At 52.7% G+C, this 55,975-nt stretch carries 61 protein-coding genes (1 of these 61 cut by a window edge); 33 read left to right on the top strand and 28 right to left on the bottom strand.

Features of this window, described 5'->3' with window-relative positions; translation table 11 throughout:
• The 4 genes from glnA to glnG form a co-directional block, all read left to right on the top strand.
• Positions 1–224 carry the end of a glutamate--ammonia ligase gene (gene glnA, locus A9165_RS09325; protein WP_008606990.1) on the top strand. Its footprint begins 1,186 nt before the window's first position, so 224 of the gene's 1,410 nt are visible here — the last part of the coding sequence; the start codon falls outside the window, past its left edge; it ends in the stop codon at positions 222–224.
• A gap of 134 nt (positions 225–358) precedes the next feature.
• Complete coding sequence (locus tag A9165_RS09320; RefSeq protein WP_083216257.1) at positions 359–889, top strand: DUF4124 domain-containing protein; 531 nt, start codon at positions 359–361, stop codon at positions 887–889.
• A gap of 76 nt (positions 890–965) precedes the next feature.
• A complete protein-coding gene (glnL, locus tag A9165_RS09315) occupies positions 966–2,027 on the top strand; it encodes a nitrogen regulation protein NR(II) (protein WP_008950079.1) in 1,062 nt (353 codons plus the stop codon).
• Positions 2,024–3,436 (top strand): nitrogen regulation protein NR(I), encoded by a 1,413-nt coding sequence (glnG, locus tag A9165_RS09310; protein ID WP_008606986.1) that lies wholly within the window; start codon positions 2,024–2,026, stop codon positions 3,434–3,436. Before glnL ends, glnG begins: the two co-directional genes overlap by 4 nt.
• 20 nt (positions 3,437–3,456) lie before the next feature.
• Here the strand turns inward: glnG and A9165_RS09305 are convergent, their stop codons facing one another.
• Positions 3,457–3,945, bottom strand: a complete 489-nt coding sequence (locus A9165_RS09305) for a Spy/CpxP family protein refolding chaperone (RefSeq protein ID WP_238534552.1) — start codon at positions 3,943–3,945, stop codon at positions 3,457–3,459.
• A 141-nt stretch (positions 3,946–4,086) separates the two neighbouring features.
• Here A9165_RS09305 and A9165_RS09300 point away from each other — a divergent pair, with 141 nt between their 5' ends.
• From A9165_RS09300 to A9165_RS09290, 3 genes are read left to right on the top strand one after another with little or no spacing between them, the layout of a single operon-like run.
• Entirely contained in the window at positions 4,087–4,785 is a 699-nt protein-coding gene (locus A9165_RS09300) for a response regulator (RefSeq protein ID WP_008950082.1), read from the top strand.
• A complete protein-coding gene (locus tag A9165_RS09295) occupies positions 4,782–6,143 on the top strand; it encodes an ATP-binding protein (RefSeq protein ID WP_065955673.1) in 1,362 nt (453 codons plus the stop codon). Before A9165_RS09300 ends, A9165_RS09295 begins: the two co-directional genes overlap by 4 nt.
• A gap of 24 nt (positions 6,144–6,167) precedes the next feature.
• The gene (locus tag A9165_RS09290; protein WP_008950083.1) at positions 6,168–7,205 is read left to right on the top strand and encodes an alpha/beta fold hydrolase; all 1,038 of its coding nucleotides are present in this window, start codon (positions 6,168–6,170) and stop codon (positions 7,203–7,205) included.
• Here the strand turns inward: A9165_RS09290 and A9165_RS09285 are convergent.
• Positions 7,202–7,666 carry a tRNA (cytidine(34)-2'-O)-methyltransferase gene (locus A9165_RS09285; RefSeq protein WP_008606980.1) on the bottom strand — a complete coding sequence of 155 codons (465 nt, stop codon included), beginning with the start codon at positions 7,664–7,666 and terminating at the stop codon, positions 7,202–7,204. The genes A9165_RS09290 and A9165_RS09285 overlap by 4 nt on opposite strands.
• A gap of 101 nt (positions 7,667–7,767) precedes the next feature.
• On the opposite strand from A9165_RS09285, the gene A9165_RS09280 reads away from it, so the two are divergent.
• The gene (locus tag A9165_RS09280) at positions 7,768–9,645 is read left to right on the top strand and encodes a bifunctional diguanylate cyclase/phosphodiesterase (RefSeq protein ID WP_065955672.1); all 1,878 of its coding nucleotides are present in this window, start codon (positions 7,768–7,770) and stop codon (positions 9,643–9,645) included.
• Here A9165_RS09280 and gpsA read toward each other — a convergent pair.
• From gpsA to A9165_RS09260, 4 genes are read right to left on the bottom strand one after another with little or no spacing between them, the layout of a single operon-like run.
• Positions 9,638–10,648, bottom strand: coding sequence for an NAD(P)H-dependent glycerol-3-phosphate dehydrogenase (gene gpsA / locus A9165_RS09275; RefSeq protein ID WP_008606978.1), 1,011 nt, complete (start codon positions 10,646–10,648; stop codon positions 9,638–9,640). The two genes, A9165_RS09280 and gpsA, sit on opposite strands and share 8 nt — an antisense overlap.
• Positions 10,648–11,136, bottom strand: coding sequence for a protein-export chaperone SecB (gene secB / locus A9165_RS09270; RefSeq protein ID WP_008606977.1), 489 nt, complete (start codon positions 11,134–11,136; stop codon positions 10,648–10,650). The genes gpsA and secB overlap by 1 nt, the downstream gene beginning before the upstream one ends.
• Positions 11,137–11,152: 16 nt before the next feature.
• On the bottom strand, positions 11,153–11,410 hold the full coding sequence (grxC, locus tag A9165_RS09265; RefSeq protein WP_065955671.1) for a glutaredoxin 3: 258 nt from the start codon (positions 11,408–11,410) through the stop codon (positions 11,153–11,155).
• A 2-nt stretch (positions 11,411–11,412) separates the two neighbouring features.
• Positions 11,413–11,847: a rhodanese-like domain-containing protein gene (locus A9165_RS09260; protein ID WP_065955670.1), complete on the bottom strand. Its 435-nt coding sequence runs from the start codon at positions 11,845–11,847 to the stop codon at positions 11,413–11,415.
• A 193-nt stretch (positions 11,848–12,040) separates the two neighbouring features.
• Here A9165_RS09260 and gpmM point away from each other — a divergent pair, with 193 nt between their 5' ends.
• From gpmM to A9165_RS09245, 3 genes are all read left to right on the top strand, one after another.
• Positions 12,041–13,585, top strand: a complete 1,545-nt coding sequence (gene gpmM, locus A9165_RS09255) for a 2,3-bisphosphoglycerate-independent phosphoglycerate mutase (RefSeq protein ID WP_008606973.1) — start codon at positions 12,041–12,043, stop codon at positions 13,583–13,585.
• Complete coding sequence (locus tag A9165_RS09250; protein WP_065955669.1) at positions 13,585–14,724, top strand: murein hydrolase activator EnvC; 1,140 nt, start codon at positions 13,585–13,587, stop codon at positions 14,722–14,724. Before gpmM ends, A9165_RS09250 begins: the two co-directional genes overlap by 1 nt.
• A gap of 114 nt (positions 14,725–14,838) precedes the next feature.
• Positions 14,839–15,615, top strand: coding sequence for a divergent polysaccharide deacetylase family protein (locus A9165_RS09245; RefSeq protein WP_008606966.1), 777 nt, complete (start codon positions 14,839–14,841; stop codon positions 15,613–15,615).
• A gap of 203 nt (positions 15,616–15,818) precedes the next feature.
• Here A9165_RS09245 and rpoH read toward each other — a convergent pair whose 3' ends face one another.
• From rpoH to ftsY, 4 genes are all read right to left on the bottom strand, one after another.
• On the bottom strand, positions 15,819–16,670 hold the full coding sequence (gene rpoH, locus A9165_RS09240) for an RNA polymerase sigma factor RpoH (protein WP_008950091.1): 852 nt from the start codon (positions 16,668–16,670) through the stop codon (positions 15,819–15,821).
• A 147-nt stretch (positions 16,671–16,817) separates the two neighbouring features.
• A complete protein-coding gene (gene ftsX, locus A9165_RS09235; protein ID WP_065955668.1) occupies positions 16,818–17,792 on the bottom strand; it encodes a permease-like cell division protein FtsX in 975 nt (324 codons plus the stop codon).
• Positions 17,789–18,472, bottom strand: coding sequence for a cell division ATP-binding protein FtsE (gene ftsE, locus A9165_RS09230; protein ID WP_008950093.1), 684 nt, complete (start codon positions 18,470–18,472; stop codon positions 17,789–17,791). Before ftsE ends, ftsX begins: the two co-directional genes overlap by 4 nt.
• A 5-nt stretch (positions 18,473–18,477) precedes the next feature.
• The gene (gene ftsY / locus A9165_RS09225) at positions 18,478–19,725 is read right to left on the bottom strand and encodes a signal recognition particle-docking protein FtsY (protein ID WP_065955667.1); all 1,248 of its coding nucleotides are present in this window, start codon (positions 19,723–19,725) and stop codon (positions 18,478–18,480) included.
• A gap of 80 nt (positions 19,726–19,805) precedes the next feature.
• On the opposite strand from ftsY, the gene rsmD reads away from it, so the two are divergent.
• On the top strand, positions 19,806–20,405 hold the full coding sequence (gene rsmD, locus A9165_RS09220) for a 16S rRNA (guanine(966)-N(2))-methyltransferase RsmD (RefSeq protein ID WP_065955666.1): 600 nt from the start codon (positions 19,806–19,808) through the stop codon (positions 20,403–20,405).
• A gap of 6 nt (positions 20,406–20,411) precedes the next feature.
• On the opposite strand, the gene A9165_RS09215 is transcribed toward rsmD, so the two are convergent.
• Both A9165_RS09215 and A9165_RS09210 read right to left on the bottom strand, forming a co-directional pair.
• Complete coding sequence (locus A9165_RS09215) at positions 20,412–21,029, bottom strand: YjaG family protein (RefSeq protein WP_065955665.1); 618 nt, start codon at positions 21,027–21,029, stop codon at positions 20,412–20,414.
• A gap of 66 nt (positions 21,030–21,095) precedes the next feature.
• The gene (locus tag A9165_RS09210) at positions 21,096–22,556 is read right to left on the bottom strand and encodes a hypothetical protein (RefSeq protein WP_065955664.1); all 1,461 of its coding nucleotides are present in this window, start codon (positions 22,554–22,556) and stop codon (positions 21,096–21,098) included.
• A gap of 254 nt (positions 22,557–22,810) precedes the next feature.
• On the opposite strand from A9165_RS09210, the gene A9165_RS09205 reads away from it, so the two are divergent.
• A complete protein-coding gene (locus A9165_RS09205; RefSeq protein ID WP_008606956.1) occupies positions 22,811–23,389 on the top strand; it encodes a DUF4136 domain-containing protein in 579 nt (192 codons plus the stop codon).
• 56 nt (positions 23,390–23,445) lie between these two features.
• Here the strand turns inward: A9165_RS09205 and A9165_RS09200 are convergent, their stop codons facing one another.
• Positions 23,446–24,021, bottom strand: a complete 576-nt coding sequence (locus A9165_RS09200; RefSeq protein WP_008606954.1) for a DUF3833 family protein — start codon at positions 24,019–24,021, stop codon at positions 23,446–23,448.
• Positions 24,022–24,119: 98 nt separating this feature from the next.
• On the opposite strand from A9165_RS09200, the gene A9165_RS09195 reads away from it, so the two are divergent.
• Complete coding sequence (locus tag A9165_RS09195; RefSeq protein ID WP_065955663.1) at positions 24,120–24,737, top strand: 2OG-Fe(II) oxygenase; 618 nt, start codon at positions 24,120–24,122, stop codon at positions 24,735–24,737.
• Between the two features lie 8 nt (positions 24,738–24,745).
• Here the strand turns inward: A9165_RS09195 and A9165_RS09190 are convergent, their stop codons facing one another.
• From A9165_RS09190 to A9165_RS09180, 3 genes are read right to left on the bottom strand one after another with little or no spacing between them, the layout of a single operon-like run.
• Positions 24,746–25,165, bottom strand: coding sequence for a DUF192 domain-containing protein (locus A9165_RS09190; RefSeq protein WP_008950101.1), 420 nt, complete (start codon positions 25,163–25,165; stop codon positions 24,746–24,748).
• Complete coding sequence (gene ubiA, locus A9165_RS09185; RefSeq protein WP_065955662.1) at positions 25,162–26,022, bottom strand: 4-hydroxybenzoate octaprenyltransferase; 861 nt, start codon at positions 26,020–26,022, stop codon at positions 25,162–25,164. Before ubiA ends, A9165_RS09190 begins: the two co-directional genes overlap by 4 nt.
• Positions 26,019–26,543, bottom strand: a complete 525-nt coding sequence (locus A9165_RS09180) for a chorismate lyase (RefSeq protein ID WP_065955661.1) — start codon at positions 26,541–26,543, stop codon at positions 26,019–26,021. Before A9165_RS09180 ends, ubiA begins: the two co-directional genes overlap by 4 nt.
• A 187-nt stretch (positions 26,544–26,730) precedes the next feature.
• On the opposite strand from A9165_RS09180, the gene A9165_RS09175 reads away from it, so the two are divergent.
• Positions 26,731–27,135 (top strand): flagellar basal body-associated FliL family protein, encoded by a 405-nt coding sequence (locus tag A9165_RS09175; protein WP_008606948.1) that lies wholly within the window; start codon positions 26,731–26,733, stop codon positions 27,133–27,135.
• A gap of 30 nt (positions 27,136–27,165) precedes the next feature.
• Here the strand turns inward: A9165_RS09175 and glpG are convergent, their stop codons facing one another.
• Positions 27,166–27,972, bottom strand: a complete 807-nt coding sequence (gene glpG, locus A9165_RS09170; RefSeq protein WP_065955660.1) for a rhomboid family intramembrane serine protease GlpG — start codon at positions 27,970–27,972, stop codon at positions 27,166–27,168.
• On the bottom strand, positions 27,972–28,298 hold the full coding sequence (gene glpE / locus A9165_RS09165) for a thiosulfate sulfurtransferase GlpE (RefSeq protein ID WP_065955659.1): 327 nt from the start codon (positions 28,296–28,298) through the stop codon (positions 27,972–27,974). Before glpE ends, glpG begins: the two co-directional genes overlap by 1 nt.
• 141 nt (positions 28,299–28,439) lie before the next feature.
• Here glpE and A9165_RS09160 point away from each other — a divergent pair, with 141 nt between their 5' ends.
• The 10 genes from A9165_RS09160 (at position 28,440) to A9165_RS09115 (ending at position 36,952) form a co-directional block, all read left to right on the top strand.
• Positions 28,440–29,030 carry a LemA family protein gene (locus A9165_RS09160; RefSeq protein ID WP_008606944.1) on the top strand — a complete coding sequence of 197 codons (591 nt, stop codon included), beginning with the start codon at positions 28,440–28,442 and terminating at the stop codon, positions 29,028–29,030.
• Positions 29,031–29,033: 3 nt separating this feature from the next.
• Positions 29,034–30,836 (top strand): M48 family metallopeptidase, encoded by a 1,803-nt coding sequence (locus A9165_RS09155; RefSeq protein WP_065955658.1) that lies wholly within the window; start codon positions 29,034–29,036, stop codon positions 30,834–30,836.
• A gap of 106 nt (positions 30,837–30,942) precedes the next feature.
• The gene (locus A9165_RS09150) at positions 30,943–31,407 is read left to right on the top strand and encodes a hypothetical protein (protein ID WP_065955657.1); all 465 of its coding nucleotides are present in this window, start codon (positions 30,943–30,945) and stop codon (positions 31,405–31,407) included.
• Positions 31,408–31,476: 69 nt separating this feature from the next.
• Positions 31,477–32,349 (top strand): HDOD domain-containing protein, encoded by an 873-nt coding sequence (locus A9165_RS09145; RefSeq protein ID WP_065955656.1) that lies wholly within the window; start codon positions 31,477–31,479, stop codon positions 32,347–32,349.
• Between the two features lie 9 nt (positions 32,350–32,358).
• Positions 32,359–32,529, top strand: coding sequence for a DUF2256 domain-containing protein (locus tag A9165_RS09140; RefSeq protein WP_065955655.1), 171 nt, complete (start codon positions 32,359–32,361; stop codon positions 32,527–32,529).
• Between the two features lie 21 nt (positions 32,530–32,550).
• Positions 32,551–33,489, top strand: coding sequence for a tRNA dihydrouridine(16) synthase DusC (gene dusC, locus A9165_RS09135; protein ID WP_008950109.1), 939 nt, complete (start codon positions 32,551–32,553; stop codon positions 33,487–33,489).
• 8 nt (positions 33,490–33,497) lie between these two features.
• On the top strand, positions 33,498–34,295 hold the full coding sequence (locus tag A9165_RS09130; RefSeq protein ID WP_065955654.1) for an SAM-dependent methyltransferase: 798 nt from the start codon (positions 33,498–33,500) through the stop codon (positions 34,293–34,295).
• On the top strand, positions 34,282–34,842 hold the full coding sequence (locus A9165_RS09125; protein WP_008606934.1) for a GNAT family N-acetyltransferase: 561 nt from the start codon (positions 34,282–34,284) through the stop codon (positions 34,840–34,842). Before A9165_RS09130 ends, A9165_RS09125 begins: the two co-directional genes overlap by 14 nt.
• A 76-nt stretch (positions 34,843–34,918) precedes the next feature.
• Complete coding sequence (locus tag A9165_RS09120) at positions 34,919–35,197, top strand: hypothetical protein (RefSeq protein ID WP_065955653.1); 279 nt, start codon at positions 34,919–34,921, stop codon at positions 35,195–35,197.
• 678 nt (positions 35,198–35,875) lie between these two features.
• Entirely contained in the window at positions 35,876–36,952 is a 1,077-nt protein-coding gene (locus tag A9165_RS09115; RefSeq protein WP_065955652.1) for a GGDEF domain-containing protein, read from the top strand.
• Between the two features lie 56 nt (positions 36,953–37,008).
• Here the strand turns inward: A9165_RS09115 and tdh are convergent, their stop codons facing one another.
• From tdh to A9165_RS09100, 3 genes are all read right to left on the bottom strand, one after another.
• On the bottom strand, positions 37,009–38,034 hold the full coding sequence (gene tdh / locus A9165_RS09110) for an L-threonine 3-dehydrogenase (RefSeq protein WP_057788284.1): 1,026 nt from the start codon (positions 38,032–38,034) through the stop codon (positions 37,009–37,011).
• A gap of 14 nt (positions 38,035–38,048) precedes the next feature.
• Positions 38,049–39,245 carry a glycine C-acetyltransferase gene (locus A9165_RS09105; RefSeq protein ID WP_065955651.1) on the bottom strand — a complete coding sequence of 399 codons (1,197 nt, stop codon included), beginning with the start codon at positions 39,243–39,245 and terminating at the stop codon, positions 38,049–38,051.
• 127 nt (positions 39,246–39,372) lie between these two features.
• Entirely contained in the window at positions 39,373–40,044 is a 672-nt protein-coding gene (locus A9165_RS09100) for a TetR/AcrR family transcriptional regulator (RefSeq protein ID WP_065955650.1), read from the bottom strand.
• 107 nt (positions 40,045–40,151) lie between these two features.
• Between A9165_RS09100 and coaD the strand changes: the two genes are divergently transcribed.
• Positions 40,152–40,637 carry a pantetheine-phosphate adenylyltransferase gene (coaD, locus tag A9165_RS09095; RefSeq protein WP_008606923.1) on the top strand — a complete coding sequence of 162 codons (486 nt, stop codon included), beginning with the start codon at positions 40,152–40,154 and terminating at the stop codon, positions 40,635–40,637.
• Positions 40,638–40,723: 86 nt separating this feature from the next.
• Here the strand turns inward: coaD and A9165_RS09090 are convergent, their stop codons facing one another.
• Positions 40,724–41,449, bottom strand: coding sequence for a SapC family protein (locus A9165_RS09090; protein WP_008950117.1), 726 nt, complete (start codon positions 41,447–41,449; stop codon positions 40,724–40,726).
• A 159-nt stretch (positions 41,450–41,608) separates the two neighbouring features.
• Entirely contained in the window at positions 41,609–43,207 is a 1,599-nt protein-coding gene (locus tag A9165_RS09085) for an AbgT family transporter (protein ID WP_065955649.1), read from the bottom strand.
• A 311-nt stretch (positions 43,208–43,518) separates the two neighbouring features.
• On the opposite strand from A9165_RS09085, the gene A9165_RS09080 reads away from it, so the two are divergent.
• From A9165_RS09080 to A9165_RS09065, 4 genes are all read left to right on the top strand, one after another.
• Positions 43,519–44,268, top strand: coding sequence for a 3-hydroxybutyrate dehydrogenase (locus tag A9165_RS09080; protein WP_065955648.1), 750 nt, complete (start codon positions 43,519–43,521; stop codon positions 44,266–44,268).
• A 58-nt stretch (positions 44,269–44,326) separates the two neighbouring features.
• Positions 44,327–47,791, top strand: a complete 3,465-nt coding sequence (locus A9165_RS09075) for a PAS domain-containing hybrid sensor histidine kinase/response regulator (protein ID WP_255365685.1) — start codon at positions 44,327–44,329, stop codon at positions 47,789–47,791.
• A 128-nt stretch (positions 47,792–47,919) separates the two neighbouring features.
• Positions 47,920–48,192 carry a hypothetical protein gene (locus A9165_RS09070; protein WP_065955646.1) on the top strand — a complete coding sequence of 91 codons (273 nt, stop codon included), beginning with the start codon at positions 47,920–47,922 and terminating at the stop codon, positions 48,190–48,192.
• Between the two features lie 356 nt (positions 48,193–48,548).
• Positions 48,549–48,995, top strand: a complete 447-nt coding sequence (locus A9165_RS09065; RefSeq protein WP_141686144.1) for a hypothetical protein — start codon at positions 48,549–48,551, stop codon at positions 48,993–48,995.
• Positions 48,996–49,243: 248 nt separating this feature from the next.
• Here A9165_RS09065 and A9165_RS09060 read toward each other — a convergent pair whose 3' ends face one another.
• Positions 49,244–49,699, bottom strand: a complete 456-nt coding sequence (locus A9165_RS09060; RefSeq protein ID WP_065955644.1) for a type II toxin-antitoxin system YhaV family toxin — start codon at positions 49,697–49,699, stop codon at positions 49,244–49,246.
• Between the two features lie 20 nt (positions 49,700–49,719).
• Positions 49,720–50,052: a type II toxin-antitoxin system PrlF family antitoxin gene (locus tag A9165_RS09055; protein ID WP_065955675.1), complete on the bottom strand. Its 333-nt coding sequence runs from the start codon at positions 50,050–50,052 to the stop codon at positions 49,720–49,722.
• A gap of 79 nt (positions 50,053–50,131) precedes the next feature.
• Here A9165_RS09055 and A9165_RS09050 point away from each other — a divergent pair, with 79 nt between their 5' ends.
• The gene (locus tag A9165_RS09050; protein WP_065955643.1) at positions 50,132–50,476 is read left to right on the top strand and encodes a hypothetical protein; all 345 of its coding nucleotides are present in this window, start codon (positions 50,132–50,134) and stop codon (positions 50,474–50,476) included.
• Between the two features lie 172 nt (positions 50,477–50,648).
• Here the strand turns inward: A9165_RS09050 and A9165_RS09045 are convergent, their stop codons facing one another.
• The 3 genes from A9165_RS09045 to A9165_RS09035 are packed head-to-tail and all read right to left on the bottom strand — an operon-like array spanning position 50,649 to position 52,927.
• Positions 50,649–51,236: a hypothetical protein gene (locus A9165_RS09045; protein ID WP_065955642.1), complete on the bottom strand. Its 588-nt coding sequence runs from the start codon at positions 51,234–51,236 to the stop codon at positions 50,649–50,651.
• 3 nt (positions 51,237–51,239) lie between these two features.
• Positions 51,240–52,070, bottom strand: a complete 831-nt coding sequence (locus A9165_RS09040; RefSeq protein ID WP_065955641.1) for an RHS repeat-associated core domain-containing protein — start codon at positions 52,068–52,070, stop codon at positions 51,240–51,242.
• The gene (locus A9165_RS09035; protein ID WP_141686143.1) at positions 52,070–52,927 is read right to left on the bottom strand and encodes an RHS repeat domain-containing protein; all 858 of its coding nucleotides are present in this window, start codon (positions 52,925–52,927) and stop codon (positions 52,070–52,072) included. The genes A9165_RS09040 and A9165_RS09035 overlap by 1 nt, the downstream gene beginning before the upstream one ends.
• 128 nt (positions 52,928–53,055) lie before the next feature.
• Between A9165_RS09035 and A9165_RS09030 the strand changes: the two genes are divergently transcribed.
• Positions 53,056–54,306, top strand: a complete 1,251-nt coding sequence (locus A9165_RS09030) for an HlyD family secretion protein (RefSeq protein ID WP_065955639.1) — start codon at positions 53,056–53,058, stop codon at positions 54,304–54,306.
• A gap of 802 nt (positions 54,307–55,108) precedes the next feature.
• Positions 55,109–55,975: IS630 family transposase (locus tag A9165_RS09015; protein ID WP_065955636.1), on the top strand; the 867-nt coding region annotated here is incomplete at its 3' end.

Below are 55,975 nucleotides of genomic sequence, written 5' to 3'. Positions count from 1 at the left end.
ATCTGTACGATCTGCCAGCAGAAGAAGCAGCTAACATTCCACAGGTTGCTACCTCGCTGGATGAGGCCCTGAACGAGCTGGATAAGAACCGCGCCATCTTCACCAAGGGCGGCGTAATGTCAGACGATATGATTGATGCTTACATCGCTATCAAGCGCGCCGAAGCCCGCAAAGTATCGATGGCAGTACATCCACTGGAATTCGAACTGTACTACAGCGTTTAAGTAAATGGCGGCAAGCCAGCGTTACTAATTCCTTAGTATTAAAACAAAAAGCTCACTCCGGTGAGCTTTTTTTTGTAGAAAAGTTAACGCTTTCCAGCTAAAGTTAATCTGATCGTCAGGATGACATTTTAGGCATGGTAACCATGAAACTGCGGACACTGCTACTGCTGATAACTTTACTTGCGCTGCACGGCTTCGTAGCGGCTCAGGAAAAACGTATCTATGTGACCCGCGATGCCAATGGCGTAGTGATCTTCTCCGATAGTCCAACCCCCGGTGCCGAAGAAATTACCCTGACTGTGCGCCCCAATCTGATGGATCCGGTGGATACCCGGATGCCAGATAAAAAGCCCGCCGAACCCGAACCTTTTAAAGTCAGTATTATCCAGCCGGAAGAGCAAGGTACGGTGCGCGACAACACTGGCTCAGTTTATATTGAAGGCCGGATCACACCGCGTTTTCAACGCGGCTTCAGAGTGCGGCTGGTATTCGACGGTCTGGCTTATGGCGAGCCACAAAACAGCGCCGTCTTTGTACTACGCGATGTTGACCGCGGCGCCCATACTATTCAATTAGAACTCCTCGACCAAAACGGCAAGCTAATTGCAGTAAGTCCTGTCACAACCTTTTATTTGCATCGGGCCAGCGTAATTTCACCAAATTAGTGCAAAGCCAGTGTAATCCGACTTCAGTCGGGCTAAACTGCCGCTCATAAGCACCAATTTGGTGCAAAGGAGGGGTATGACAGCACACGCAAGCAGCCAGGGCTTGACCGAGCAGCTCACCACTGCAGTACTGGTGTTGGATAGCCAGTTACAGATTTGTTATTTCAATACCGCCAGCTGTGCGGTATTAGGGCTGGGCGAAAAACGTCTGGCGCAACATTATTTTCCGGCCTTATTCCAGCATCTGGATTTAAAAGCCAGCCACTTACACAATGCTTTATTGCACCGCCAATCCTTTAGTGTTGGCGATGTACAGGCGGTGACTATCGACGGCCGCCTGTTACTGCTGGATATTGCGGTAACCCTGCTGGAGCAGGAACAGCCGCAGTTGTTGCTGGAACTGCGACAAGTCGAGCAGCAGCGCAAGATTAGTATGGAAAATCTGCAACAACATCAGCATCTGGCTGCCCGCGAGCTGGTACGCAATCTGGCACATGAAATTAAAAACCCGCTCGGCGGTCTGCGTGGCGCGGCACAATTGCTGGAAGAGTCGCTGAATGACGAACAAAAAGAGTACACCCAGCTAATCATTGCCCAGGCCGACCGCTTGCGCAATCTGGTGGACCGCTTACTGGGCCCGTACCGGCCACCGCAGCGTATCCTGAGCAATTTACATCAGATGGCCGAGCAGGTACTGCAACTGGCGCAAATTGATAATCCAGCGCCGATCCGCTTTCACCGCGACTATGATCCCAGTATTCCGGATTTTTACTTTGACCCTGAGCTGTTACAGCAGGCGCTGCTGAATATCGTGCGTAATGCCCAGCAAGCATTGCAGGACGGCGGCGATATTACGTTGCAAAGCCGTATTCTGTCGCAGCACACCCTGCACGGCAAAAGATACAAACTGGTCGCCTGTATCAAAGTCATTGATAACGGGCCGGGGATCCCGGCGGAGATCCGCGATACCCTATTCTATCCGATGGTCAGCGGCAAAGCCGGCGGCACCGGCCTTGGTCTGTCCATCGCGCAAACCCTGATCCATCAACAACGTGGCTGGATCGACTGCGAAAGCTGGCCCGGTCACACCGCCTTTATGCTTTATCTGCCAATTTCAGACTATGAGGAAGCACCATGAAACAGGATGTCTGGATCATTGACGATGATAATTCTATTCGCTGGGTACTGGAAAAGGCGCTGAGCCGCAGTGCCATTGACTGCGAAAGTTTTGCCTCAGCCGATCTGATGTTACAGCGGCTGGAATATGAACAGCCGGCGGTCGTGGTATCCGATATCCGGATGCCGGGTACCGATGGGATGGAACTGTTAAGCCGTTTACAGCAACTGAGCCCGGAACTGCCGGTGATCATTATGACGGCGCATTCGGATCTGGACAGTGCGGTCAACGCCTTTAAACGGGGCGCCTTCGAGTATCTGCCGAAACCCTTTGACGTGAACGATGCCGTCAGCCTGATCAGCCGCGCGCTGGAGCACAGCAAAAACCGGCGCGCCAAACAGCAGCCGGCAGCACCGCTGCTCAGTACCGAAATTATTGGCGAAGCGCCGGCGATGCAGGAAGTGTTTCGAGCCATCGGCCGCCTGGCCCGTTCCAGTATCAGTGTGCTGATTAATGGCCAGTCCGGCACCGGTAAAGAACTGGTGGCGCGGGCGCTGCATAAACACAGTCCACGGCATGAACAGCCTTTTATCGCGCTGAATATGGCCGCAATCCCGAAGGATCTGATCGAGTCTGAGCTCTTTGGTCATGAAAAGGGCGCCTTTACCGGTGCCCAGAATGCCCGTAAAGGCCGCTTTGAGCAGGCCGATGGCGGAACCCTGTTTCTGGATGAAATCGGCGATATGCCGCTGGACGTACAAACCCGGCTGCTGCGGGTGCTGGCCGATGGCCAGTTTTACCGGGTCGGAGGCCATCAACCGGTAAACGTCGATGTGCGGATCATTGCCGCGACCCACCAGGATTTAGAGCAACTGGCGGCGCAGGGCAAGTTCCGGGAAGACTTATTCCACCGCTTAAATGTGATCCGTATTCATCTGCCGTCCCTGAAAGATCGCCGCGAAGATATCGGTAAACTAGCACGACATTTTTTACAACAAGCGGCGACCGAGCTGAATGTGGAAGCCAAAACGCTAAGTAAGGAAGCTGAGCAGGTGCTGACCCGGCTTGACTGGCCGGGCAATGTGCGGCAACTGGAAAATACCTGTCGCTGGTTAACCGTGATGGCCAGTGGCAAGCATATCGTGGTGGCGGACTTACCGCCGGAATTACTGCAGCAACCGAAAACTCAGCCAAAGCTGAGTAGCGCGGAGGGCCATACCGATTGGCAAAGTTTATTAGCAGCCTGGGTTAGCGAGCGCCTGGCAGCGGGTCAGGATAATATTCTGGACGAAGCCGCACCGGCCTTTGAGAAAATTGTACTGGAACAGGCGCTGCGTTATACACACGGCCATAAACAGGAAGCGGCCCGTAAACTGGGTTGGGGCCGCAATACGTTAACCCGCAAGCTGAAAGAGCTGGGGGTAGAATAGCTGCCTGAGCGGGTTGACGTTTAGCCCGCGTTCGCCGGCTGCCGGGCTTTGCGTTCTTTACGCTCGCCCGAATGCTGACGCCATGGTTTGCCCTCGCCGCTTTGGCGTTGGCTACGCAGCTCTGCCAATTGCTGCCGTTGTTCCGGCGTTAAAATCTGATGGATTTGATGCTGTAACTTTAACCGCGCTAACTGGTGCTGCTCTCGCTGCTCTGCACGCTGTGCCAGCAGTTGTTGCGCCGCCAGCTCGTCAAACTGTGGCGCGTCCAGCAGCTGTTGCATGGCTTCTGGATTACGCTGTTGTTGCCGGGCTTCGCGATGTTGCTGCATCAGACTCTGGATTTGTGCCCGCTGTTCAGCACTCAGATCCAATTGCTTTAATGGCAGCATAGTTCGCTCATGCCGCTGTCCCTCACCCTGCCAGCCTTTGCCAGGATGCGCCAGCGCCAGTGGGCTGCTTAACAGTAATACAGTACTTAAGGTCAAAATTAAGGTATTCGTTTTCATCATCTGCACTCCGCTTGGTTAACGCTTTCAGTTTAGCGCCGCTATTGCAAAGCAACGCAAAGCCAGCGTAAAGGTTCTGTAAAGGCCCTGACATTGCCCAGTCAAGCACGTAAACTGCAATTGTGATCACCTTTGAGGTATAAGATGCCGAAAATTCTGATGATTGACGACGATGTTGAGCTGACCCGCTTAGTGGCAGAGTATCTGGCATTAGATGGCTTCGAGTTTCTGGCAGTGCATGACGGCGAGCAGGGCCTGCAACAGGCCGCCAGCGCCGGCTGCGATCTGATCCTGCTGGATGTGATGTTACCCAAACTGGATGGCCTGTCCGTTCTGAAAGCGCTACGTCAGGGCCCCTACTGCCCGGTACTGATGCTAACGGCGCGCGGTGACGATATTGATCGTATCCTCGGTTTGGAGCTGGGAGCCGATGACTACCTGGCTAAGCCCTTTAATCCGCGCGAACTGGTAGCCCGGATCAAGGCCATTCTGCGTCGGATCGAGTTATTGCAACAAGACGCACCGCAGCAAGCCAGCGTGTTGGAGCTGAATGCCGTTAAACTCAATAGTCAGAATCGCCAGGTCAGTTGTAATCAGCAGCCGGTCACGCTCACCGCCACCGAATTTCAGATTTTGGAGCAGCTGATGCGCCGCGCCGGCGAAATTGTCAGTAAGGATGAGTTAAGCCGGCTGGTGCTGGGGCGGCGGCTGCAGCAGTACGATCGCAGTCTGGATATGCATATCAGTAATATCCGCAAAAAGCTGGCGCAACATAGCGACAGCGAAAAAATCCAGACCCTGCGTGGCAGTGGCTATTTATTTCTGACGCAGGGTAACGCATGAACTGGCAACGCTTAAACCCGTTAAACTCGCTGGCCGGTCGGATCTTCCTCTGGTTCTGGCTGGTATTGCTGCTGACCGTGGCTTTAACTTTAGTGCTGTCGCGCCAGCTAATGGAAGATACCGAGATCCGGCGGCTACCACCCGGCGTGATCCAGCAACTGCAGCAACAGCTACAGCCCTTGCGGCAAAGTCAATCCGCTGCTGAGCTGCTGCAGCACCTGGCTGCGCTGGGCGAAGCGCGCTGGGTGGTGGTGCAAACGGCGGATAATCAGCTGCTGACGCCGGCACTGCTGCCGCGTAACTTTAACCAAAGCTGGCTGGCTGAGCTAAATCAACTGAACCGGCCACGCTTGCTACGCCACAATAATACTCATCTGGCTGGCCCCTTTATGTTGCAGCTAGGTGAACAACAACTGGCACTTTATCAGCTACGGCAACGGCCGGCGCAGCCATGGTGGCGCCTGAGCAGCCTGTCACAGCCGCTCCTGGTCCTGCTGCTGGTGCTGATCTCCGCGACCGCCAGCTTTGCACTGGCCATTTCAATCTCGCGGCCACTGCGCGAGCTGGTGCAACAAAACCTGCAATTTGCCAGCGGCAAACTCGATAGCCGGGTGCAGCGACTGGCCAGACGCCCGGATGAATTGGGGCAACTGGGCCGTAGCTTTAATACCATGGCTGAACAAATCAGTGCCCTGCTACATAATCAGCAGCGGCTGATGCGGGATATCTCGCATGAGTTGCGTTCGCCGCTGGCCAGAGCCCAACTGGCAATAGCGCTGAGTGAGCGCCAGCAGGATCTGCAGCAGTTGCCGCGCTTAAAAAGCGAGTTGGAACGGCTGGAAGCCATGCTGGATGAATTACTGACCTTCAGTAAGCTGGACGCCGGCCAGTATCAACTGGAGCGCCACCCGCTGGATTTGGTCGCTCTGGCCGAGGAAGTACTGAGTATTAATCAGCTGGAAGCCGATGCCAAACAACAACAGCTGGTGCTGCAGGCTCCCGAACAGCTATGGCTGGAAGGCGACAGCCGTTTGCTGGGCCGGGCACTGGAGAATATTGTCCGTAATGCGATGAAATACAGTCCGTCCGGCAGCCAGATTAATTGCACCATAAAGGTGCATGACACTCAGGCACAGCTGAGTATCAGCGATCAGGGCCCGGGCTTGGCCAGTGACCAACTGGAGCAAATTTTTCAGCCGTTTTACCGCGTTAGCCACAGCCGCGATAGCCAAACCGGCGGTACTGGTCTGGGGCTGGCTATTGTGGCCCAGATCATCCGCCAGCATCAGGGGCAGGTCAGCGCCAGCAATGTCAGTAGTGGCGGTTTGCAGATTAATGTTACACTGCCCCTTACCTGAACCAAGCCGTTACCCTGTCTGCCGATGACTCAAGCTTTTCCCGATATTCAGCAACTGGCCACTGAAACCGACCTCAGTGAGCACTGGCAAAGCCGCTTGCTGCCATTCTGGCAGCAGCTGCAGCATGGCGTTTTAAGCGGTAGCGGCGATGTGCCACTGGCCTATAGCTATCATCGTAACCCCGCCGCCAGCACGGCCTGGGTGATCAGCAGTGGCCGCATTGAAACGGCGATTAAATACAGTGAATTGATGCTGGAACTGGTTAACGCCGGTTACAGTGTTTATATCATCGATCACCGCGGTCAGGGCCGCTCTGGCCGCTTACTGGCCGATCCGCAACCCGGTTATGTCGAGAGCTTTGCGCATTATCAGCAGGATCTGGCACAGTTTTTACAACAAATCGTTGAACCTGGCGGCCATCAGCGGCATCTGCTGCTCGGCCACTCTATGGGCTGTGCCATCGCAGCGGGTTTACTCACTGCTGAGCCCTGGCAGCGCTGGTGGCGTTTTTTTGATGCGGCGGTCTTCTGCTCTCCGATGTTGGGGATCCATAGCGGACCTGTGCCAACCCGGGTCGCTGAAGGCCTGGCGCTGGCTTATTGCCGCAAGCTCAGAGCTGAGCCAGCAGCTCAGGCTGGCTATTTCCCAGGCCAGCAAGCCTATCAGGCCAAGCCTTTTGCCGGTAATGATTTAACCTCCAGCCCGGCGCGCTATCAGGCGCTGCGCGATTGCTATCAGCGTGAGCCAGAGTTGCAACTGGGCGGTGTCAGTTGCCAGTGGCTGGTGCAGGCGATCCTGGCCATGCGCCAGCTCAGGCGGGATGTAGTACATTGCCAGACCCCGCTGTTATTGCTACAGGGCAGTGCCGATAAGGTGGTGGCCAATGGTGCACAACGGCAGTGGTTCGATGCACTGCCCGCCGCTTTACCCAAGGCGCTGTATAGCCTGAATGGCGGCAGGCATGAGCTGTTAATGGAGCAGGATGCGATCCGCCAACAGGTGCTGGCGGCCATTAATCAGTTTTTACAGCAACTAAGTCATGGCAGCGAAAGGGCCCTTTAAAGTCCGCCCGGATATCCCAGCTGCCGCCACGCCTCATAGCTGACAATAGCCACACTGTTCGACAGATTCAGACTGCGGGCGCCCGCCTGCATCGGGATCCGCAATTTCTGCTCTGCCGGCAGACTATCGCGTACACTGTCCGGTAAGCCACTGGTTTCCGAGCCAAACAGCAAGACATCGTCCGGCTGAAAGCTAACCTGATGATAAAAGCGCGTCCCCTTGGTAGTGATCGCAAAAATCCGCCGCCCCTGCATGGCGCTTAAAAACTGCGGATAATCCGGATAACGGCTGACATTGGCCAAATCATGGTAATCCAGCCCGGCCCGCCGCAACTTTTTTTCTTCAAAATCAAAACCCATTGGCTCGATAATATGCAAGCGGCAGCCATTGTTGGCGGCCAGACGGATAATATTGCCGGTATTGGGGGCGATTTGTGGCTGAAATAGCGCCAGATGTAACATTCATTAAGCTCCGGTTTTTATTTCGTGTTAGCTCTTGTCCTGTAGGTAACAAAGCAACTATATTTAACAGTGGTTATTAATTGAACAAGGAATGTGTGCCCATGCTGTTGCTCACCCCGGGCCTTTGGTTATTGTTGCTGAGCTGGTCTTTCCCCGCTGCCGCCGAACAAAGTGTTATTGAAGGCAGTTTCTTATTAACGCTGGCGGCACTTGGTGTACTCAGCCTGGCGCTGGCCCTAACCTGGCTTAGTTTAACACGCCGCAGCCGCGCACTGGATGCCCAGCGCCAGGATTTTCAGCAATTACTGGCCGAGACCCCGGGTGCCATCGCTATTCTGGATCGCAATCTGGCAGTACGAAATGCCAGCAGTTCGTTAAAAAGCCTGTTAAAAGAGCAGGATAACAGCAGTGTCAGTATCAGTTTGCCGCTATTTGCCGATGCCGATGGCCAACATGCAATGGACCTTACGCTGAAACAGCAACTGCGACAGCAAGGCTTTTGGCACGGCGAAGCCTGGCTTAAAAACGAACGTCATTGTGAGGCCTTCAAGCTAAGTATCCATACCTTGCGCCAGCAGAGCAGTAAAGAACCGCGCTATATGTTGTACGGCCAGAATATCACCCATCTACGTAGCCAGAGTGCGCGGCAACAACAGCAAGTGTTACGTGATGACAGTACCCTACTTCCGAACCAACTGTTGTTTACTGAACAATTACGGCAGGCAATCCTAAGCTGTGACGAACATTACCCCAGTGTCGCCCTGCTATTAGTCCAGCTCAGGACCAGCCCGACCGCCACTATGGATGCCACCCCTGATGAGTCTCAGCTCATCGAAGCGGCAAAACGTTTACAACTGCTGGTATCCGATAAATTAGTGCTGGCACGCTATCAAAGTGACTGCTTTGCGATTCTGGTGCCACCGCATCTGTGCCAAACCAACAGTACCATCCTGCTTAATCAGCTGGCACATAAAATTATTGCTGGCTTCCGACAAGCTGATCCTGATGCTGCTTACGCTAATCTGAGGTTAGCAATAGGTATCAGCTGCAGTCCAAATGATGGTGAAGATGCGACCAACTTAATCAACAGTGCGGAGCGGGCACTACGACTGGCCAGCCAGCAGCAGGACCATGCTCTTTGTTTTGCCGACAGTGGCAGCCAGCAGCAGGCACCGGATTATCTGGCACTGGAAAGCGAGCTGTACCGCAGTGCAGCCCAGGGAGAGTTTGAACTGTTTTATCAGCCCAAGTTTAGTATCAGCAGTAACCGAATCGCTGGTTTCGAGGCCTTATTGCGCTGGCCCAGCCCGCGTCGCGGCATGCTGCCACCACCGACCTTTCTGCCGCTGGTTGAGGAAACCGGCCTGATTATCAATCTGGATCGGCTGGTATTTCGCAAAGCCTGTAAACAAGTTAGTTATTGGCAACAAACCGCGCTGATGCGCGGCCGGCTGGCACTGAATATTTCAGCCCAGCAGTTTGCCCAAACCGATTTCATCCGTTTTATGCAGGATACGCTCAGCGAGTTTGAGCTGAGCGCCAGTTTGTTTGAGCTGGAGCTACCGGAAGCGATTTTTAATCACCCGACTATCTGGCTGCGTGAGCGCTTACACAGCCTGGAGCGCATGGGGTTCCGGGTCCTGCTCGACAATTTCGGTGATGGTATAGCATCGCTGAATCAGCTAAGACAATTTCCGTTACACGGCGTCAAACTGGCACCCTCGCTGGTGCGTTATATTGAGCAGCAGGAACAACAACGTAATATCTGCGCCACCCTGATCCGATTAGCGGGCTATTTGCAGTTGGATGTGATTGCCACCAATATCGAAACTGAAATGCAGGCGTACCTGCTGCATGTGATGGGCTGCGACTGTCAGCAAGGACATCGCTTCAGCCGGGCGGTGCCGGCTGAGGATATCGGACAACTATTACTAAAAGAAAATCAGCTGCTGAATAATCAGCGGCAGCTGGCTAACTGATCTCGTCTTTACGCTCGCGGCCCAGTAGATCCTGGGCTGCCAGCTTGACGTTTTTCCCTTGATATAACACCTGATAGATCTGCTCAGTGATCGGCATTTCAACGCCAACCCGCTGCGCCAGATTAAACACCTCTTTGGCGTTACGGAAACCTTCCACCACCTGACCGATCGCCTGCATCGCCTCTTCGACCCCTTTGCCCTGCCCCAACAGCAAGCCAAAGCGGCGGTTACGTGACTGGTTATCGGTACAGGTTAATACCAGATCACCCAGCCCGGCCATACCCATAAAGGTATCCTTTTGCGCGCCCATGGCACAGCCAAGACGACACATTTCAGCCAGCCCCCGGGTGATCAGAGCTGTGCGGGCATTAGCACCGAAGCCAATACCATCGGCCATGCCGGCACCAATGGCGATCACGTTCTTCACCGCGCCCCCAAGTTGCACACCAATAAAGTCGCTATTGGTATAGACGCGGAAAGTACGGGCACAATGTAGCAGATCAGACAGCTGTTTGATAAAAGCCGGATCGGCAGAAGATAACGAGATAGCAGTGGGTAAACCAGCAGCCATTTCTTTGGCAAAGGTGGGCCCGGACAGTACCGCCAGCGAGACCTGCTCACCGAGGATCTCACGGGCGACATCCTGCAATAAGCGACCAGTTTCCGGCTCCAGACCTTTGGTTGCCCAGGCAACCCGGGCATCCGCAGCCAGTAAAGGCTTAATCTGTCGCAGGGTTTCAGCAAAGGCGTGGCTGGGCACCACTACCAGGATATCGCGGCTTTGTTGCACGGCATGCGCCAAATCCGCTGTCACTTCCAGGGTCGGCGGCAGTGGAATATCCGGCAGGTATTTCTGATTCAGCCGTTGCTGCTGCATCTGCGCCATTTCGGCAGCATTGCGGCCCCACAGCGTAATAGGGTTACCATTGCGGGCCAGACAAATGGCAAGGGCAGTGCCGTAAGACCCTGCCCCTAATACCGTGATCGCAGAAGCGCTGCTCATTAAGCGTTCAGTTGCTGAGTTTCGGCCTGACGCTGTTGCAGATACTGTGCAAATAAGGCGTCAAAGTTAACCGGTGCCAGATTCAGCTGTGGGAAGGTACCACGGTTAACCAGGTTAGACACCGCTTCCCGTGCGTACGGGAACAGAATGTTCGGACAGAATGCCGCCAGCATATGCGCCATTTGCGGCTCTTCTAAAGCACCGATAGAGAAAATACCTGCTTGTTGTACTTCACACAGGAAGGCAGTTTCTTCACCAACAGTAGTGGTCACGGTCAGTGACAGGATAACCTGATAGACATTGTCTTCCAGCTTTTCGCTGCGGGTATCTAAATCCAGTTTAACTTCCGGCTTCCACTCTTTGCGGAAAATCGCAGGGGCATTTGGCGCTTCAAAAGAAATGTCTTTTACGAAGATGCGTTGAATTGCAAACTGTAAACCCTGTGCAGCCTGTTCTGCTGCGATGCCATTGGCTTGTTGTTCTGCCATGATAAATCCTGTTTAGTTATGCTTGTAATAATGAATCGAGTTTACCCTGGTTATCCAGAGCAACCATATCGTCACAGCCACCAATGTGCTGTTCACCAATAAAGATCTGCGGCACTGTGGTGCGGCCATTCGCCCGGCTAATCATCTCATCCCGGCGCTCAGGGTGCAGATCGATGCGGATCTCCTGATAAGCCACCTGCTTCTCACGCAATAAGCCTACCGCTCTGACACAGTAGGGGCAATATGCTTTAGTGTAAATAACAACGTCTGCCATGCTTACCTCTTTGCTTTAACAACCGGCAAACTGGCACCGGTCCAGGCATTCATACCGCCCTGCAGCACTGAAACCTGAGTAAAACCTTGCTTAGACAGGGTTGCCGCGGCTTTTTGCGCACTGACACCCATCTGACACACTACTATAATGGGCGTATCTTTTTGCTTTTCAAGGCCAGACAACTGCAGATTAGCAATTTGCTCCTGTTTAACGTTCCGGGCGTCGGTAATATGCCCCTTGCGGAAATCGTCCTCACTGCGAATATCCAGTAGCACGGCATTTTCACGGTTCACTTTTAACGTCAGTTCGGTCGGGCTGACCGCTTTCACCGGTGACAATTTCGACTTTAACCAGCCACCGATAATCAGTACCACTAACACCAGCCAGATCATACTGAGCAGCAGATGATTTCCAACAAATTCGATCATTTGGTCCATAGGGCAAAATTTCTTCTGGTTGAGATTAAAAACAGCGCTGAGTATACCGATTTTATCGAAAATCGACAGCTAAAAAACCGCTCAGCCGGTTAGTACCGGCGGCTAACGGCGAATCATCACTGGTGCAAAAGCAAAAAAACGGTAAGATAAGCGCATTATTCCGCCACCTTTGTAATCTGTTAAGGGAGATGCTATGTCCGCACCGAAAAAACCCCTGGTTTTATTAATTCTGGATGGATGGGGCTACCGTGAGGAACAACAGCATAATGCGATCGCCCAGGCCAACACTCCAGTCATGGATGCCTTATGGCAACAGTATCCACACACCCTGATTTCCGGCTCTGGCCTGGATGTCGGTTTGCCTGACGGGCAAATGGGTAACTCCGAGGTTGGCCATGTCAATCTTGGCTCGGGCCGGGTGGTCTATCAGGACTTTACCCGCATTACCAAAGCCATCGCTGATGGTGATTTTTACCAGAATCCAGTGCTGGTGCAGGCGGTAGATGCCGCAGTTAGTCAGGGCAAAGCCGTGCATCTGATGGGCTTGCTGTCACCGGGTGGTGTACATAGCCATGAAGAACACTTACTGGCAATGGTGCAACTGGCCGAGCAACGTGGCGCGACCCAGGTGTATCTGCATGCCTTTTTGGATGGCCGCGACACCCCGCCTCGCAGTGCCGCCGCCTCGCTGGCGCTGTTTGAACAGCACTTTGCGCAAAGTGGTAAAGGTCAGATCGCGTCCATTATCGGCCGTTACTACGCGATGGACCGTGACAAACGCTGGGACCGGGTAGAACAAGCTTATAATCTGCTGACGCAAGGTCAGGCCGCGTATCGCTTTAACTCGGCCAGTGACGCCTTGCAAGCCGCCTATCAGCGTGATGAGAACGATGAGTTTGTCAAAGCCTCTGCCATTTTGAATGCTGCCGGCGAACCTATCCACTTGCAGGACGGCGATGCGCTGATCTTTATGAATTTCCGCGCAGACCGGGCCCGTCAGTTTACCCGCGCCTTTGTCGATGCTGATTTCAATGGCTTTGTCCGCCAGGCGCAACCGAAGTTAAGCCAGTTTGTGATGCTGACCGAATATGCTGCTGATATTGCGGCGCCCTGCGCTTATCCGCCGGAAAGTCTGAACAATGTGCTGGGCGAATGGCTGGCTAAGCATCAGAAAACCCAGCTGCGGATCTCCGAAACCGAAAAATATGCGCATGTGACCTTCTTTTTCAGTGGCGGTCGCGAAGAGCTGTTTGCCGGCGAAGAGCGGATCCTGGTGCCGTCACCACAGGTCGCCACCTATGACCTGCAACCGGAAATGAGCTCGGAAGAACTGACTGACAAGTTAGTCGCCGCCATTCACAGCGGTAAGTTTGATGTGATTATCTGTAACTATCCGAATGGCGATATGGTCGGTCATACCGGCATTATGTCAGCTGCGGTCAAGGCCGTTGAAGCGGTTGACCGTAGTATTGGCCGGGTGGTTGCAGCCTTACAACAGGTTGGTGGTGAGTGCCTGATCACCGCAGATCACGGTAATGCCGAACAAATGCAGGACCCGGATTCTGGCCAGGCCCATACCGCCCATACCAGTGATCCTGTGCCGCTGATCTATGTCGGCCGCCCGGCTACGGCAGTGGAAGGTGGCATCCTCAGCGATATCGCGCCGACCATGCTGCAGCTGATGGGTATGCCGATCCCCGCCGAGATGACCGGCAAAGTCCTGATGCAATTGCGTTAATGTCAAAGCGCTCGCCTTACCTGTTTGCAGGCTGTTTCTGGCTCAGCCTGCTGTCCACGGCCGCGTCTGCCCAGCAGACGCCGCAGCCTGAGCGGGAATTACAGCAGCTACAGCAACAAATCAAGCAAACCGAGCAGCAAGTCCGGCAACAACGCCGGCAGTTGCAACAGGCGGAGCAGCGGTTGCAGGCCGCAGATAAAGCTCTGGCGGAAGCCGCTCGTAAACTCAGGGACACTCAGGGCCGCCAGCAACGGCTGGAGCGGGAAAGTGCTAACCTGAACCGGCAGCAACAGCAATTGCAGCAACAACTGGCAGAGCAGCAGCAATTATTGGCTGAACAACTAAAAAGTGCCTACAGCCTGGGTCAGCACGATTACTCGCGCTTGCTGTTAAACCAACAGGATACCGGCAAGCTGGAACGGGTGCTGACCTATTATCAGTACTTTAATCAGGCCAGATTACGTCAGCTAGCTCAAATCAATCATACCGTCAGTGAACTGGATCAGGTCAAACAGCAACTGGCCAATCAACAGCAGCAGTTACAAACCGAACTCAGTGCCCTGCAACAACAACAGCAACAACTGAGCGAAGCCCGCGGTAGCCAGCAGGCGTCCGTCAATGAATTGCAGGCGCTGTTAAAGCAGCAGGGTAATCAGCTTAGTTATCTGCGGCAAAACGAAACCACGCTGCAAAATACCATCAACGAACTACGTCGTCTGGCGGAGCGTAATCGCGATCTGTCAGGGCTGACCGCAGGTCGGGGCAAGTATCCCTGGCCACTGCGTGGCCGGGTATTGCAGCGCTTTGGGCAAAACCGCCAAGGTGGCCTGGCCTCACGCGGTATCCTGATCCAGGGGGTAAGCGGTGCTAATGTGCAGAGCATCGCGGATGGCCGGGTGATCTACGCCGACTGGCTAAAAGGCTATGGCTGGGTGATTGTGGTTGACCACGGTAAAGGCTTTATGAGTCTGTATGGCCATAACCAGAGTTTACTGAAGCAGCCCGGTGACAATGTGCGCGCCGGTGATGCCATTGCTCAGGTTGGCGCCAGTGGTGGTCAGGCAGACCCGGGGTTGTATTTTGAAATCCGGGAAAAAGGCGAAGCAGTTAACCCGTTAAATTGGCTGGGCGCACAATAAAAAACTTGCACCCGACTAAGGCTGTCCTATAACCTGAATGGGTGAGGTTAATATCAGGTTTTTCAGTATGCTGCGCATGACAAGCGGAAAACCGGAGCAATAAAAGGAATCCTAGTGCGACTGCTGCGTCTGTTATGTCTGAGCCTGTGCTGTCTGAGTTTACCGCTACTGGCCAGCCCCCGGATTGCGATCATTATCGATGATATTGGTTATCAACGCGCCGATCTGAAGATGGTTGAGCTGCCGCATGCGCTAACCTATGCCGTACTGCCGCATACTCCCTATGGCCGGCAAGCCGCCAGACAAGCCGCTCAGGCGAAAAAAGATGTGATGCTGCATATGCCGATGGAAGCCAGCCAGCAAAATGCGCTGGGGCCGGGCGCGCTGACCCGCAATATGAGCCGCCAGCAAATTCATCATACCCTGCAGCAGGCGCTGGCAGATATCCCATACGCTATTGGCATTAACAACCATATGGGAAGTCTGTTTACCGCGCTGGAGCAGCCAATGGACTGGACCATGGAGTACCTGCAGCAGCGCCGGTTGTTCTTTGTCGACAGCCTGACCACCCCACAAAGTACCGCCAAAAAGTACGCCAGCCAGCATGGCGTGACGCTGCTGTCGCGGCATGTATTTTTAGACAATGAGTTAAGCGAAGCGGCGCTGGAGCGGCAGTTTAAACAATTACTGCAAATTGCCCGCCGCCATCAGGTCGCGATTGCGATTGGTCATCCGTACCCGGAAACCTATCGCTTTCTAAAACACCGCTTGCCGCAGTTGCAGGCAGAAGGCATTGAGCTGGTGGGGATCTCGGCGTTACTGCCACAGGAACATCAGGTGATAGCGGCAGGTGTGACCGCACCGGCGATCGCCGCACCACAGGAAGAATAATCACCGCTTATTATACCCAATGGATTTCAAGATGCACGTAGGCGGCAAGTTCGTTCATCCCCATGAGCTTAGCTTTACTAAGTGATTGGGCCGGGCTGGCGCTCCAGTGGACGGACGCAGCCAACACCCGTGCATCTTGAAAGACGAAGGGAATAAGCAAAAACGGCGCTGCGGCGCCGTTTTTTGTCAGTATGCTTTGACTATTAGTGCTGCAATGCCTGCTGCAGCTTTTTCATCGCATTTTTCTCCAGCTGCCGCACCCGCTCAGCTGAGACCTGATAGCGATCGGCCAGCTCCTGCAGGGTCAGCTTCTGGTTATCCAGCCAACGGGCACGTACGATATCCTGGCTGCGATCATCCAGGGTGCGAATCGCCGCCTGTAGCCGATCCACTGCTGCAGTGTCCCACTGATCATCGGCAACCTGCGCCGCCAGATCAGAACTTTTATCTTCCAGATAGTATACCGGCGCCGTATAGGCCTGCTCATCGTCTTCATCCGGCGCATCGAATGGCATATCATAGTTGCTCATCCGGGCTTCCATTTCACGCACTTCGTGCTCGGCCACACCCAGCGATTCAGCAACCTGCTGTACTTCCTGCTGATTAAACCAGCCCAGATGCTTTTTGGCCTTACGCAGATTAAAGAACAGTTTGCGCTGTGCCTTAGTGGTGGCAATTTTAACGATGCGCCAGTTTTTTAGCACATATTCATGAATTTCGGCTTTAATCCAGTGCACGGCGAAAGACACCAGGCGCACACCGACCGCCGGATCAAAGCGCTTTACCGCTTTCATCAGGCCAATATTACCTTCCTGAATTAAATCGCTGATTGGCAGGCCATAACCGGCATAGCTGCGGGCGATATGCACCACAAACCGCAGATGCGACATAATCAACTGGCGCGCAGCTTCTAAATCACCGTCTTGCTGCAAGCGTTCGGCCAGACCGCGCTCTTCTTCAGCGCTCAGCATCGGGATAGTACTGACGGCATGGGTGTAAGCCTCCAGACTACCGCTGGCTGCTACCGTAAGGGGCATGTAAGCTGATTTCGTCATGGTATTGCTTATCCTGTGTTGAACTAAGTGAGCTGATATTAGCACTCTTTGACTTAGAGTGCTAATACTAGTTGCAACTCTTTATAGATCTGGTTTTTATAAGATAAGCAATTTTTATAACCAGCTGTCAGCTTAGCCGCAGCGGGCTCAAGACGGCTCAATGGCCCGTAAATGACGGCGTACCGACAGATAGGATCCCATTACTCCGAGTAGGATCGCCAGTAACAGCAAGCCGCCGAACTCATGCAGACTCATTGCCTGTAACTGAAAATCGCTCTGGTACAGGCTGCTGATACTGGCAATGGCGCCGCGCAACCACCAGAGTAAGGCTTCGGTAACCAGAAAGGCCAATAGCCCACCAAAGACGCCGAACCAAAGCCCGGTGTAAAGAAAAGGTCGCTGAATAAAAGCATCGGTCGCGCCGACCAGCTTCATCACTTCAATTTCATCGCGTTTATTAATAATTGATAAGCGGATGGTATTGCTGACAATCAGTAACACGGCACTGAGTAACAGCAGACCAATGGCCACCACCGCTTGCTGTAACAGCAGCACCAGTGCATCCAGCCGTTGCAGCCATTCCAGATCCAGCTTGGCAAACTCGACTATCCGCTCTTTTTCCAGCTGCTGTTGTAACTGACGGGCGGCTGCGGGCTCAGTATGCACCGGTAGCACCACCAGCACATCCGGCAGCGGGTTGTCGGTCAGATAATTTAGCGCAGCGCCAAAGCCGGACGCTTCGCGAAATTCTGCCATCGCCGCCTCTTTACTGATATGCCGTACGCCGGCGATCTGGCTATCTGCTTCGAGAATGGTTTTCAGGCTCTGTACTTGCTGTGGTGTCGCAGTATCACGGATAAATAAATTGATTTCTGCAGCCTTGGCAAAGCCACCACTGATCTGCTGCACATTCTTGACCAGCAGGTGCAGCGTCGTTGGCAGCGTCAGACTCAATCCCAGTACCGCTATCGTCATCAGTGAGGAACCCGGGGTACGCCAAAGCTCCCCCAAACTAAATACCGCCTGACGGATATGGTGCACAAAAAACATCACCAAACGCTGTATGGGATTGACCCGGCTAGCTTTAGCGCCACTGGCCCGACTACTGAACAAAATACTCATAACACCCCCGGAGCAGGCATCAGGCCGTCATTAATCATCCGGCCCTGCTTTAACGTCAGGGTGCGGTAACGCATCCGGGCGATCAGTCCCAAATCATGGGTTGCCACCAGCACCGAGACGCCAACCTGATTAAAGGCTTCAAACACCCGCATAATGTCACGTGATAGTTCCGGATCCAGGTTACCGGTTGGCTCGTCAGCCAGTAGTAACGGCGGCTTATTAACCACGGCCCTGGCGATACCAACCCGCTGCTGCTCACCGCCTGATAAGGTCTGTGGTAGACAGCGCTGCTTATCCAGTAAACCGACCTTATCCAGCGCGGCGTGCACCCGTTTTACCATTTCCTTACCGGTAAAACCTTCAATCACCAGCGGCAAAGCCACATTATCAAATACGGTATGGTTCATTAGCAGCCGGTGATTCTGGTAAATAATGCCGACATCGCGCCGGACATAAGGAATTTGACTGCGTTTTAAGCGGCTAAGATCGATATTGTTAATCATCACCCGGCCAGTGCTGGGGCGTTCAATCATGCTGATCAGTTTCAGGATAGTACTTTTACCTGCGCCGGAGTGGCCGGTCAGAAACACCATTTCGCCTTTCGCGATACGAAAGTTAATCCGCTCCAGTGCCACAAAGCCACCCGGATAGCTTTTACTTACCTGATCAAACTGCAGCATAGCGGTTATTCCTTGTTAAACAGCGCCCGGATAAAGTCCTGGGCCTGGAACTGCCGGAGGTCATCGATGGCTTCCCCTACCCCGATAAAACGGATCGGCACCTTAAACTGATCGGCAATCGCAAAGATCACCCCGCCTTTGGCGGTACCATCCAGCTTGGTCAAACTAATACCGGTCAGAGGGACCGCTTCGTTAAAGAGTTTGGCCTGACTCAACGCATTCTGGCCGGTGCCGGCATCCAGCGTCAGCATCACTTCGTGTGGTGCCGCCGGTTCAATCTTTTGCAATACCCGGACAATCTTTTTCAGCTCTTCCATCAGGTGTGCTTTATTTTGTAAGCGGCCGGCGGTATCAGCAATCAGCACATCGACTTTACGGGCTTTGGCCGCCTGATAAGCATCAAAAATCACTGAGGCGCTATCTGCGCCGGTATGCTGGGCAATCACCGGGATCTGATTACGTTCGCCCCACACCTGCAGCTGCTCCACCGCGGCGGCCCGGAAGGTATCGCCAGCCGCCAGCATCACGGTTTTGCCCTGCTGCTTAAACTGCTGTGCCATCTTACCGATAGTCGTGGTTTTACCGACACCATTCACCCCGACCATCAGGATCACAAAGGGGCCGTTGCTGGCCACGGGGTGCAGCGGCTGCTCCACGTGCTGCAACAACTCGGCCATATCCTGCTGCAGTTTCTCATACAGCAAACCGGCGTCTTTCAGAGCCTTGCGATCAGCATGGCTGGTTAACTGCTTAATCAGCTTCTGAGTCGTATCCATACCAACGTCAGCCAGCAGTAACTGCGTTTCCAGCTCTTCGTACAGCTCGTCATCAATTTTCTTGCCAACGAACAGTGAGGCTAAACCGGCCCCCAGATTCAGACTGGTTTTCGCCAGTCCCTGCTTTAAACGGGCAAACAGACCGGGTTTTTTCGGGTTATCCAAGCTCGGGCTAGCCTTTGCTGCTGCAGCCTCTGGCGATGCTACTGGCACGGCGGTGACTCGCTCCGGCTCCGGATTGCTGTCTGCCTGCGGTGCTGTGGCCGGACTTTCCGGGATCGGCACGTCGGCCTCAGGCGCATCCGTTACTGACGCCGCCGTTACCGCAGCATCAGCAACCGGCGTAGCAGCGGCTGCGGTTTCCGTTGTTGCTGGCGCATTAGCAGCTGTCGACTCAGGCTGAGTTGCGGTGTCCGGTGCGTCTGATGGCTTCTTACCAAAACCAAGCCAGGAAAAGAGTTTATTCTGTTTTGTCATATGCAGTTAGGTCAGAGCTGAAAACTAGGATAAAATTGGCCTTATACTAACACCTTTATCTGTCAGGCAAAAACGAATCAATGAAACAATCGAGCAGTCGTGGTAGCGCAGGCGGCCCCAGCGGTTTCGTCAGAATCATCAGTGGCCAATGGCGGGGCAAAAAGCTGCCGGTAGCCGATGCTGCGGGCCTCAGACCCACGACCGATCGCGTTAAGGAAACCCTGTTTAACTGGCTGATGCAGGATACGGCACAAAGTACGGTGCTGGATTGTTTTGCCGGTAGCGGTAGCCTGGGTTTAGAGGCACTGTCACGCTACGCTGCTTATCTGACTCTGGTGGAAAAAGCGCCGGCACTGGCGCGGCAGTTACAGCAACATCTGAAAACACTGGCGGCAGCCAATGCTGAGGTGGTCAATGCCGATTGTCTGCAATGGCTAAAGCGCCCGGCACAGCGGCAATATAATCTGGTGTTGATCGACCCGCCATTCCGGCAGGGCTTGGCACTGCCTTGCTGTCTGGCATTAGAGCAACAGGGCTGGCTGACAGACAGCGCTCTGATCTATCTGGAAACCGAGAAAGAGCTGGCATTGGGCGCCATACCTGCCAACTGGCAGCTGCTAAAGGAAAAGGTTGCCGGCCAGCTGGCCTACCGCTTATTTCTGCGTCAGAGTAGCCGCTAAATAGGGTTACTCTGTCTCCGGGCTAAGCTCCATACCGAGGTTAGTCAGCCCCTGCTCTCTCACCCAAGCTTTTAACTGCTGCATTTGTTCGCGGCCGATCCGCTTCATCGGTTTAACCAATTCGATCAGCTCCGCCAGACATTCCATCTCGTACTGCATCAAGGGATCATCCCGCACCAGCTTTTTCAGCTCAGCTTCGGTAGTAATATCCGCATCTTCCGCTTCATATTCAATCAGCCGGGCCACGGTGGCCTGTGAAATCTTCGCCACATTAATAAATTCGGCGGCATCCTGTTCGCGGATGCCATTGAGCATCATATCCAGCGCCGTGGCGCAATCAACCGCCGGATAGACCCCGAACATATCGTAATGATTGACCTCAGGCGTCGCCAGCTCCAGTTCTTCCGCCAGGCGCTCGAAATTGATTTTTGCTTTCGGTACCGTCAACCACTCCCAGCACAGATCGAGAATTTTACGCACCAACACCGGGTCGCCGAACTGACTGACTTCGCTAAACAGTTGATAATTCGGTAACATCCGCTCCAGCAAACTGGCAGCAATTGCTGCCTGCTGCGCCAGATTAAGTTCGCGCATCTGCTGAAAGTTATTGGCTTTTTGTTTCATAGCATTCCTAAAAAAGAGTATTCCTGTCAAAAAAATAGCAGGCTTGCCGGCCTGCTTTGGCGCCTATTATGGCATGGTCGACAGCTGACGCTGTGCATATTCAAATTTCAGCTTATATTCGGTTAGCCGGCTTTGCAGATCGGATAAAGCCGCCTGATGATCTTCCTGGCCTTTGGCTAATTCCTGCCGCAGCACCCGAATGGTCTCCCGGGCCTGATCCGCTTCCAGCTGCTGTTTCTCGACTGTGACCTCCAGCCGCAATCGAGCCTGTTGCAGCAGTAAGTCTTGCCGCTCCAGTTGTTCCCGTAATTGCTGTTCACTGGCGGCCAGTTGCTGCAATTGGGCGAGCTGCTCGCTTTGTTGCTGATTCAGCACCTGATTTTCTTCCTGCAATTGCAGATACATCTGCTGCTTAAACTGCAGTTTCTGCCCCAGCTCTGTCTGCAGCTCTGTCAGTTGCTGTATCTGCTGGCGTTGTGACTCAAACTCAGCCTGTACCAGTTCAAGTTGCTGTTGTAATGACGACATCTGAGCCGCCAGTTCGCCAGCCTTTTGTTGTTCAGCGGCAACAGCTGCTGCCGCTTGTTGTTTATGTTGCAGCAGCTGTTCGGCTAACTCAGCCAGTTTCTGGCCGGCTTCTGCCTCAGCGGTCAGCGCTTGCTGTTCACGCTGTTGTAGCTGTTCGGTTAACTCCGCTAGTTTCTGTCCGGCTTCCGCCTCGGCGGCTGCCGCTTGCTGCTCACGCTGTTGTAGCTGTTCGGTTAACTCCGCCAGTTTCTGTCCGGCTTCCGCCTCGGCGGCTGCCGCTTGCTGCTCACGCTGTTGTAGCTGTTCGGTTAATTCCGCCTGTTTCTGTTCGGCCTCGGCCTGTGCCTTGGCCGCCTGTTGTTCGTGTTGCTGCAACAGCGCAGTAGTCTGCGCCAGTTGTTGTTGCAGCGCTGTGACTTTTTGCTGCTCAGCACTCAGCGTACTGGCAGTGCCAACACTGGCTGCGGCGAGCTGTTGCTCCAGCTCTGCCACCTTTTGCCGTTCCGCCGCATAAGCGGTATCGGCCACGGTCAGCGCCTCCTGCTGCACCTGCATTGCCTGTTGCAGTTCGGCTAACTGCTGCTGCAGCTGGCCAGCCGTTTGCTGTTCTGAGGTGTGTTGCTCTGCCGCACTGGCTTGTTGTTGCTGCAACGCGGCCAACTGCGCTTCCAATTGCTGCAGTCTTTGCCGTAATTGCTGATTCTGCCGTTCCTGTTCCTGTAACAGCCGCGGATCGGCAGCAGGTGCCGGCACGGCCAGCTCCAGTTGCTGCCGACTTTGTTGCCAATCTTTATAGAGTTTTTGATAAGCCTGTTCGTGGGCGATAAGCCGCTGCTGCCATTGGGCATCCAGCGCAGTTTGCATTTGTTGCAGCCAGAGTTGCTGCTGTTGCTGTAACTGGGTGGCAAAGCTGGCCAGTGCATCAGACAAGGCGGCTGAGGCCTGTTGATTTACTGCTTCAGGTTCAGCTCTGGTTGGCGTTTTATCCTTTGTTTTCATTATTATCTCGTAAAATCTGCCGTTACAGGCTGGCAATACACTATGCTAAGTGTAATAGCAGCACGCATGCAATGCTAACTTCTTAGCAGCACAAAGTCAGTGACTCCTGTCTGGCCGGGTAATTTGCTGTGCCAGCCGGAACTTAGTTTGCTTGCCAGCGTCAAAATATGCAAGTCGCAGCCGGGTTGATCGCAGAAATGGCTGGCGCAGTATAGTAAGATATCAAGGCTAAGTTGATTGAGATGGCGGTAGTTATGAATAAGCAGCATTCTTCCTGGCTCTGGCGCGGCATTCTGCTCGCCTCAGCCTTGTGGTTAACAGCCTGTGCCTCAGGCCCTAAAGTGCGGACCGATCAGGCGCCGAACGTCGACCTGAGTAGTTATCAAACCTTTGGCTTTATGAGCGAATTGGCAACTGATCGCGCCGGTTATACCAGCCTGGTGACCCAGCACCTGAAAGCCGCTATTACGGCGGAGATGACGGCGCGCGGTTACCGGCTAAGCGATGATCCACAGCTGTTGATTAACTTTAACTCTAACGTGGCCCAGCGTTCCGAAGTGCGCAGCACCACTTCACCCAGTCTGCATCCGTACAGCTACTATTATTATCGCCGTGGTCTGTATGCGCCTTTCCCCTACTATCAAACCGATGTGGAAACGGTGCATTACCGCGTTGGTACCGTAAATATTGATTTAGTGGATGCCAGCCGTAAGCAACTGGTGTGGGAAGGGATCGCCGAGGGCGTATTAAGCCAGCAGGATCTGCAGCAACCACGCGAGTCCACCGCGCGGGTCGTCAATCATATTTTTCAGCAGTTTCCAGGCCGCCGTTAAATGCGCTCAGCGCTGTTGAGCCCACAACGGGCTCAACGGTACAATGCCCGAAACTATTACAACTTAGCTGCCAACTCTGCAACCTGCTGCTTTAACGGCGTACAGTCCGCACTGGCATCGGTTTGTTGGATCGATAACGTCAGCTCTGCCACCTTCAAGCCAAACTTATGCATCGTGGTGCGGTTAATCAGATTTTGCGGATCAATCAGATATAGCCAGTCTTTAACCGTCACATCCAGGGTGCTACCGTCGTAAGGGATCCGCAATACATATTGCCAATACAACGCATTACCGGCCAGTTGGCCGCTCGCTTCCCCTACCACGTCACCGGCTGTACCACTAATTTTGCCTGAACTGTCCTGCTGCAGCCGCCAGTGCCGCTGCTCGATACGGCCGTCACTAAAATAGAACACCTCGTACAGGTCGCCACGGCCTTGTTGCCACTCGCCACACAGATCCGCGGTAAAGCGCAGCGTCTGGCGGCCACGCCAGTCGTGTAGCACGCCATAGGCGCGGCCACTGCCAGCGAAGAACTCATCCAGTTTTAATACCGGCGTTTGTTGCCGGTAGTCCAGTACGGTTTTGCTGCAAGCGGTCAGCAGCAGTGTCGCCGCTAGTAAAGCGATGCGCATGGTCAATCCTCCTGTTTCTTACGTTGCTGATACGCGAGTCGCTATGAGCTGGCTCACTGCTATGGCAAACTATGTCCGTTACCGCTTTTGGAGTCATTATGTCAGCGCCAACCGCAACCGACTGGGACAGCATTATCACCCCCTTCTATCAACAGGGCTGGGTTTGGCTACCCACTTTTTTACCCGAGCCGCTAACCTCTGCGTTATTGGAGGATTTGCAGCAGCAGCCGCTACGCGCGGCAGGCGTGGGCCGTCAGGCCGCGCATTTGCAGGATCAACAGATCCGGCGCGACCACACCGCCTGGCTGGACGGCAGTACGCCGGCACAACAGCAGTATCTGGCACTGATGCAGCAGTTGCAGCAGGTATTTAATCAACGCTGTCTGCTCGGCCTGTTTGATTTTGAATGCCATTATGCGCGTTATCAAAGCGGTGACTTCTATCAGAAGCATCTGGACGCCTTTCAGGGCCGCTCCAACCGGGTGCTGACCACGGTCACCTATCTTAACAGCGTCACAGAAGGTGGCGCTCTGGCATTGTATGACGAGCAGGATCAGTTGATCCGGCAGTTTCAGCCAGCAGCCGGCGGGTTAATTGTGTTTGAGAGTGAGCGCTTTCCACATGAAGTGTTGCCGGCCAGCAGCCTGCGCTTTAGCATCGCCGGCTGGTTTCGGCGCAATAACAGCCTGAATGGCCTGATTGACCCCAGCCGCTAAGCGGGCTGTCAGTCGCGGACTAAGCTGAGCTGGCTGCCGACCGTCAAGCCGCGGGCGGCAAACCAGCCGCGCGGTTTCTCCAGGGCAGCAATTACCGGGCCTTCCGAGCTGACAATGCTTTCATCATAAGGCTCAAGTGGCTTAATACTCTGGATCTGCCAGTTGGCATCAATAAAGGCGACATCCAGCTCCAGACCGGTATTGCGCATCCACAAACTTATTGGCTCCGGCACCGTATATAGCAGTAGCATACCCGGCTCGGCACTTTGCTGAAACATCAGACCGCGGGCTCGTAACGCCGGTGTATCGGCCAGTTGCACCGCAACTTGCTGCCCGGCAAAGGCGATCTGGGCCCGGCCAAATGGCGGCTCTGCCTGCACGCTGCTGCAACCGGCTAACAGCAGTAAACTGAGTAAATAGGCTTTCATATCAGTGCCACCGCCAACCCTACAAACAGCAGCATACCAATATAATGGTTAGCCAGGAAGGCGGCAAAGGCGCCCTGAGGCCCCTTTGTCGCCCGGTAATGCTGCCAGGCAAAAGCCGGCACACAGAGCGCCAGTGCGACAAAAAACGGCCAGCCCAGTGCCAGCGTTTGCCCCAGCAGCGCCAGCAAGCCTAAAAAGCCGAGTTGCAACAGCGCAATCACCGGCTGGGCATAACGGCCAAACAACACCGCCGTCGATTTAATACCGGCCTTGAGATCATCGTCGCGGTCGACCAGCGCATAAAAGGTATCATAGGCCACAGTCCACAGCAGATTCGCCAGATACAGCCACCAGGCGTACAGTGGCACCTCACCCTGCAGCGCCATAAAGGCCATCGGGATCCCCCAGCTATAGGCCGCGCCCAATACCAGCTGTGGCAAATGGGTGTAGCGTTTCATAAAGGGATAGCTGCTGGCCAGTAGCACGGCCACCAGCGCAAGCAGTTGGGTTTGCCGGTTTAAGAACAGCAATAAGCTGGCGGCCAGTAGCAGCAACAGCAGAAACAGCTGCAGCGCTTCAACCGGTTGTAGCTGGCCACTGGCCAGCGGCCGGGCTTTAGTGCGGCTAACCTGACCATCAAAATGGCGATCGGCATAGTCATTGATCACACAACCTGCTGAGCGCATTAACAGCACGCCGAGGCTAAAGATCAGCCAATAATCGAGAGGCGGGATCCCATCTGCGGCAAGCCATAATGCCCACCAGGTAGGCCATAGCAGCAGATAGGTGCCGATCGGCTTATCCAGCCGCATCAATTGCCAGTAGGCCTGGCGTCGTTGCCAGCTTAGCGTTGTCATAGCGTCTCCACCACCGGCAGAAAAACCTCTGCCACTAATAAGGGCGCACCGGCTACCGAGAACACGGAGCGTCTGGCCCAATATTCACCCGCAGCGATCTCTGCGCTTGGCCGCGGCAGGCTAAGCCGGGCAATTTCAATCGGACTGCGTTGCAAATCCGGATACTGAAACAACAACTCGCCCAATGGTTGTTCCCCCAGAGCGGCCAGTTGCTGCAAACGTTGCTGACTGGCTTGCGGGATCCAACTCTGGGCATAGACGGCCGCTTGCTGATCGCACCACATTAACACCTCGCGGCGGGTACAAAGGCTACTGGCCGGCAACAGCGGCTGCAAAGTTTGCGGCAGTGGCAAAGATTGTTCCGCCAGCAACTGCAGCCGGAATTGCTGACAGTGCGCTTTTAAACGGGCGGTCAGTGACGCCGGCTCCAACAGCCAGGGTAACAGGGTAGCCGGTGCCTTACTGGCATCAGCCTGTTGCCAGGGTTCAGCACAGGCCGCCAGCGAAAATACTGCTGTCATCAGTTAGTCGGGTTCAGAATGCAAAAATTGCCGCATTATAGCAAGGGCAGGAATTTTTTTAAGCGGCAATTCGTTTAACTATTCTTTACCCGGCCATTCGCCTAACTTTTTTTAAGTCGGCAATTCGCCTAACTAAGAGACTGCTGATATGATTATCAGAAATCCGCTCCGATGAGGAAAGCTAACCTTGCGCGTATTACTGCCCCTGATCTTTGCACCGCTGCTTTTATTAACAGCGCTGCCTGCCCAAGCACAGCAAAATGTGCCTGAGGTGGTGTATTACGGCTTTGACCCGGATATCGTCACCAACTATGTCACCGAAAACCGCCGCACCCTGGGTTACTTGCGGGTGTCAGTAGAGCTGATGTTACCCAGCCGGGATATGCTGAAAACCATCGAGTACCATGAGCCACTGATCCTGGATACCATTATTGGCATTCTGAGTAAGCAATCGGAAGAGAAGGTCAAATCCCTGCATGGGCGCGAAGAGATCCGACTGATTATTCTGGAACAGCTGCAACAGGTGCTACGCCGGGAAACCGGACAGCCGATGGTGCAGGATGTGTTGTTTACCAAATATCTGTATCAGTAACGGCAGAGCCTGCCGTTACTGCCAGCTGAATTATTGATGACGCCGGTCCCGGCTTAACCAGGCCCAGAGTAAGCCACAGCCCAAGCCGCCCAGATGCGCCCAGTTGGCCATATTGACCCACAACAGATCGAAAAAGCCCAGCAGCAACCACAGCAACATAAAGCCAAACAGACCATGACCGAGCTGATAGCGCTGACGACCGCTTAATACATCACTCAGGTAGCAATAGCCCACCAGTGCATACACCACCCCGGATAAGCCACCAAAATTGGGACCGGCCAGTGCCAGTTGCAAGCCATTAGAAATCACCGCACTGCTCAGGGTCAGTTGCAATAAAAAGCCACTGCCACTGAAGCGTTCGATTTTGGCGCCCAACAAGCCCCACCAGGCCAGATTAAACACCAGATGGGAGAGCGAAAAATGCAGCAAGATCGGAGTTAGCCAACGCCAGAGCTCTGCATTATTGGTTAACAGCAGCGCCTGGGCGGCCGCGCGAAAATCCAGCTGCTGCCAGCCATAGACCGCCAGCGTCAGCACAACCAGCAGCAGGGTTAACGGCAGTTGGCGCCACAGCTGCTTTGACGGCAGCCGGATCGATGACTCCAGTTGCACACTGTTACTCTGTTGCCAGGCTGCCGCCTGATAACGCGGATGATCCGGCTCACGGATAAACTCCGTCAACAGGGCCTCCACTTGCGGCAACTGCGCGCTGTCGGCCAGCAACAGTGTCAGCTCACCTTCCAGCTGCAGCTGCACGGTCAGCCCCTGACTGGTGCAGTAATCGGCAAATAACAGCGCCGCCGGCTGGGCCCGAAACTCCGCAACCTTAGTCAGCATCAGACGTCACTGTGCCCGCTGACAACAGGCTGTTGGGTGCGCCAGCTTTCAACGCCGCCATCCATACTGTACACCTGTTCGTAGCCCTGCTCTGCCAGATAACGCGCCGCGCCCTGACTGGAATTACCGTGATAACACACTACGACCACCGGCTGTTCAAATGGCACCTGGCGCATAAACTGGCCCAGGCTGGTGTTGGTCAAATGAAAGGCGCCCGCGATATGACCACTGGCAAAGCTTTGCTCGTCGCGGATATCGGCAATGACTGCCTGCTGGGCTAATAACTCCAGCGTTTCTGCCACTGAAATACGTTTAAAATCACTCATAGCTACTCCCGGTGCAAGGCCGTTATCATACCGCAGGTTGCCGCACTTTAGTACTAATCCGGCGAAATCCGGCTGCAGACACTGGACAGAAGGTTAAACTTTCATTAACAATACACCTTGATATCCTGTAAGGAGCTTAAAATGACGTTACTGATAATTCTGGCCTTGCTGGCGGCGGTGGTATTTTACCTGATCAGCATCTTTAACCAGCTGGTTAAACTGAAGAACCGTTTTCAGAATGCTTTTGCGCAAATCGAAGTACAACTTAAGCGCCGTTATGATCTGATCCCCAACCTGGTGGAAACTGCCAAAGCCTATATGCAGCATGAACGCGAAACGCTGGAAGCCGTGATCGCCGCCCGTAATGCCGCGCTAGCCGGGCTGAAAGTGGCCGCCAATAACCCGGGCGATGCCGGTGCCATCAGCCAGTTAGCCCAGGCCGAAGGCGCGCTGCAAGGTGCAATGAGCCGTTTTAGTATGGTGATGGAAGCTTATCCGGACCTGAAAGCCAGCGCCAATATGCAGCAGCTGTCGGAAGAGCTGACCAGCACCGAAAATCGTGTTGCTTTTGCCCGTCAGGCTTTTAATGATGCGGTAACCGAATATAACACCTATAAACAAAGCTTCCCGCCGATGTTCTTTGCCGCCAGCTTTGGCCACAAACAGGATGCCAAGCTGCTGGAATTCGCTGACAGCGCGCAAATTCAACAGGCTCCCAAAGTCAGCTTTTAAGCAATGGCGAGCAATTTCTTCCAGCAACAGGATCTGGCCCGGCGCAATACCCGGGTCCTGATCACGCTGTTCGCTTTGGCGGTGCTGGCGCTGATCATCCTGACCAATCTGCTGGTGATGCTGAGTTTCAGCCTGTTTCAGGGTGGCCCGGTACAACTGCCATGGGAAGTGATCAGCAGCATCAGCCTGGTGGTACTTGCCGTGGTGGGCCTGGCGATTATGGCCAAGTGGCAGCAACTGAAACTGGGCGGCCGCAGTGTAGCCGAAGCGCTTGGCGGGGTGCGTCTGAAACCGGACGCACAAGATCCGCTGCAGCGCCGGTTACTGAATGTGGTAGAGGAGATGGCGCTGGCAGCTAACCTGCCGGTGCCACCGGTTTATCTGCTGGCCGAACGTGGCATTAACGCCTTTGCTGCCGGTTACAGCCCGGCCGATGCGGTTATTGGCGTCACGCAGGGCGCGCTGGAGCAACTTAGCCGCGACGAACTGCAGGGCGTGATCGCCCATGAATTCAGCCATATTCTGAACGGCGATATGCGGATGAATATCCGGCTGATCGCGGTGCTGAATGGCATCTTATTTATCGGCCATCTTGGTTATTACCTGTTACGCGCCGGCCGTGGCGCCAGCTATGCCCGCTCCAGACGCAATAATAATGATGGTGCCGGCGCCATTATGCTGCTGGGTCTTGGCCTGGTCGTGATCGGCTATCTCGGTTCGTTTTTTGGTAATCTGATTAAAGCCGCCGTCAGCCGGCAGCGCGAATACCTGGCCGATGCTTCGGCGGTGCAGTTTAGCCGTAATCCAAGCGGTATTGCCGGCGCCTTAAAGCGCATCGGTGGCCATCAATACGGCGCCAAAGTACAACACGCCAATGCCGATGAAGTCAGCCATTTATTTTTTGGCGAGGCGCTAAGCCGCTGGGTGGCGATCTTCGCTACCCATCCGCCGCTGGAAAAACGTATCCGCCGGCTGGATCCAAGCTGGAATGGCCGTTATCCAAGCAGCCAACAGCCAGTCAAACCCACTGTATCCCAGACCCCGGAGCAACCGCAGGAGCGCCAGCGTCGCGCCATGCTGGCCGCTATCCCGGTGCTGCTAAGCCAAAGCAGCCATCAAACCCGTCCGGCACAGGCTATCGCCTGTGCGTTACTACTCAGAACTGAGCAGCTGGCCAACCAACTGGCCCAGATTAAAGCCTATGGCGGCAGCCAGCTGCTGGCCGAAGTCGATCAACTCTCCGATGCGGTACAACGCCTGGCCCTGCCACAGCAGGTGCAGTTGTTGCAAATGTCGGTGCCGGCGTTAAAGCAGCTGAGTGAGTCAGAGTTCCGCGCCTTTGATAAGTTACTGCGACAACTGGCCGGTAACACGCCGGATCTGGCGCAGTGGCTTAGCTTAAGTTTGCTGGAACATGTGGTGGCCAGTGAATTCGACAGCAAAGAACTGGTTCGCCAGTATAACCGCCAAAGCCTGGCCGACCTGTTGCCCGCCCTGCTGCCCTTGCTCAGCGCCGTTGCCAGCGCCGCCGGTGACAGCAATAAGCAGCAACAAGCCTGGCAGGCCGCGCTAAATGCGCTGCAACTGCCAGCGGATACCACGGCACCACCGGTAGACTTTAGCCGCCTGGATCAGGCATTGCGGCCGCTACTGAGTGCGGCTCCGGCAATCAAACAACAGGTCTGGCAGAGCATCCTGGCGGCAGTATCTGCCGATCAGGCGGCAACGGCTGCGGAGCAGGGCTTGCTTAACCTGCTGGCGTTACTGCTGGAGCTGCCGGTGCCGCTGACTGCGGATTTCCACTAGCCGGGCCGGCAATTGCGGTTAAATCGCCACAAGATCCGGCCAGAGGGCTTTAGTGCAGCTCCGACCTCAGGTAGAATAGCCGCTTGTTTAGCAAGCCGGGGTCGCCATGTCTGATAATCGTTTGTTCCTGTTGTACGATCCGTCGTTCGACGAAATGGATGCCGAAGGCTGCCCGGGTTTTGGCTATGTGCTGCTGTTTTCCGAGCAGGATGCCGAACAATTTACCCCGGGTGAAAACCCCAGCTGCGCCGCTGTTTCAATGCTGTTTACCGATCATGCCGATGGCAGCATCAGCGGTGACCTATTAGGCTGGGCACATCTGGATGATCCGGTATTTAAGCGCTATCCGCTCGGGCATTTTCTCGCCTTAATGGAGCAAGCCGCCCAGGTGGCAATTAATGCCTACCGTCAGGTGCATCAGGTACCGGATAAGCTGGTGGCGGTGCATTTAGCAGACGACGACCTGCTGCAATTTGATGTGCAGTTTCTCGACCTGCAGCTCACTGATCAGCAGGCAGAAACGCAACTGGCACAGCAATTAATGCTGGGCCGGCCTTATCTCGATTCGTAAATCCTTAGTTCTGATTAGCGGCGCACGACAAAAGGCATACCCAAAAGTGCACAACCGGGAGTACAGCAGATGGTCAAAGCAATCGATATGAGCCTGGTTGAGCATGCGCTGCAGGGCTTTACCATTCCGCCACAACCCCAGGTGCTGCGGCATATCCAGCAACAACTGAATGCCGCCGAACCGGACTTAAACCGTATTGCCTCGCTGATTGCGCTGGATATCGGTATTGCCGGCTTTACGCTAAAGGTGGTCAACTCGGCCTACTTTGGGCTGCGCAATAAAATTACCTCGGTGGAGCAAGCCTGCCGCTATCTGGGATTAAACCGGGTAGTGATGCTGGTACGCAGTGTACTGCTGCGCTTTACGCTGGAAGAAGGCCGCCAGGATGAGTTTAGCCGCAAGCTCTGGACCAATGCCCTGCATACCGCCACCCTGGCGATGACGCTGGCGAAACAGCTGAACTTTGATCAGCAGTGTCAGGACGATTGTTACTCGCTGGGGTTATTCCGCAACGCCGGCATGGCACTAATTAGCCAGCAAGCGCCGCAATATGCCACTGTGCTGCAGCAAGGTTTGCTGCAACAGCAGGCGGTCAGCAGTATTGAAGAGCAGCATTTTCATACCAGCCATGAAGTGCTGGGCTATCTGATTGCCGAATCCTGGGGTCTGACCCAGACGCTGTGTAATATTATTGCCTATCACCACAGCCCGGCGCTGTTGCTGGAAACCGATAACGACGCCGAACATCAGCGCTTTGCCATTTTAAAAATTGCCGAATTTTTCAGTGGTGAAAGCCGGCAGCTGTTTCAGGTTAATCTGGATCCGGAATGGCAGCTGCATCAAAGCCGTATTCTGGATGTGCTGGAGCTGGAACCGCTACAATTACCGGAGCTGGCCGAGCTGTTGCACCGCCAGGAACTGCGCACCATCTATAGCGTTTAAGGCGGCTTGATGGCCCACCACAAAACCACCCTGCCGCAAAAAATCTGCCCGGTGTGCCAGTTAGCTTTTAGCTGGCGCAAAAAGTGGCAGCGTAACTGGGATGACGTGCGCTACTGCTCTGAACGCTGCCGCCGGCAACGCCAGCATGCGCACGCCGCCTCGCCGCAAGACAGCAACTGAATGAAGCAAAACAGTAACTAAATGAAAATCGTACTGGCCCCGATGGAGGGCGTGGTGGATCACCTGATGCGCGAGATGCTGACGCAAATTGGCGGCTATGACTTGTGCATTACCGAATTTGTGCGGGTGGTGGACCAAAAACTGCCGGCCCGGGTGTTTACCCGGCTGTGCCCGGAACTGCTGCAAGGTGGTAAAACCCGCGCCGGCACCCCGGTACGGGTGCAATTATTGGGGCAGGAACCACACTGGCTGGCCGAAAATGCAGCGCGGGCGGTGGAACTGGGCTCACCCGGCGTCGATCTGAATTTTGGTTGCCCGGCAAAAGCAGTGAATAAAAGTCGCGGCGGCGCTGTGCTATTAAAAGAAACCGAGACCCTGTATCGGATCGTAAAAGCCGTGCGCGACGCAGTCCCGGCGCAGTTCCCGGTCAGCGCCAAAATTCGGCTCGGTTATGACGATACCAGCCTGGCGCTTGACAATGCTAAGGCCATTGCCGAGGCGGGTGCCAGCAGCCTGGCGATCCATGCCCGCACCAAAAGCGATGGGTACCGGCCACCGGCGTACTGGCCCTGGATTGCCAAAATAAAGCAGCAGGTAAAAATACCGCTGGTTGCCAACGGCGAGATCTGGAATGCCGAGCAGGCGCTGCTCTGTCAGCAGCAAAGTCAGTGCCAGGATATTATGCTTGGCCGTGGCGCGCTGGCGATGCCCAATCTGGCGCGGCATATCCGGGATCAGGCCGCCCCACTGCCCTGGCCAGAGGTGCTGGCGTTATTGATGCACTATTCCGAATTTGAAATTGCCGGCGATAAAGGCAAATATTACGCTAACCGGGTAAAGCAATGGTTTAGTTACCTGAAACTGCAATACCCCGAGGCGCAGCAGTTATTTAGCCAGCTGCGCTTACTGACCAAAAGCCGGGATATTTTGCAGTTACTTGAGCAACAACGCAGCGACTAGGAGACCATATGGCGCAGGGCAGTCTGATTTGCCTGGGCACCGGCATTATGCTGGGTGCTCATCTGGACCCGCTTAGCCGCAACTATATCGCTGCTGCCGATGTGGTCTTTGTGCTAATGGCCGATGCATTAACCGAGCAATGGTTACTGGAAATGCACCCGGACGCCCGCTCACTGCAGCCTTATTATCATCAGGGGCCATCACGCCAGCATAGCTATCAGCTAATGGTTGAGGCGATGCTGGCTGAAGTCGCGGCCGGTAAAAAGGTGGTTGGCGCCTTTTATGGTCATCCGGGGGTCTTTGCCTGGGTACCGCATCAGGCAGTGAAACAGGCGCAGCAACAAGGCTATTTTAGCCGGATGCTACCGGCGATCTCAGCCGAAGACTGTCTGTATGCCGATCTGGGGATTGATCCGGGCCGCTATGGTTGCCAGCTGTACGAATGCAGCCAGTTTATGTTTTATCAGCGCACTATCGATACCGCCGCCTACCTTATTTTATGGCAACTGGGTGTTGCCGGCGACCGCAGTCTGGCACGCTTTGCCACCCCCGGCCAATACCGGCAGCTGTTAAGCGACTATTTATGCCGTTTTTATCCGCCGGCACATCAGGTTACCCTGTATGAAGCGGCCAGCCTGCCGACCCAGCAAGCCCGCATTGAGCATTTGCCTCTATCAGAGCTGGCACAGGCCACTGTCAGCGGTAAAACCACACTGGTGATCCCGCCCTGTAGCGCGCTACAGGCCAATACGGAACTGCTGCAACAATTGGCCGCACTGGATCAGACAACAGATGTTAGCCGTTAACGGCACCAGCCAACCCGGCCTGACGTTACAGGCTCTTGACCCTGCGGCCGAGCCACTATTTCTGGCGTTATTTTGCGAACCCCAGGTAATGCGGCATATCGGTCCGGCACTAAGCATAACGCAGGCGCGGGCGCGTTTTAATACGCTGCTACAGCACCTGCAGCAGCCTGCCTCTTTGCCTGTGACCACAGCGACAACCACCAGCTGGCCGGCAGCGTATTTTCAGGTACAACTGGCCGGAGTGGGCGCTATCGGGCTGGCGATGTTATTACCGGGCGCCAATGCCAGCGAGGCTGAGCTTGGCCGTATGTTGTTACCTGCCTGGCAACAGCAGGGGCTCGGCACCCAACTTAGCCGATTGTTGATTGCGCAGGCCGGGTGTCTGGGCGGAATTGAAACCCTGAGCAAAAGGATCCAGCAGCAAAATCTCGCCGCCCTGCATTCGGCAGCCAAGCTGGGGTTTAAGGTCAGTGCCGAACTAGCGGATGGCTTTTTACGGCTAAGCCGGCCACTTAAGCTAAACCCGGCGGAAGAATCCCGAAAATAAAACCAAAGGCCCCTTGCTGCTGTCATAAAAACTGCCTACATTAGGCATATCGACCTTTAATTACCGAGCCCTGCTAATGTCTACTTTATCCGAGCAACTACTAAGCCTGGCACTTACGCCGGTCTGGCAACCCAGCGTCGAATCCGATAATGCTGCGCTACTGGCTCAGCTTAATACGGCAGAGCAGGCATTATTGCGGGAAAAGATTATCTGTTTTGTTTACACACCTGAGCCTGAAGACCCAGAGGAAAAAGAAGAAACAGAGGAAACAGAGGAAACAGGAAATCCTAATCCACAAACTCCGACTCCAAGCGATGACAAAGCAAACTTATCGTCAATTCGGCTAGCCGGATAGAGAATGAAGGTCCTCGCTTTTAGGTGTTGTTTGCTTCTAGCACTAGCAGTTGCTAATGCACCAGCTCTTGCCAGCGATTTTAGTCAACACTTAGAGCAACTGAACGACCTAAGGCTCAAAGATCGCAATCAGTTCCAAGGAAATGTCAGGCAGCTATATGAAAATACTGACAAAACTACGCTAAGTAACACTGAGCTGGGTCATTTGTTATTACTAACTGCTTGGGACCATGTACTTACTGGAGATTTTGAGCGCGCCTTAAATCAACTCGAACAAGTTGATACGAATATAAGTGCGGAACTTGAATTAAAAGTAAGTAGCTTAAAAACAAACATTTATGTTTTAAGCTATCGATATAGTGATGCATTCCTACAAGCGGAACAAGTTTTAGTTTCTCTACCAACGATAAGAGAGCCTTCTCTTTACACCCAAGTAGCAGGTCCTCTTATTCTTCTTTATAACAACGTTGAGAGATTTGAGCTAGTTAATCAGCTTATTGACCAAGGTCTAAGAATTACTTCCGATAATGCTTTGCGCTGTCGGTTGATAGCTCCGAAACTACAAGGTGCATATAAAACTAAAAATTTCCAACAATACTCACTAGATTTCGACTCAACACACTCACTCTGCGAACTCGCCAACGAAGTTATTTTCTCACTACTAATTATCCGCAACCATATGTTCTATTTACTGGAACAACAGCAAGCCGCTGCTGCCCTGGCGTTTTACCGGCAGTATTATTCTCAGGTTGAACAGATTAATTATCCAATTTTAACCGCCGGTTTTAACGCCGCCGCCGCAGAAGCGCTATTACAACAGGGCGAGTTGGCTGCAGCCAGTGAGCTGGCGCAGCGCGCTGAGCAAAGTTTACCGGGCGATCGGAATGATCCGGCGGTGCTGAGTACCTACCGGGTACTAACGCTGCTGGCGCAGGCGGAGCGTAACTTTGACAACCTGCTGCGTTATAGCGAAAAACGCCGTGATACCGAGCTGGCGATTGCCAGAGAAAAAGCCTCGCAGCAATTGGCTTACCAGCTGGCCAGTGGCGAAGCCCGTCTGAAGGAGCAACGGATCCAGCTATTGGATAAAGATAATGAACTGCTTACGCTGGAACGTAATTTATATCAGCAGCAGGCAGAAAACCGTTACCTGCTGCTATTACTGATTGGTAGCCTGAGTTTAATCCTTGGCTTGCTGACCTACCGTGGCCTGACCCGCAGTAAGCGTTATCGAAAAATGGCCGAGTTTGACCAGCTTACCGGCATTAGCAACCGTTATCATTTTACCGAGCAGGCGCAGCGGGAAATTGCCCATTGTATCCGGGCTAAACGGCCGGTAGCGCTGATCCTGTTTGATTTAGACCACTTTAAAAATATCAATGATCGCTTTGGTCATGCCGCCGGTGACTGGACCTTGCAACAGGTGGTGCTAAGTTGCCGCAACTTTATCCGGCATAGCGATATTTTTGGCCGTATTGGTGGCGAAGAGTTTGTGATCCTGCTGACAGACTGCACGGCCGAGCAGGCGGTGATGCTGGCTGATATTTGTCGTACCGCATTGGCCGATATTGATACCAGTGGTTATCAGCCAAAATTTAAGGTTACGGCCAGCTTTGGCATTAGCGACAGTGAGCAGGCGGGTTATGATCTCAGTGCCTTGCTGGCAGCTGCCGATGCAGCTATGTACCAGGCCAAACAGCAGGGACGTAATCAGGTGTACTGCCCCGCCACAGCGGACGGGGCCAGGGCGTGTTGATGTTTGCTGCTTATTTTTGCAGCTATCAACACGCCCTCGTTAAAACCAGCCTTGGCTTAAGACCAGTTTAGGATCACCTTACCCGACTGGCCTGAGCACATAATCTCAAAGCCTTCTTTATAGTTTTCCATTGGCATTTCGTGGGTAATAATCGGGCTTAAATCCAGACCAGACTGAATTAAGCTCGCCATCTTATACCAGGTTTCAAACATTTCCCGGCCGTAAATGCCTTTAATTACCAGGCCTTTAAAGATGACCTTATTCCAGTCAATCGCCATGGTCGACGGCGGAATGCCCAGCATGGCAATCTTACCGCCATGGTTCATGGTATCCAGCATGCTGTTAAAGGCTGCCGGTACGCCAGACATCTCCAACCCAACATCAAAGCCCTCGGTCATGCCCAGCTCCTGCATCACGTCTTTCAGGTTCTGTTTGCTGACATCAACGGCGCGGCTGGCGCCCATTTTTAGCGCCAGCTCAAGCCGGTACGGGTTAACATCGGTTACCACCACATGCCGGGCACCAACATGGCGCGCTACCGCGGCTGCCATAATACCGATAGGGCCGGCCCCGGTGATCAGCACATCTTCACCCACCAGATCAAAAGACAGGGCGGTATGTACGGCATTGCCAAAGGGGTCAAAGATCGCCGCGATATTATCCGGGATATTGTCCGGCAGCTTAAAGGCGTTATAAGCCGGGATCACCAGATATTCAGCAAAAGAGCCGGTACGGTTTACCCCTACGCCAATGGTATTACGGCATAAATGGACGCGGCCGGCGCGGCAGTTACGGCAGTAGCCGCAGGTAATATGGCCTTCGCCGGAGACACGGTCACCCACTTTAAAGCCGCGCACTTCTGAGCCCATGCCTTCAATGACGCCGACATATTCATGGCCAACTACCATGCCATGCGGAATGGTGTTCTGCGCCCATTCATCCCATTTGTAGATATGTACGTCTGTGCCACAGATGGCGGTTTTTTTAATCCGGATCAGCACATCGTTTGGCCCCACTTGCGGTTTCTCAACCTCGGTTTGCCAGATGCCCGGTTCTGCTTTTAATTTTGCTAATGCTTTCATTATTACGCCCCGCCTTATGCGATCACGCCCATGTCTTTACCAATGCGGATAAAGGCCGCAATGGCTTTATCCAGCTGCTCTTTTGTATGTGCCGCCGAAATCTGGGTGCGGATCCGCGCCTGCCCTTTTGGTACTACCGGGAAGGAGAAGCCAACCACATAGATGCCCTCGGCCAGCATCCGTTTCGCCATTTCGGCAGCCACCTTGGCATCACCCAGCATCACCGGAATAATGGCATGATCTTTACCGGCCAGCGTAAAGCCGGCGGCCGTCATCTGCTCGCGGAAATAACTGGCGTTTTGCCACAGTTTTTCGCGCAGCGCGCCGCCCTGCTCCAGCATCTCCAGCACCTTAATTGACGCAGTAACAATAGAAGGTGCTAACGAGTTCGAGAACAGATAAGGCCGTGAACGCTGCCGCAGCCATTCGATAATTTCTTTTTTACCTGAGGTATAACCACCGGAGGCACCGCCCAGCGCCTTGCCCAGGGTGCCGGTAATAATATCGACTCTGTCCATCACCTCACAGTATTCGTGGGTGCCACGGCCGTTCTTACCCACAAAACCGACGGCATGGCTATCGTCAACCATTACCATGGCGTTGTATTTATCGGCCAGATCACACACCGCTTTTAAGTCGGCAATTACGCCATCCATGGAGAACACACCATCAGTGGCAATCAGCTTAAAACGGGCGCCATCGGCATCAGCCTGCTGCAGCTGGGCTTCCAGCTCGGCCATATTGTTATTGGCATAACGGTAGCGTTTGGCTTTACACAGCCGCACACCGTCAATAATAGAGGCATGGTTCAATGCATCCGAGATCACCGCATCTTCGGCGCTGAGGATGGTTTCAAACAAACCGCCATTGGCATCAAAGCAGGAAGAGTACAGGATGGTATCTTCGGTACCTAAAAAGGCACTGATTTTTGCTTCCAGCTGTTTATGGATATCCTGGGTACCACAGATAAAACGCACTGAGGCGACACCAAAGCCGTGGCTTTGCAGGCCCTGCTGCGCGGCAGCAATCAGCTCGGGGTTATTGGCCAGGCCCAGATAGTTATTGGCACAAAAGTTTAGTACCTGCTCGCTACCAACGGTAACGCTGGCTTGTTGTTGTGAGCTGATAATACGTTCTGCTTTGTACAGACCTTCTGCTTTCACCTCTTCGATTTGTTGTTGTAGATGGTGCAGAAAAGCGCCATTGCGCATAAAGCCTCCTCTGGCAATGTAGGCGGGTAAGTTGATTTGACGCGCTATTGTACTTTTTAGCGGCCCTTGCTGCAGCGATTATACCGAAGATTAGCGGGGCTTGCCTGCCCCGCTTGTAAAGAATTGGCTACAAATCGGCCGCAGCCTGATCTGTTCCGACCAGCTGACTATAGTAGTGCTGCAGCTGCAGCATATCGGCGCGGGCGGCAGCGGTGGCATAGGGCTTAAACAACAGCAGTACTTTGAGTACGCCACGGTACAGGTTGGCATGATTCACTTCGGCCTGCGGCGCCTGGGTTTTCAGATAGCTGATCCAGAAGGTAACCAGCAGTTTGATGTTGTGCGCCAGATCGCGGATATCGGCCTCATCAACTGCAATGACGCCCTGGGCTTTTAAGGCTTTAATTACCGTCATCACCCGCGCCAGTACGCCCTGCTGCACCTGCAGGTAATCCTGTTGCAAAGCCGGATCCCGTGACAGGATATCCGGCAGATTGGCGTAGAAAAAATGAAACCGCCACATCAGCTCAAATACGATATCCAGATAATCAGTCAGGGCATCCAGCGGCCTGGCCTGGGCTGAAGGCGGTTTAATCCGGGTTTCCAGCAGCTTGGTATATTCACGGAAAATATGCCGGATAATGTCTTCTTTATTGCGAAAGTGGTAATACAGGTTGCCGGGGCTGATGCCCAGATGGGCCGCAATATGGTTAGTGGTAACCTGACGCTCACCAACCTCATTAAATAACGCAATACTGGCTTGAATAATCCGGTCTTTGGTTCTGAGCTTCTTTTCCATTGCGAACTGCAGGCTTCTTTTTTTAGGCGGTTATTTTGCTATAGTAACGCCAAATTGACGTTAAATGCCAGCAAGCTCTGCGCTGGCCCTGACAGGAACTGCTTTTGATGCATATTCGTGCGATTTACCCCGGTACCTTCGATCCTTTAACCAATGGCCACGCTGATATTGTACTGCGTGCCGCGCGGCTATTTGAAACCGTAATTGTTGCGGTAGCTGCCAACCCCAGCAAACAGCCGTTATTTAGCCTGGATGAGCGGGTCGCGCTGGCCCGGCAGGCCTTTGCCGACTGCCAGAATGTGTCAGTAATTGGGTTTTCTGGTCTGCTGGCTGATTTTGCCAAAAGCCAGCAGGCACAGGTGCTGATCCGCGGTGTACGGGCGGTAGCAGACTATGAGTACGAATTTCAGCTGGCCAGTATGAACCGCTCGTTAAACCCGGAGCTGGACAGTATTTTTATGACGCCGTCGGAGAAAAATACCTTTATCTCGTCGACGCTGGTCAAAGAAGTATGCCGGCATGGCGGCGATGTCGCCAGCTTTGTCCCCGAGCATGTGAAACAGGCCTTACTGGCAAAGTTTGGCCGCGCTTAGTCACGCTTAGCCGCGTTTAACAGTATGTGGTAGCCATCAAACGCAAAACGGCAGCCGAGGCTGCCGTTGCTGTTTGCCGATAACGCTTAGGCCTTAGCGGCTTCTTCGCGCTCAGCCAGTTTTTGTACCAGCTTCTGCGTATGCTGCAGTGACATCAGGTGCGCATAAATTGCCGTCAGATAACCCAGCTTACGCAGTTCCAGGAAGGTTTCGTCGCTCAGCTCATTCAGCTTTTGATCGTCAACCATATGGATGCCGTTGATATTGCGTTTTTCACCGTTAATGGTAACTGTTAGTACCTGCTCTTTCAGTAAGTCCAGGCTTTTCAGTTTTTCCATAAACACTTGCGTCATCTGGGAATAATCAACATACTCACCCATTTGCTGCTTACGTGCAGTTAAAAACTCGCTCTCGCTGCCATCGTCGTTAAACAGCGGGAAACCTTCGGTTTCATTTACCCGCTCTGAAGTTTCATCAATGGCGACAATTAAACGATCACTATCAGGTGCGTCTTGAACCAGCACTAATGGATAGTTACGGACGACTCGTGGCACATACAATGCCCCCCACTTATCATCTTTCAGGATCAAATTCTGTTGTGCCGCCAGGCCTAATAAGACTACTGGTTGGAAGCGTTCAGATTGTTGGTCTTTAACAAACACCACCGGGAACTCAGCACCGGCTACTACAAATTCATGTACTACTACCGGCAGCATATGTTCCTGCGCGATATGACTTAACGGCCGCACTGAGCTGATTTTGGTTTTCGCGTGTTTTTCTTTATGCAGCCCTACAACTTTATTCTGTTCCATAAACGACTCTGTTCTCTGAATTTTTTCTCTAATTGCCCGCCGGTCGCGGGCACCTGTAGCAGATCGGCAGCGCTTTCGGCCAGTTTAGCGAGCAGCTGACCGCGCAATCTGCCCGTGTTATATCACAGCTTTATGACCACAGTAAGACCCTGTTGCCTATTACTGCGTGAATTCATAATAGGTCGGTGAGCCCGGACCAACCGGCAGCCCCAGTAAAAACACCCAGATATAAAACAGCACCACCCAACCGATAAAGAAAATCATGGTATAGGGCAGCATGGTAGCAATCAGGGTACCTATGCCTAGGTCTTTCTTATAGCGGGCAGCCACCGCCAGGATCAGGCCAAAATAGCTCATCATCGGGGTGATCAGGTTGGTTACCGAATCGCCAATGCGGTAAGCAGCCTGGATCACTTCGGGCGAGTAGCCGACAATCATTAGCATCGGTACGAAGATGGGCGCAAAAATTGCCCACTGTGCCGAGGCCGAGCCCAGCGACAGGTTAACAATGGCGCACATCGCAATAAAGAACACAAACAGCATCGGGCCGGTTAAACCGATATCCTGCAGTAAGTTCGCGCCTTTCACCGCCAGAATGGCCCCCAGATTCGACCAGCCAAAGAACGCCACAAACTGCGCCGCAAAAAATACCAGCACGATATAGAGCCCCATCGAGCTGATGCTTTTCGCCATCGCATTTATCACATCGCGGTCGGTTTGCATAGTGCCGACTACCTTGCCGTAGATAAAACCCGGAATGGCAAAGGACACAAAGATAAACACCACTATGCCTTTTAAGAAAGGCGAATCGGCGACTAAGCCAGTATCCGGGTGGCGCAGCACACCATCGGCCGGCACCACGCTAAGTGCCAATAGCAAACAAATACCGAGAAAAGCTAAACCGGCCAGCTTTAAACCCTTACGCTCCTGCGCGCTAAGCTGCTCCAGCTTTTGTTCGCCCAAATCGACGGCAGCTTCACTCACGTTATATTTGCCCAGTTTCGGCTCAACAATTTTTTCAGTGACAAAGGCACCCAGGCCAGCAATAACAAAGGTGCTGACAATCATAAAGAACCAGTTTGCTTCCGGGCCGACTACATAGTTCGGGTCAATCAAATTGGCTGCCGAGGTGGTAAAGCCGGCCAGTAACGGATCGACAGTGCCGATAAAGAGGTTAGCGCTGTAGCCACCGGATACGCCGGCAAAGGCCGCCGCTAAACCCGCCAGCGGATGGCGCCCCAGCGAGTGGAAAATTACTGCCGCCATCGGGATCAGTACCACATAGCCCAGCTCGGACGCAGTATTCGAGATAATACCGGCAAAGACTATAGTGACAGTGACCATGCGCTTAGAGGCATTCATCACCAGGCCGCGCATGGCGGCAGAAATCAGACCGGAATGTTCGGCAATACTGACCCCCAGTAACGCAACCAGCACCACACCCAGCGGCGGGAAGTTGGTAAAGTTGGTGACCAGATTCGAGACAATACGCTGCAAGCCATCTACATTCATCAGGCTGACTACCCGGATCATGCCATCGGCGGCGCGACCGGCAGTGCCTTCCGGGCGGGGATCGACAGCACTGAAATCAAAGTAGCCGGCAATACCGCTGCCAATCACTACGGCCAGCGCAAAGCAGGCAAACAGCGTAACCGGATGCGGTAATAAATTACCTAAAAATTCTACGGTATCGAGAAAGCGGGTAAACCAGCCACGTTGTTCCGGGGCGCCTTGCGGCGTCCTGCTGGTAGTTGTCATAGGTGTATCCTCTTGGTCTGCGGCAGGCACTGTCTTAGCAGGCCTTTGTTCTGGCTCTGGTTTTTAGTGGACAACAACGCTCAGCAAACATATGCCGGCAGTTTGTCATGGTGCAACCAGGCCTGATTATTATATAAAGTGGCTAAAGTTATCATAAGACGCCGCCTTAGCAAAGGCGCGCTGCCGCAGCTGACCGGCGCTTTAGCCTGCCGGCAGCAGCACCAAACTGCGGGTTATAGCACTAAAGTACCGTTGAGGAAGCGGCCGCGCTTTTCTAGTATCGCAGTATAACCCTTTGCCGGAGAGAAAAAATGCGGGTACTGATTACAGGAGCAACAGGTGGTATTGGCTTTGCGGTCGCGGAGGCCTTTGCCGCCGCCGGCTATCAGGTGGTACTGGCCGATTTGGACGAAGGCTTGCTCAACACCAAGGTGTTGTTGTTGCGCAGCCGTGGCTATCAGGCCGACTGCTGCGTGCTGGATGTGACCAATGCCGAGCACATTGCGGCCTGTGCCGCGCGTTTTCCGGCCGATATTCTGGTCAATAATGCCGGTATTCAGCATGTGGCGCGGCTGGAAGATTTTCCACCGGAAAAGTGGCAGCTGTTAATTGAGGTGATGCTAACCGGCCCGGCGATGCTGACCCGCGCCATGCTACCGCAGATGCGCGCCAACAATTTTGGCCGGGTGATTAATATAGGCTCTATTCATGCACTGGTCGCCTCGCCGTTTAAATCGGCCTATGTCGCCGCTAAACACGGCCTGCTGGGCTTTAGTAAGGTGGTGGCGCTGGAGAATGCTGACTGTAATTTGACGATCAATACGATCTGTCCGGCTTATGTCAAAACGCCACTGGTAGAAAAACAGATCGCCGCCCAGGCCAAGGAGCATAATCTGACCGAACAACAGGTCGTGGAGCAGATTATGCTGGCGCCAATGCCGCAAAAAGCCTTTATTGATGTCAGTGAAATTGCTCAAACCGCGCTGTTTTTATGCCAGGACGCCGCCAAACATATTACCGCGCAAACGCTGGTATTGGACGGTGGCTGGACGGCGCGCTAGCAAGTTGCCCACTTCTTCGGCACAATCAGCTTAATCTTTTATGCAAGCTGCGGCTGAAATGATTCAAAATGCCAGCGGCATCGGTCTGGCGACCCTTGCTGCCATCTCATTGCTGTATTTACTGGTGCTGTATTCGGTGGGCTTATTTGGCCGCCGGGTCAGTGCCGGTCATCCGCTGGCGCCCTGGGTTTTTAGTTTAGCGCTGTCGATTTACTGCACCTCCTGGGCGTTCTATGGCGTGACCGCGCAGGCAGTGGTTAATGGCTGGTGGCTGCCGCCAACCTATATCGGCTCCTTTATCCTGTTCTGGTTTGGCTTTAAGTTGGTGGCGCGTATCGCCATTGCCTGTCGCCGCTACCGCATTACCTCCATTGCTGACTTTATCGCCACCCGCTTTGGTCACTCCCGGCTACTGGCAGTATTAACCACCGTGATCCTGTTTTTGGCGGTGATGCCCTATGTCGCACTGCAGCTGCAGGCGGTAGCCACCAGTATTAATACGCTGGTTGGCAGCGAAACCGGTGAGCATTGGTATACCGATACCGGGCTCTATGTGTGCCTGTGGATGGCGGTATTTGCTATGTTGTTTGTCAGCAAAAGTGCCAAGGCACACCAGCCGAACCCCGGCCTGATGACCGCCATTGCCTTTGAGTCTTTGGTCAAGTTACTGGCGTTGCTGGCCATTGGGGCCTTTGTGGTTTGGGGCATGTTTGATGGCTTTGCCGATATTTTCCAGCGCGCAACCGACAGCGAGGCCGTGCAGCAGGTGCAACAGCGTGCGCTGCCGGCACATACCTATTGGGTGCATGTGCTGCTCGGTTTTGCCGCCACCCTCTGTTTACCGCGGCAGTTTCATGTCAGCTTTGTCGAAAACCAGCGCCTGAGCCATTTACGCAGCGCGCGCTGGCTATTTCCGCTCTATCTGCTCCTAATGGGGATCTTTACGCTTCCGCTGGGGCTGGCCGGGGTAATGTTACTGGGCAGTCAGGCCAATATTGATTTGGTGGTATTACAACTGCCGCTGGCGGCTAACCGCACTGATATTGCGCTGCTGGCCTATCTGGGCGGCTTTTCGGCAGCGACCAGTATGGTGGTGGTGGCGTCGGTTGTATTGGGGATCCTGATCACCAACGAATTACTGGTGCCGCTGTTATTCCGGCGCCGCCGGCTGACCGAAACTCACCAGAACCCGATTAAAATTGCCACCCTGCGCCGGCTATCAATGCTACTGGTGTTGTTAATCGGCTTTATTTATTACCGCGCCGTCGGCAGTGGCACGGCGCTGGCACAGCTGGGTTTAATGGCCTTTGCCCTGGTCGCCCAACTGGCACCGGTACTGATTCTGGGACTGTTATCGCGGCGCATTAACCGCAGCGGCGCCATTGCCGGCCTAATTAGCGGTGCGCTGATCTGGGCCTATATCCTGCTGCTGCCCGAACTGGTGCGGGCCGGTGTTTTCCACAGTGATCTACTGCAGCAAGGGCCCTTTGGCATCGGCCTGCTGGCACCACAGCAGTTATTCGGCTGGCAGGGCGACAGCATTACACTGGGGGTAGTGTTAAGCCTGAGTGTAAACTGCCTGATGATTTTGCTGGTGAGCCAGTTTAGCAAAACCGGTTTGGGCGAATATCTGCAGGGCAGCCGCTTTTTACGCCATAGCCGTGCCAGTGGCCCTAAACCGCAGTTACAGCTGACCAGCGAGGAGTGTGTTTTACTGGTCAGGCGCTTTGCCGGCGAGCGCGAAGCGCAGCGGCTGTTACAGCGTAATCTTAAACAACCGGCAACTGAGCTGCAGCGACAGGCGCCGGCTAATCTGATCCAGGCCACCGAGCGCAGCCTGGCAGCGGTACTGGGTGGTGCCTCGATGCGTCTGGTAATAGATGCGGTGAGCCGCCATCATCCGCTGCCGATGGAAACGGTCGAACGCTTTGTCGATGAGGCCAGCCAGGTGTTTCGCTTTAACCAAAATTTGCTGTTATCAACCATCGACAATATCAGCCAGGGCATTGCCGTGGTGGATGCCGAGCAGCGGCTGATCGCCTGGAACCGGCGTTATATTGAGATGTTTAACTACCCGGCCGGTATGGTCGAAGTCGGCAAACCCGTTGCCGAGCTGATCCGCTTTAATTTGCAGCGCGGCCTGATCGACAGCGCCGATATTGAAGCCGAGATCCAAAAACGTATCGGCTATTTACGCCAGGGCAGCCCCTATAAGGTGCAACGGCAGCAGCAGGATGGCCGGGTACTGGAAATTCAGGGTAACCCGCTGCCCGGTGGTGGCTTTGTCACCACCTATACCGATGTCAGCTCCTTTATTGCCGTACAGCAACAGCTGGAGCAAAGTAACCAGTTGCTGGAACAACGGGTAACGGAACGCACCAGCGAGCTGCAGCAGCTAAATAATCAACTACAAAAAACCCAGCGCCAGTTAGAGGCCAGTACCCAGGCCAAGACCCGCTTTTTTGCTGCTGCCAGCCATGATTTGATGCAGCCTTTTAATGCCGCCGCCCTCTTTGCCAGCTTATTGCGGCAAAAGTGCACTGAGCCGGAGCTGCAGCAGCTAAGCAGTAACCTTAGTCAGTCACTGGACTCGGCTGAAGAATTACTGACGGCCATTCTCGACCTGACCAAGCTCGACTCCGGTATTGTGAAACCGCATTATCAGCCGGTAGCGGTCGCGCAACTGCTGCAGGATCTGGCGCGTGATGCTGCAGTGTTGGCCGAACGTAAAGGGCTGAGTTTCAGCTTACATAGCAGCAAGCTAACGGTAAATACCGACCGCAAGCTGCTAAAGCGGGTACTGCAAAACCTGCTGGCCAATGCGATTCGTTATACGCCAAGTGGCCGGGTGGTACTGGGGGTGAAACGTAGCGGCGGCCAGCTCAGAATTTGTGTGCTGGATACCGGTGTCGGCATTGCCGCTGCCGATCAGCAACGTATTTTTGAAGAATTCCAGCAAGGCAGCCAACCCGACCAAAAGGGCCTCGGCTTAGGGCTGGCCATTGCGCATCGGATTAGTACCATGCTGCAGCATCCGCTGCAGCTACAGTCGATAGAAGGCCATGGCAGCTGCTTTAGTGTCGCGGTACCGCTCAGTGCGGCCAGCCAGACCGCCGCCAGCAGTGCCCTGCTGCCAAATGAAGTCAGCGCCAGTTTTTCTGATAAAAAGATCCTGCTGCTGGATAACGAACCCCAGCTATTAAAGGCCGTACAGAGTCTGCTACAAAGCTGGCACTGCGAAGTAAAGGCCGTAAGCCAACCCGCAGAGGCGCTATCGGCCCTGCAACAGGGCTTTGTCCCGGACCTGTGTTTATTTGACTACCATTTGGACAATAACGCCACCGGCATCGAGGTCGCCAATCAACTCAGCGCCCATCTAGCTTTAACCGCACCGGTGATTATCCACTCTGCCGATCATGACCAACAGATCCGCGAGTTAGCGCTAAATAGCGGTTATTACTTTTTACTAAAACCGTTAAAGCCAGCAGCATTAAAACGCTTATTTCAGCGGTTGTTGAAATAGCAGTCATGCCAGAGCATGCTATAGTTCTGTTAGTGCGTATCAAAACTGACGTTGAGGACTTACTCAGTTTAGAGAGGATAAGGTTTAATTAACGTGATCATGTATTGATAATTTTTTTGAGAATGGCTATGAAAAATAATTTCAGTGATCATGAATGGGTCAATATTAGAAAAACAGGCTTAAATCGCTTCGCTTTAAAACATGGCGTGCTGGTTTGGGGGCTGTTTATGTTTATCACCATGACCACTTATAACTATCTATTTATCTTCGATAGCAGTAACGGCAATCTATACTTATTCCTATTCCGAAATGCACTAATATGGACTGTAGCTGGCTATTTGTATGGTGTTTGGGTCTTTATCGCAAGAGAAAAGCAGTTTAAAAAAAGCCAGCATCATTAACTTCCCCTTCAAACCGGCTGTAGCCATACGCCTACCGCAACCGTATGGCCAGAGCCTGCCTGGGGCGCCTTTCAAACTCTTTTAGTTTCGTTGAATTCGATTGGCTCAACGTGTATTGCTGCTCTGGCTTTTTGAAAAAGTGCGGTGTCTATCTCGATTGGCTGGTTTCTTAGCATACGCCATATTCCGGCATTTTTTAATCATTTTGCATCCCCAGAAAGTCGGTTACCGCGATGCCTTTATTTCAATTCCGGTTTGTTATGGCACTATGCAAGATGGTGCCAGTATGAAACACTCTTAGCTCAAATTATTTTGGAGGGAATCTGATGAAACTAATATTCACTGCAGCTGGTCTGGTGTTATTGCCTTTTACAACATCAGCTATGGATGCAAAAGCTGTTTGTGAGCAGTTACAGCCTGTAATGACTGAGCTTAGAGCTCAACTACCACAAGACGTCGATTATATGACAAAGTTAACAGGTGTCCAGGCGATTTTCCTAAGTGGAAACTGCCTACTTAACTACACCTATGTGGTATCTGCAAAACACTTTTTACAAGAAATGTCGGCAGAGAATCAGTTAAGCGCAGAAGAAAATCTGGAGTTACTGCAAACTGATGACGGCATTAACGCGGTAAAGTCTGTATTTTCTGATATGGCAAAGAATGCAGCAGCTGCACATTTTGCCGTGTTTACCACCATCCCCAAGATCAAAATCACCTATAGCCACAGTTTTGACAACCAGAAAATCCCGTCACAAACCACAGTGGTGCTGGATAATACGCAGTTACCAGAGATGGACTAAAAGACTTGCGAAGTGGGAGACGCTGGTCATAGTTCAAGTTTGTACGACCAGCGTAACGTAATCATTTAGCGACTTTGACCTTATATTAAAGCGTGCTACCGTTAAACGGTTGTCGAAACGGCCGTGCGCACCTTATCCAGTCGCCAATCAGTGATGCTGTGCTACGTGGCCATCGTTAGGTATGTTATTTAGTTAGCTACGAGCAACATCTTGCTGATATTGCTCGTAGTAGATCTAACCAACCATAACTAAGGCGAGAGTTGCGTATCCTTTGCAGCGTTTAAAAGTGCATCCCAATCATCCGGGGGATTGTCTGACTTTAGCATCTTTGCGAATACTTTGTAGGCATCCGTCTTACTGTCGTAGGCTCGTTTGCTGTCTTCATAATTGACCCAAGCATAAACAATAACTTTCGACTCAAGATGATATCGAAAGCATAGCCGATACTGTTGAAAAAACTTGGCACGGAACCAGTGTTTATTATGGTCACCTAATGTCGTCCCTTGGCGATAGTCTGGCAATGTTGGATCTTGAGGAATAATCTCAAATGCCAGCTTATAGATTGCCGCTAACCGCTTCGCATCGTTTTTCTTACTGTACCCTTGTGGATCTTTTGCTTTTAATGCCCCAACTTTGTCTTTCAACGTTTGGAACTGCTGCGCAAAAAGAGGGTGGGCAAATAGCGTCCAACCATTGACCACCATCGGAACATTGTCTGGCAAAGTTATTCATCCTTATCAGACAATCCTGCATCCAAATCCACTTCTACCCCAGCAACCAGCGATGCCACGCTCTGACGCATACTCGCAGATAATAGTTGTAACTTTTCAGGATGCTTTTGCATATCAACAGCCAAGAAGGATAGAAACTGGTCCAGCACAGGATCGGTTTCCGCCGTTTCAGCCCGTTGCATCAGCACACTACCATCGGATTGGATGATGTATTTAATCTTGTCTCTCTTATCCAGATGCAATGCCTGACGCACAGGACTTGGTACTGTTGTCTGGAAACGATCTGTTAATGTTGACTCTGCTTCCAAAGCCATTTGTGCAAACATAATGATCTCCGCAGGTTCAAGATGGCTAACAACTGTTAGTTTAGCCACAAAGTAGAGGCAATGCAAATGCATTACCCCTATGCAAGTTGTTAAAATAGCCGCCGCACAAAAAATCGGCACGCCTCCCGATACTTGGCCTTACAGGGCTGATGATGGATTGCGCATGATGATCTCCATGCGAATATTTAACCATTACCATGTCAACATAGCCGGAACCATCAATGCCTATAAACACCTATACCAAAAAGCGATACAACGCGGCCTTGTGAATAAAACAGATGAAGATGAACAAAAATTTTATAACTTTATCTGTCACACCGAGATCCAGCATCTATCAGACATCCTCTATCAAGACGCACCAATCCCGGATAACTTCTCTGATGTAAAACACCTATTATTTGAACGCACTTTAAACCGCAAATGACAGCAGCCTGATCAGCATTAAGCAGCAGAACTGATCAGTCACCGCCAGCAGAAAAGATCAATTTGTGCAGCACCGCCAAATGCTGGCGCTGCACCACATTGCCCGCCCTGCTGTTAAGCATTGATCACCTCTGCCGGTAAGCACTGACCGAGCTGCTGGTGGTTTTTCGTGCCTAATCTGAATGCTTTTCAGCTTTAGCTTTTTTCTTGGCTTGATGCTTATCCCACCATTGTTCACGCAGACTATCTGCCAAAACAAAAGCTAAACACGCCAGTAAAATTGCAAGTATGTTGGGATTTAATCGCTTTCCTAACCCATTTGCTGGATAAATCAGTTGTTTCCTTGGGGATTTTAAATCGACTGCGTAAACCCTTAAAATTCCATCGGTTTTATTTATTTTACTGAATATTCCTCGGGTTCTTTGGGTATGAAAAATCACTTCCTGAGGCGAACCTGCATATGACATGGCATCGGATAGATTTTTACATTTTTGCCACGCTCTCAACCATATCTCCTCTTCTCGCAGAGATGTATAAAGTATGATGTCGTCAGATCCTCGGAAGCGGCTTCTGCATTCAAAGCTATATAGCGTTCCTTCAACTTTTGTAAGCTCAGCCTCATTCACTCCAGTGGTGTAGTACCGAAAATGCCAAGATAAATAGAGCAATATAGCTATCAACATTAATTGAACCGGGGGAGGTAACCTCTTTAGCCGAGAAATTATTTTTGATTCTTTGGGCAGTGTAGGGATTTTTTGCACTGTTTATTCCTTTTTCCTATCTTCAAGAGACTTGGCTAAATTTTTAGAATCTATACGGCCATTCACTGAATAGGTTTGTACACCACTGGCTATATTAGCTGCCTCTCTCGTAGATGAGACAATTGAGGCTGCATCAGCGGCCGTAGCAGTGCCTTTGATAATGCCTTTAACAGCACCGGGACCACCACTCATATTCGTAATGCTATCTCCAACATTACCTGCCGAGTTTACAATCGATTTATCAAGATCAAGAGCATCAGTAATAAGCTCAGCCCCCATACCTAACATGCTTCTGTTACCAGTCCACGCAGTGCGAATACTATCAAGACTTAAAGCAAGCCCACCAGCTGCTGGCAAAGTTCCAATGCCCGTCGCACCAACACCTACACTAGCAACTACGCCCACGCCCCCTAAAGCCACACCAGCCGGATCATTGGGTGCCATTATATCATTTGCGTGAGACTGAGCCTGTCGGATTTGTTGTTGCGCCTGTTGCATTTGGCCCATGCTTCGATACCTTGCCATATCACTAGCGTTTCTTGGGAACTTACCATCCGGGTCGGTATATTTATACGGATTATTATTCGCATAAGCATACCGGTTAAACATCATCGGATTGCTGGCGGTAAAGCCTACCGGGTCATTTGAATAAAACCGCCCGATGATTGGGTCATAATACCGCTGCTGCATATAGGTTAACTGCAGGTCATTATCTTCTACATGGCCGGTATAACCTGGCTCATCCGATTGAGTCCGAGGGTCTGCATACTTGGCTACGAGCTGGCTGCCTAAGTAGTAATAGTCGGTATAACCTTTACTTTCATAGGTACTCATCAACACTCCAGCGCTGTTATACAGACTATAGGTTTTTGCGCCGTTTTTGTTTTTGATTCTTTCTCTATCAGGCCAAGTGAATTGTATTGATACTCCCACGCAGTACTTCCTGAAGTCAGACTACTCAGGTTACCCTGCGCATCGTAGGTATAAAGGCTATTGCCGCTACTATCCGGATAGGTAATTTGCCGAATATTGCCGATATTGTCATAGCTAAAACTGGTTTTCTCACTCGCGAGCACACTCGCCGTAGCACAGGTGTTATTTGCACCGGACGCCCCTTTTGCTTCCCAAAGAATATCGCCAACCGCATTATAATCGTATGCCGTTGCTCCAACATCCGGACGGTACAGACGGCATAGCCGCTGCTGCGCATTGTAGTAGCGTGACTCTGTTACGCCACCCTGAACAATACTTGAGACATTGTCGAACACGTTATAGCTAATTGTTGTTGTGACATTCTCAGGTTGACTGATAAGCGAGGGGAGTTTTTGCTCTGGCGAATCAAATGCTCGATAGGTGGTAGTGGTAAGGTTACCTAACGCATCAACTGTTTCTACACGATTGTTCGTTAAATAATAATCATCAACCCCCGTATTATCGACGGTGGAGTACTGCCGCTTAACCCGTTGCAACCCATCGTACAGGGTTGCCTGACCATTTGATTCATAATCATTTTCACTTGAGAACGACTTAAATACGGGCTGGTTATAGGCATCAAACTGCTGACGTACGTACACATTAATATTACGCGCTGGCGACTCTGCCCCTATACCAAAGCGTGCTACCGTTAGACGGTTGTCAAAATGGCTGTGACAACGGCATTCCAATATAAAATTTATAGTTATCAATAACAAGAGCGACTCTCAGATCTCATCGTTTTAAGAAAACTCTCGATTATAAAAAATTATTCTTAAGACCGCCTTTACCAGCGAAACGTCATTGACTATTTATTAATCACCAATATTTAACTTATTTATCACAAATGACAGGGAATAACCTTTTCCGGCTTGCCGCAGTAAAACAGCAGGCGAACCGGCTGGAAGGCGATGTCTTGATAGCCCAGCCGCTTAGCAGTACCGTCCTGACGGCCAGCTTGTTAGCCATAGTTGCCAGCCTAATCAGCTTTCTGGCACTGGCAGATTTTAACCGCAAAGAAACGGTGGCTGGTTATCTGCAACCCAACAGCGGGCTGGCTAAAATCTACGCTGGCCGCAGTGGTGTGATCAGTAAAGTCTTTGTGCAGGATGGCAAAGAGGTTGTCGCGGGTGCGCCCCTGGTGCTGCTGCAATTTCCGGATCAGTTGGCTGCCGGGGAGAGCCTGGTGCAAAGCCTGCAAGCCAGCCTGCTGTCGCAGCAACAGTTGCTAAGCGAACGTAAACAACAGCTGCAACTACAATTTTCACAACAACAGCAGGAACTTGAACAACGTCAGGCGCTGCAGCAGTTACTACTTAGCGAACAACTGCAGCAAATCCACTTATTAGAGCAACGCTGGCAACTGCAACAGCAAAGAGTGAACCGCCTGACGCAACTTGCAGAGAATGGTGCGATCAGCCGTCTGGATCTGCAGGCACAACAGGAAGCCGCGCTGCAACTGCAGCAACAGTTGGCAGAGCTTAGCAGTAGCCGGCAGCAATTACTGGCTAATCAGGCACAACTGGCAGGCCAACTGCAACGTCTGCCAGCCGAACAACAACAGCAACTAAGCTTGCTGGAGACTGAAGAGAGCCGGCTGCAACAACAGCAACTGGAATTACAAGGCCGGCAACAATTATTACTAAGCGCTCCGGTTGCAGGCCGCGTCACCAACTTAATCGCCGAACCGGGCAAAACCATTACCGGACAACAACCACTACTAACCATTTTACCCGCCACAGCCAGTCTGGAAGCCATTTTATTGGTACCCACCCGGGCCTTTGGTTTTGTGCAACCAGGTCAACGCACCCGCTTACGCTTTGAGGCCTTTCCCTACCAACGCTTTGGCATCTATGAAGGCGAAGTTATCCATACCGGGCAGGCCATTTTGTTACCAAATGAATTAGAGATGCCAGTGCCAATCCAGGAACCGGTATACCGGGTCGCGGTGGCACTGGATAGTCAGGAGATCCGCGCTTACGGCAGCAGCGTCCCGCTGCAATCGGGCATGCTGCTAAGCGCAGATATCGTGCTGGAGCAACGCAGCTTACTCAGCTGGTTACTTGAGCCGATTAGCAGCCTGAGAGGCAGGCTGTAATTACTTACCTACTCAAGGAGAAATATTATGCAAGAATTAAGTTTTGAGCAAGTTACCCTCGTAAGTGGGGGAAGTGTGGTCACCTGTACAGCACTTGGGACTACTGCAGGTGGAATTGCGGGAGGCGCGGGAGGTCAATATGCGGGCACGACTATTGGTGCAGCAGTTGGAAGCCTCTTCGGACCTCCGGGTGTCATTGCAGGGGCGTTTATTGGAAGCTTTATAGGAAGACGGCATGGTGCAACTATCGGTTCAGCCGCGGGCGGAGCAATTGGTGCTGTAGCCTGTGGAGGATAATTTCTGAAACATAAGAGAGAGTATAACTCTCTCTTATTAAAATGGTGCTATTATGGAAAATATCAAAACAACCTTGGCTGGAGTGATCTCATCCTCGACTGCCTATATAACATATGCCATATTTAAATCACCACCGCTCGACTACTTTCTTTATTCTATTTTAATATTTCTGACCTTTCTAATTTACGAAAGAAAGTTAGGAAGCGAACCCCCAAAAGAAATTCCAGAAAATTTCATTTTCAGCACTCTATTATCAGCTAGCTGGCCATTAATAATATTAATATCATTTAACACATTCAGCAAAAGTGACCACCATTGGATTCTTTATGTATTCGCAGTACATCTTGGAATGTATGTAAATGACTTTATTATACTTCACTATAAGAATACCGAAAAATAGCTAAATAAATATTCCAAATAATAGATCACTCAGGGAAGGGAACTCAATGCAGTTTGCGCGATCAGATCGGTCGCCAAACTAATAAGCCACACAAACGCATTGAGTATGAACAGGATAGCATTTTTATATGGCGTACAAACCCGCCGATTGAAGAAGATTATTCATAAAACACGAGATAGAGACCTTTGCCGCCGTGCGAATGCCGTCTTGCTGGTGTTGAAAGGTAAAACCAAGTCAGAGGTTGCGAGCCTACTGCAAGCGGGTCGGTCATCGCTTAACCGCTGGTTGAAATGGTATGACGTTGCCGGTGTTGATGGTCTAAAAACGAAAGGCGTTGGTCGACCCGTTAGGCAGAATCGGGATTTTATCTGTGGCGTGCTGAAAATTTTGCTGAAGTACACGCCAAGGACGCTTGGATATCAGCGTTCACGCTGGAGTACTGAGTTGTTTGCGCTGTTACTGAACAAGTTATGCAACATTCAGATCCACAGCTCAACAATCAGACGCTGGTTGCCCAAAGCAGGAATTGTCTGGCGGCGAGCTGCGCCGACTCTTTATATCCAAGACCCGGATAAAGAGGAGAAACTGGCGGCTATCCGGGAGGCGCTGGCAGATAACAGTATTGACCACCCGGTGTTTTACCAGGATGAAGTGGACATCCATCTGAATCCTAAAATCGGTGCAGATTGGGGGCACCGTGGCGAGCAGCGTAAAGTGGCAACACCAGGACAGAACAAGAAACATTATCTGGCGGGAGCGTTACACGGCCAGACTGGGCAAATCGTTTATGTAGGTGGCGAGCGCAAGACCAGTGACTTATTTATTGAATTACTGGAGAAGCTTAAAAGCCAATATCGTCGGGCTAAAAGCATTCGGTTAATCGTGGATAATTACATCATCCACAAGAGCAAGAAAACCCAGAAGTGGCTGAGCGACAACCCAAAGTTCAAATTACTGTTCTTGCCAGCTTAT

It is taken from the genome of Alishewanella sp. HH-ZS (genome assembly GCF_001704375.1).
Lineage (GTDB): Bacteria > Pseudomonadota > Gammaproteobacteria > Enterobacterales > Alteromonadaceae > Alishewanella > Alishewanella aestuarii.
The sequence above is the reverse complement of the archived record's forward strand: the minus strand, read 5'-3'. Positions and strand labels throughout refer to the sequence as shown.

Coding starts and splice junctions, on each gene's coding strand:
- A9165_RS09320 (WP_083216257.1), top strand. CDS start 359: ATGGTAACCATGAAACTGCGGACACTGCTACTGCTGATAACTTTACTT.
- glnL (WP_008950079.1), top strand. CDS start 966: ATGACAGCACACGCAAGCAGCCAGGGCTTGACCGAGCAGCTCACCACT.
- glnG (WP_008606986.1), top strand. CDS start 2,024: ATGAAACAGGATGTCTGGATCATTGACGATGATAATTCTATTCGCTGG.
- A9165_RS09305 (WP_238534552.1), bottom strand. CDS start 3,945: ATGATGAAAACGAATACCTTAATTTTGACCTTAAGTACTGTATTACTG.
- A9165_RS09300 (WP_008950082.1), top strand. CDS start 4,087: ATGCCGAAAATTCTGATGATTGACGACGATGTTGAGCTGACCCGCTTA.
- A9165_RS09295 (WP_065955673.1), top strand. CDS start 4,782: ATGAACTGGCAACGCTTAAACCCGTTAAACTCGCTGGCCGGTCGGATC.
- A9165_RS09290 (WP_008950083.1), top strand. CDS start 6,168: ATGACTCAAGCTTTTCCCGATATTCAGCAACTGGCCACTGAAACCGAC.
- A9165_RS09285 (WP_008606980.1), bottom strand. CDS start 7,666: ATGTTACATCTGGCGCTATTTCAGCCACAAATCGCCCCCAATACCGGC.
- A9165_RS09280 (WP_065955672.1), top strand. CDS start 7,768: ATGCTGTTGCTCACCCCGGGCCTTTGGTTATTGTTGCTGAGCTGGTCT.
- gpsA (WP_008606978.1), bottom strand. CDS start 10,648: ATGAGCAGCGCTTCTGCGATCACGGTATTAGGGGCAGGGTCTTACGGC.
- secB (WP_008606977.1), bottom strand. CDS start 11,136: ATGGCAGAACAACAAGCCAATGGCATCGCAGCAGAACAGGCTGCACAG.
- grxC (WP_065955671.1), bottom strand. CDS start 11,410: ATGGCAGACGTTGTTATTTACACTAAAGCATATTGCCCCTACTGTGTC.
- A9165_RS09260 (WP_065955670.1), bottom strand. CDS start 11,847: ATGGACCAAATGATCGAATTTGTTGGAAATCATCTGCTGCTCAGTATG.
- gpmM (WP_008606973.1), top strand. CDS start 12,041: ATGTCCGCACCGAAAAAACCCCTGGTTTTATTAATTCTGGATGGATGG.
- A9165_RS09250 (WP_065955669.1), top strand. CDS start 13,585: ATGTCAAAGCGCTCGCCTTACCTGTTTGCAGGCTGTTTCTGGCTCAGC.
- rpoH (WP_008950091.1), bottom strand. CDS start 16,670: ATGACGAAATCAGCTTACATGCCCCTTACGGTAGCAGCCAGCGGTAGT.
- ftsX (WP_065955668.1), bottom strand. CDS start 17,792: ATGAGTATTTTGTTCAGTAGTCGGGCCAGTGGCGCTAAAGCTAGCCGG.
- ftsE (WP_008950093.1), bottom strand. CDS start 18,472: ATGCTGCAGTTTGATCAGGTAAGTAAAAGCTATCCGGGTGGCTTTGTG.
- ftsY (WP_065955667.1), bottom strand. CDS start 19,725: ATGACAAAACAGAATAAACTCTTTTCCTGGCTTGGTTTTGGTAAGAAG.
- rsmD (WP_065955666.1), top strand. CDS start 19,806: ATGAAACAATCGAGCAGTCGTGGTAGCGCAGGCGGCCCCAGCGGTTTC.
- A9165_RS09215 (WP_065955665.1), bottom strand. CDS start 21,029: ATGAAACAAAAAGCCAATAACTTTCAGCAGATGCGCGAACTTAATCTG.
- A9165_RS09210 (WP_065955664.1), bottom strand. CDS start 22,556: ATGAAAACAAAGGATAAAACGCCAACCAGAGCTGAACCTGAAGCAGTA.
- A9165_RS09205 (WP_008606956.1), top strand. CDS start 22,811: ATGAATAAGCAGCATTCTTCCTGGCTCTGGCGCGGCATTCTGCTCGCC.
- A9165_RS09200 (WP_008606954.1), bottom strand. CDS start 24,021: ATGCGCATCGCTTTACTAGCGGCGACACTGCTGCTGACCGCTTGCAGC.
- A9165_RS09195 (WP_065955663.1), top strand. CDS start 24,120: ATGTCAGCGCCAACCGCAACCGACTGGGACAGCATTATCACCCCCTTC.
- A9165_RS09190 (WP_008950101.1), bottom strand. CDS start 25,165: ATGAAAGCCTATTTACTCAGTTTACTGCTGTTAGCCGGTTGCAGCAGC.
- ubiA (WP_065955662.1), bottom strand. CDS start 26,022: ATGACAACGCTAAGCTGGCAACGACGCCAGGCCTACTGGCAATTGATG.
- A9165_RS09180 (WP_065955661.1), bottom strand. CDS start 26,543: ATGACAGCAGTATTTTCGCTGGCGGCCTGTGCTGAACCCTGGCAACAG.
- glpG (WP_065955660.1), bottom strand. CDS start 27,972: ATGCTGACTAAGGTTGCGGAGTTTCGGGCCCAGCCGGCGGCGCTGTTA.
- glpE (WP_065955659.1), bottom strand. CDS start 28,298: ATGAGTGATTTTAAACGTATTTCAGTGGCAGAAACGCTGGAGTTATTA.
- A9165_RS09160 (WP_008606944.1), top strand. CDS start 28,440: ATGACGTTACTGATAATTCTGGCCTTGCTGGCGGCGGTGGTATTTTAC.
- A9165_RS09155 (WP_065955658.1), top strand. CDS start 29,034: ATGGCGAGCAATTTCTTCCAGCAACAGGATCTGGCCCGGCGCAATACC.
- A9165_RS09150 (WP_065955657.1), top strand. CDS start 30,943: ATGTCTGATAATCGTTTGTTCCTGTTGTACGATCCGTCGTTCGACGAA.
- A9165_RS09145 (WP_065955656.1), top strand. CDS start 31,477: ATGGTCAAAGCAATCGATATGAGCCTGGTTGAGCATGCGCTGCAGGGC.
- A9165_RS09140 (WP_065955655.1), top strand. CDS start 32,359: ATGGCCCACCACAAAACCACCCTGCCGCAAAAAATCTGCCCGGTGTGC.
- dusC (WP_008950109.1), top strand. CDS start 32,551: ATGAAAATCGTACTGGCCCCGATGGAGGGCGTGGTGGATCACCTGATG.
- A9165_RS09130 (WP_065955654.1), top strand. CDS start 33,498: ATGGCGCAGGGCAGTCTGATTTGCCTGGGCACCGGCATTATGCTGGGT.
- A9165_RS09125 (WP_008606934.1), top strand. CDS start 34,282: ATGTTAGCCGTTAACGGCACCAGCCAACCCGGCCTGACGTTACAGGCT.
- A9165_RS09120 (WP_065955653.1), top strand. CDS start 34,919: ATGTCTACTTTATCCGAGCAACTACTAAGCCTGGCACTTACGCCGGTC.
- A9165_RS09115 (WP_065955652.1), top strand. CDS start 35,876: ATGTTCTATTTACTGGAACAACAGCAAGCCGCTGCTGCCCTGGCGTTT.
- tdh (WP_057788284.1), bottom strand. CDS start 38,034: ATGAAAGCATTAGCAAAATTAAAAGCAGAACCGGGCATCTGGCAAACC.
- A9165_RS09105 (WP_065955651.1), bottom strand. CDS start 39,245: ATGCGCAATGGCGCTTTTCTGCACCATCTACAACAACAAATCGAAGAG.
- A9165_RS09100 (WP_065955650.1), bottom strand. CDS start 40,044: ATGGAAAAGAAGCTCAGAACCAAAGACCGGATTATTCAAGCCAGTATT.
- coaD (WP_008606923.1), top strand. CDS start 40,152: ATGCATATTCGTGCGATTTACCCCGGTACCTTCGATCCTTTAACCAAT.
- A9165_RS09090 (WP_008950117.1), bottom strand. CDS start 41,449: ATGGAACAGAATAAAGTTGTAGGGCTGCATAAAGAAAAACACGCGAAA.
- A9165_RS09085 (WP_065955649.1), bottom strand. CDS start 43,207: ATGACAACTACCAGCAGGACGCCGCAAGGCGCCCCGGAACAACGTGGC.
- A9165_RS09080 (WP_065955648.1), top strand. CDS start 43,519: ATGCGGGTACTGATTACAGGAGCAACAGGTGGTATTGGCTTTGCGGTC.
- A9165_RS09075 (WP_255365685.1), top strand. CDS start 44,327: ATGATTCAAAATGCCAGCGGCATCGGTCTGGCGACCCTTGCTGCCATC.
- A9165_RS09070 (WP_065955646.1), top strand. CDS start 47,920: ATGAAAAATAATTTCAGTGATCATGAATGGGTCAATATTAGAAAAACA.
- A9165_RS09060 (WP_065955644.1), bottom strand. CDS start 49,699: ATGGTGGTCAATGGTTGGACGCTATTTGCCCACCCTCTTTTTGCGCAG.
- A9165_RS09055 (WP_065955675.1), bottom strand. CDS start 50,052: ATGTTTGCACAAATGGCTTTGGAAGCAGAGTCAACATTAACAGATCGT.
- A9165_RS09050 (WP_065955643.1), top strand. CDS start 50,132: ATGCAAGTTGTTAAAATAGCCGCCGCACAAAAAATCGGCACGCCTCCC.
- A9165_RS09040 (WP_065955641.1), bottom strand. CDS start 52,070: ATGAGTACCTATGAAAGTAAAGGTTATACCGACTATTACTACTTAGGC.
- A9165_RS09030 (WP_065955639.1), top strand. CDS start 53,056: ATGACAGGGAATAACCTTTTCCGGCTTGCCGCAGTAAAACAGCAGGCG.